The sequence below is a fragment of the Streptomyces erythrochromogenes genome (assembly GCF_040684695.1).
Classification (GTDB): Bacteria; Actinomycetota; Actinomycetes; order Streptomycetales; family Streptomycetaceae; genus Streptomyces; species Streptomyces erythrochromogenes_C.
In genome coordinates this window covers 115,344-170,958 of sequence record NZ_JBFBGM010000012.1, presented here as the reverse complement: position 1 = coordinate 170,958, position 55,615 = coordinate 115,344, and the positions used below count along the sequence as shown (strand labels likewise).

The 55,615-nt window shown below is 71.7% G+C and carries 55 protein-coding genes (1 of these 55 running past the window's edge); 31 read left to right on the top strand and 24 right to left on the bottom strand.

Annotated elements, in window-relative coordinates; all coding sequences use genetic code 11:
* Window positions 1-138 precede the first annotated feature (138 nt).
* From atpB to AB0O53_RS19745, 9 genes are all read left to right on the top strand, one after another.
* Window positions 139-975, top strand: coding sequence for a F0F1 ATP synthase subunit A (gene atpB, locus AB0O53_RS19785; protein ID WP_350988406.1), 837 nt, complete (start codon window positions 139-141; stop codon window positions 973-975).
* A gap of 79 nt (window positions 976-1,054) precedes the next feature.
* Entirely contained in the window at window positions 1,055-1,282 is a 228-nt protein-coding gene (atpE, locus tag AB0O53_RS19780) for an ATP synthase F0 subunit C (RefSeq protein ID WP_030386954.1), read from the top strand.
* Window positions 1,283-1,332: 50 nt separating this feature from the next.
* Complete coding sequence (locus tag AB0O53_RS19775) at window positions 1,333-1,866, top strand: F0F1 ATP synthase subunit B (RefSeq protein WP_350987890.1); 534 nt, start codon at window positions 1,333-1,335, stop codon at window positions 1,864-1,866.
* On the top strand, window positions 1,863-2,678 hold the full coding sequence (locus AB0O53_RS19770) for a F0F1 ATP synthase subunit delta (RefSeq protein WP_350987889.1): 816 nt from the start codon (window positions 1,863-1,865) through the stop codon (window positions 2,676-2,678). The genes AB0O53_RS19775 and AB0O53_RS19770 overlap by 4 nt, the downstream gene beginning before the upstream one ends.
* A gap of 129 nt (window positions 2,679-2,807) precedes the next feature.
* A complete protein-coding gene (atpA, locus tag AB0O53_RS19765; RefSeq protein WP_350987888.1) occupies window positions 2,808-4,403 on the top strand; it encodes a F0F1 ATP synthase subunit alpha in 1,596 nt (531 codons plus the stop codon).
* A gap of 20 nt (window positions 4,404-4,423) precedes the next feature.
* The gene (locus AB0O53_RS19760; protein ID WP_350987887.1) at window positions 4,424-5,341 is read left to right on the top strand and encodes a F0F1 ATP synthase subunit gamma; all 918 of its coding nucleotides are present in this window, start codon (window positions 4,424-4,426) and stop codon (window positions 5,339-5,341) included.
* The gene (gene atpD, locus AB0O53_RS19755; protein WP_183067350.1) at window positions 5,341-6,783 is read left to right on the top strand and encodes a F0F1 ATP synthase subunit beta; all 1,443 of its coding nucleotides are present in this window, start codon (window positions 5,341-5,343) and stop codon (window positions 6,781-6,783) included. The genes AB0O53_RS19760 and atpD overlap by 1 nt, the downstream gene beginning before the upstream one ends.
* 141 nt (window positions 6,784-6,924) lie before the next feature.
* The gene (locus AB0O53_RS19750; protein WP_030660309.1) at window positions 6,925-7,296 is read left to right on the top strand and encodes a F0F1 ATP synthase subunit epsilon; all 372 of its coding nucleotides are present in this window, start codon (window positions 6,925-6,927) and stop codon (window positions 7,294-7,296) included.
* Between the two features lie 163 nt (window positions 7,297-7,459).
* Window positions 7,460-7,906, top strand: a complete 447-nt coding sequence (locus tag AB0O53_RS19745; protein WP_030027382.1) for a DUF2550 domain-containing protein — start codon at window positions 7,460-7,462, stop codon at window positions 7,904-7,906.
* An 83-nt stretch (window positions 7,907-7,989) separates the two neighbouring features.
* Here the strand turns inward: AB0O53_RS19745 and AB0O53_RS19740 are convergent, their stop codons facing one another.
* The 3 genes from AB0O53_RS19740 to AB0O53_RS19730 form a co-directional block, all read right to left on the bottom strand.
* Window positions 7,990-9,891 carry a glycosyl hydrolase family 18 protein gene (locus AB0O53_RS19740; protein ID WP_350987886.1) on the bottom strand — a complete coding sequence of 634 codons (1,902 nt, stop codon included), beginning with the start codon at window positions 9,889-9,891 and terminating at the stop codon, window positions 7,990-7,992.
* Window positions 9,892-10,016: 125 nt separating this feature from the next.
* Entirely contained in the window at window positions 10,017-10,670 is a 654-nt protein-coding gene (locus AB0O53_RS19735) for a response regulator (protein WP_350987885.1), read from the bottom strand.
* Window positions 10,667-11,851, bottom strand: coding sequence for a sensor histidine kinase (locus AB0O53_RS19730; RefSeq protein ID WP_403139995.1), 1,185 nt, complete (start codon window positions 11,849-11,851; stop codon window positions 10,667-10,669). Before AB0O53_RS19730 ends, AB0O53_RS19735 begins: the two co-directional genes overlap by 4 nt.
* A 163-nt stretch (window positions 11,852-12,014) precedes the next feature.
* Here AB0O53_RS19730 and AB0O53_RS19725 point away from each other — a divergent pair, with 163 nt between their 5' ends.
* Entirely contained in the window at window positions 12,015-12,590 is a 576-nt protein-coding gene (locus AB0O53_RS19725; RefSeq protein WP_350987884.1) for a hypothetical protein, read from the top strand.
* 13 nt (window positions 12,591-12,603) lie between these two features.
* On the opposite strand, the gene AB0O53_RS19720 is transcribed toward AB0O53_RS19725, so the two are convergent.
* Window positions 12,604-13,176, bottom strand: a complete 573-nt coding sequence (locus tag AB0O53_RS19720) for a cob(I)yrinic acid a,c-diamide adenosyltransferase (protein ID WP_350987883.1) — start codon at window positions 13,174-13,176, stop codon at window positions 12,604-12,606.
* 105 nt (window positions 13,177-13,281) lie between these two features.
* Between AB0O53_RS19720 and AB0O53_RS19715 the strand changes: the two genes are divergently transcribed.
* From AB0O53_RS19715 to AB0O53_RS19700, 4 genes are all read left to right on the top strand, one after another.
* On the top strand, window positions 13,282-13,821 hold the full coding sequence (locus tag AB0O53_RS19715; protein WP_350987882.1) for a hypothetical protein: 540 nt from the start codon (window positions 13,282-13,284) through the stop codon (window positions 13,819-13,821).
* 161 nt (window positions 13,822-13,982) lie between these two features.
* Entirely contained in the window at window positions 13,983-14,831 is an 849-nt protein-coding gene (locus AB0O53_RS19710) for a 3-hydroxyacyl-CoA dehydrogenase family protein (RefSeq protein WP_037927951.1), read from the top strand.
* Between the two features lie 172 nt (window positions 14,832-15,003).
* A complete protein-coding gene (locus AB0O53_RS19705; RefSeq protein ID WP_030764081.1) occupies window positions 15,004-15,327 on the top strand; it encodes an STAS domain-containing protein in 324 nt (107 codons plus the stop codon).
* Between the two features lie 191 nt (window positions 15,328-15,518).
* Complete coding sequence (locus tag AB0O53_RS19700; protein WP_365197005.1) at window positions 15,519-18,080, top strand: ATP-binding protein; 2,562 nt, start codon at window positions 15,519-15,521, stop codon at window positions 18,078-18,080.
* A gap of 50 nt (window positions 18,081-18,130) precedes the next feature.
* Here the strand turns inward: AB0O53_RS19700 and nucS are convergent, their stop codons facing one another.
* Entirely contained in the window at window positions 18,131-18,802 is a 672-nt protein-coding gene (gene nucS / locus AB0O53_RS19695; protein WP_030660334.1) for an endonuclease NucS, read from the bottom strand.
* A gap of 219 nt (window positions 18,803-19,021) precedes the next feature.
* Here nucS and AB0O53_RS19690 point away from each other — a divergent pair, with 219 nt between their 5' ends.
* Window positions 19,022-19,414, top strand: a complete 393-nt coding sequence (locus AB0O53_RS19690) for an SCO5389 family protein (protein ID WP_030660337.1) — start codon at window positions 19,022-19,024, stop codon at window positions 19,412-19,414.
* A 23-nt stretch (window positions 19,415-19,437) separates the two neighbouring features.
* Here the strand turns inward: AB0O53_RS19690 and AB0O53_RS19685 are convergent, their stop codons facing one another.
* Window positions 19,438-20,469, bottom strand: coding sequence for an LLM class flavin-dependent oxidoreductase (locus AB0O53_RS19685; RefSeq protein ID WP_350987880.1), 1,032 nt, complete (start codon window positions 20,467-20,469; stop codon window positions 19,438-19,440).
* Between the two features lie 230 nt (window positions 20,470-20,699).
* Here AB0O53_RS19685 and AB0O53_RS19680 point away from each other — a divergent pair, with 230 nt between their 5' ends.
* The gene (locus AB0O53_RS19680) at window positions 20,700-21,026 is read left to right on the top strand and encodes an Rv1322 family protein (RefSeq protein ID WP_031148297.1); all 327 of its coding nucleotides are present in this window, start codon (window positions 20,700-20,702) and stop codon (window positions 21,024-21,026) included.
* Window positions 21,027-21,043: 17 nt separating this feature from the next.
* Here AB0O53_RS19680 and AB0O53_RS19675 read toward each other — a convergent pair whose 3' ends face one another.
* The 7 genes from AB0O53_RS19675 to mce form a co-directional block, all read right to left on the bottom strand.
* On the bottom strand, window positions 21,044-21,883 hold the full coding sequence (locus AB0O53_RS19675) for an ABC transporter permease (protein ID WP_350987879.1): 840 nt from the start codon (window positions 21,881-21,883) through the stop codon (window positions 21,044-21,046).
* Window positions 21,880-22,995, bottom strand: coding sequence for an ABC transporter ATP-binding protein (locus AB0O53_RS19670; protein WP_350987878.1), 1,116 nt, complete (start codon window positions 22,993-22,995; stop codon window positions 21,880-21,882). The genes AB0O53_RS19675 and AB0O53_RS19670 overlap by 4 nt, the downstream gene beginning before the upstream one ends.
* 151 nt (window positions 22,996-23,146) lie before the next feature.
* Entirely contained in the window at window positions 23,147-23,923 is a 777-nt protein-coding gene (locus AB0O53_RS19665; RefSeq protein WP_350988402.1) for a DUF2705 family protein, read from the bottom strand.
* 2 nt (window positions 23,924-23,925) lie between these two features.
* Window positions 23,926-24,939 (bottom strand): ABC transporter ATP-binding protein, encoded by a 1,014-nt coding sequence (locus AB0O53_RS19660; RefSeq protein WP_350987877.1) that lies wholly within the window; start codon window positions 24,937-24,939, stop codon window positions 23,926-23,928.
* A gap of 100 nt (window positions 24,940-25,039) precedes the next feature.
* Window positions 25,040-25,978: a coiled-coil domain-containing protein gene (locus AB0O53_RS19655; protein WP_030660359.1), complete on the bottom strand. Its 939-nt coding sequence runs from the start codon at window positions 25,976-25,978 to the stop codon at window positions 25,040-25,042.
* Between the two features lie 196 nt (window positions 25,979-26,174).
* Window positions 26,175-30,731, bottom strand: coding sequence for a polarized growth protein Scy (gene scy, locus AB0O53_RS19650; protein ID WP_350987876.1), 4,557 nt, complete (start codon window positions 30,729-30,731; stop codon window positions 26,175-26,177).
* A 190-nt stretch (window positions 30,732-30,921) separates the two neighbouring features.
* A complete protein-coding gene (gene mce, locus AB0O53_RS19645; protein ID WP_030964226.1) occupies window positions 30,922-31,350 on the bottom strand; it encodes a methylmalonyl-CoA epimerase in 429 nt (142 codons plus the stop codon).
* Window positions 31,351-31,485: 135 nt separating this feature from the next.
* Here mce and AB0O53_RS19640 point away from each other — a divergent pair, with 135 nt between their 5' ends.
* Both AB0O53_RS19640 and meaB read left to right on the top strand, forming a co-directional pair.
* Window positions 31,486-32,685: an acetyl-CoA C-acetyltransferase gene (locus tag AB0O53_RS19640; protein ID WP_350987875.1), complete on the top strand. Its 1,200-nt coding sequence runs from the start codon at window positions 31,486-31,488 to the stop codon at window positions 32,683-32,685.
* Between the two features lie 77 nt (window positions 32,686-32,762).
* Window positions 32,763-33,725, top strand: coding sequence for a methylmalonyl Co-A mutase-associated GTPase MeaB (gene meaB, locus AB0O53_RS19635; RefSeq protein WP_136232524.1), 963 nt, complete (start codon window positions 32,763-32,765; stop codon window positions 33,723-33,725).
* 42 nt (window positions 33,726-33,767) lie between these two features.
* On the opposite strand, the gene AB0O53_RS19630 is transcribed toward meaB, so the two are convergent.
* The 5 genes from AB0O53_RS19630 to AB0O53_RS19610 all read right to left on the bottom strand — a co-directional run bounded on the left by AB0O53_RS19630 (window position 33,768) and on the right by AB0O53_RS19610 (window position 37,102).
* On the bottom strand, window positions 33,768-34,334 hold the full coding sequence (locus AB0O53_RS19630; RefSeq protein WP_350987874.1) for a PepSY domain-containing protein: 567 nt from the start codon (window positions 34,332-34,334) through the stop codon (window positions 33,768-33,770).
* 116 nt (window positions 34,335-34,450) lie between these two features.
* Window positions 34,451-34,927, bottom strand: a complete 477-nt coding sequence (locus AB0O53_RS19625; protein ID WP_359120489.1) for a MarR family winged helix-turn-helix transcriptional regulator — start codon at window positions 34,925-34,927, stop codon at window positions 34,451-34,453.
* Window positions 34,928-34,998: 71 nt separating this feature from the next.
* Window positions 34,999-35,799 carry an AIM24 family protein gene (locus AB0O53_RS19620; RefSeq protein ID WP_365197117.1) on the bottom strand — a complete coding sequence of 267 codons (801 nt, stop codon included), beginning with the start codon at window positions 35,797-35,799 and terminating at the stop codon, window positions 34,999-35,001.
* Between the two features lie 14 nt (window positions 35,800-35,813).
* Window positions 35,814-36,464: an AIM24 family protein gene (locus AB0O53_RS19615; RefSeq protein WP_031148323.1), complete on the bottom strand. Its 651-nt coding sequence runs from the start codon at window positions 36,462-36,464 to the stop codon at window positions 35,814-35,816.
* Window positions 36,464-37,102 (bottom strand): AIM24 family protein, encoded by a 639-nt coding sequence (locus AB0O53_RS19610; protein WP_031148325.1) that lies wholly within the window; start codon window positions 37,100-37,102, stop codon window positions 36,464-36,466. The genes AB0O53_RS19615 and AB0O53_RS19610 overlap by 1 nt, the downstream gene beginning before the upstream one ends.
* Before the next feature lie 199 nt (window positions 37,103-37,301).
* Between AB0O53_RS19610 and AB0O53_RS19605 the strand changes: the two genes are divergently transcribed.
* From AB0O53_RS19605 to AB0O53_RS19585, 5 genes are all read left to right on the top strand, one after another.
* Entirely contained in the window at window positions 37,302-37,646 is a 345-nt protein-coding gene (locus AB0O53_RS19605) for a DUF3817 domain-containing protein (RefSeq protein ID WP_350987873.1), read from the top strand.
* Entirely contained in the window at window positions 37,643-37,942 is a 300-nt protein-coding gene (locus AB0O53_RS19600) for an MTH1187 family thiamine-binding protein (RefSeq protein ID WP_350987872.1), read from the top strand. Before AB0O53_RS19605 ends, AB0O53_RS19600 begins: the two co-directional genes overlap by 4 nt.
* 567 nt (window positions 37,943-38,509) lie before the next feature.
* The gene (locus AB0O53_RS19595; protein WP_350987871.1) at window positions 38,510-39,208 is read left to right on the top strand and encodes a hypothetical protein; all 699 of its coding nucleotides are present in this window, start codon (window positions 38,510-38,512) and stop codon (window positions 39,206-39,208) included.
* Window positions 39,205-39,894: a DUF4166 domain-containing protein gene (locus AB0O53_RS19590; protein ID WP_350987870.1), complete on the top strand. Its 690-nt coding sequence runs from the start codon at window positions 39,205-39,207 to the stop codon at window positions 39,892-39,894. Before AB0O53_RS19595 ends, AB0O53_RS19590 begins: the two co-directional genes overlap by 4 nt.
* Entirely contained in the window at window positions 39,891-40,523 is a 633-nt protein-coding gene (locus AB0O53_RS19585; RefSeq protein WP_350987869.1) for a TetR/AcrR family transcriptional regulator, read from the top strand. Before AB0O53_RS19590 ends, AB0O53_RS19585 begins: the two co-directional genes overlap by 4 nt.
* An 11-nt stretch (window positions 40,524-40,534) precedes the next feature.
* Here the strand turns inward: AB0O53_RS19585 and AB0O53_RS19580 are convergent, their stop codons facing one another.
* Both AB0O53_RS19580 and AB0O53_RS19575 read right to left on the bottom strand, forming a co-directional pair.
* Window positions 40,535-41,593 (bottom strand): glycoside hydrolase family 6 protein, encoded by a 1,059-nt coding sequence (locus tag AB0O53_RS19580; RefSeq protein WP_350987868.1) that lies wholly within the window; start codon window positions 41,591-41,593, stop codon window positions 40,535-40,537.
* A 210-nt stretch (window positions 41,594-41,803) separates the two neighbouring features.
* Window positions 41,804-42,799 carry an ArsR/SmtB family transcription factor gene (locus AB0O53_RS19575; RefSeq protein WP_350987867.1) on the bottom strand — a complete coding sequence of 332 codons (996 nt, stop codon included), beginning with the start codon at window positions 42,797-42,799 and terminating at the stop codon, window positions 41,804-41,806.
* Between the two features lie 101 nt (window positions 42,800-42,900).
* Between AB0O53_RS19575 and AB0O53_RS19570 the strand changes: the two genes are divergently transcribed.
* The 4 genes from AB0O53_RS19570 (at window position 42,901) to icmA (ending at window position 46,865) form a co-directional block, all read left to right on the top strand.
* Complete coding sequence (locus AB0O53_RS19570) at window positions 42,901-44,154, top strand: MFS transporter (RefSeq protein WP_403140007.1); 1,254 nt, start codon at window positions 42,901-42,903, stop codon at window positions 44,152-44,154.
* Window positions 44,155-44,174: 20 nt separating this feature from the next.
* On the top strand, window positions 44,175-44,684 hold the full coding sequence (locus AB0O53_RS19565) for a MarR family winged helix-turn-helix transcriptional regulator (RefSeq protein ID WP_030853700.1): 510 nt from the start codon (window positions 44,175-44,177) through the stop codon (window positions 44,682-44,684).
* A 63-nt stretch (window positions 44,685-44,747) separates the two neighbouring features.
* Window positions 44,748-45,077 (top strand): DUF3817 domain-containing protein, encoded by a 330-nt coding sequence (locus AB0O53_RS19560; protein WP_350987866.1) that lies wholly within the window; start codon window positions 44,748-44,750, stop codon window positions 45,075-45,077.
* An 87-nt stretch (window positions 45,078-45,164) separates the two neighbouring features.
* Entirely contained in the window at window positions 45,165-46,865 is a 1,701-nt protein-coding gene (icmA, locus tag AB0O53_RS19555) for a coenzyme B12-dependent isobutyryl-CoA mutase large subunit (protein WP_350987865.1), read from the top strand.
* 153 nt (window positions 46,866-47,018) lie between these two features.
* Here the strand turns inward: icmA and AB0O53_RS19550 are convergent, their stop codons facing one another.
* Window positions 47,019-47,639, bottom strand: coding sequence for a TetR/AcrR family transcriptional regulator (locus AB0O53_RS19550; RefSeq protein WP_350987864.1), 621 nt, complete (start codon window positions 47,637-47,639; stop codon window positions 47,019-47,021).
* Between the two features lie 251 nt (window positions 47,640-47,890).
* Between AB0O53_RS19550 and AB0O53_RS19545 the strand changes: the two genes are divergently transcribed.
* From AB0O53_RS19545 to AB0O53_RS19530, 4 genes are all read left to right on the top strand, one after another.
* The gene (locus AB0O53_RS19545) at window positions 47,891-48,892 is read left to right on the top strand and encodes a tetratricopeptide repeat protein (protein ID WP_350987863.1); all 1,002 of its coding nucleotides are present in this window, start codon (window positions 47,891-47,893) and stop codon (window positions 48,890-48,892) included.
* Window positions 48,893-49,531: 639 nt separating this feature from the next.
* Window positions 49,532-50,173, top strand: a complete 642-nt coding sequence (locus AB0O53_RS19540) for a DUF6230 family protein (protein ID WP_350987862.1) — start codon at window positions 49,532-49,534, stop codon at window positions 50,171-50,173.
* A 109-nt stretch (window positions 50,174-50,282) separates the two neighbouring features.
* Complete coding sequence (locus AB0O53_RS19535; protein ID WP_350987861.1) at window positions 50,283-50,870, top strand: DUF6114 domain-containing protein; 588 nt, start codon at window positions 50,283-50,285, stop codon at window positions 50,868-50,870.
* Window positions 50,860-52,137, top strand: coding sequence for a hypothetical protein (locus tag AB0O53_RS19530; protein WP_365196992.1), 1,278 nt, complete (start codon window positions 50,860-50,862; stop codon window positions 52,135-52,137). The genes AB0O53_RS19535 and AB0O53_RS19530 overlap by 11 nt, the downstream gene beginning before the upstream one ends.
* 98 nt (window positions 52,138-52,235) lie before the next feature.
* On the opposite strand, the gene pyk is transcribed toward AB0O53_RS19530, so the two are convergent.
* The 3 genes from pyk to pta all read right to left on the bottom strand — a co-directional run.
* Window positions 52,236-53,666: a pyruvate kinase gene (gene pyk, locus AB0O53_RS19525; RefSeq protein ID WP_350987859.1), complete on the bottom strand. Its 1,431-nt coding sequence runs from the start codon at window positions 53,664-53,666 to the stop codon at window positions 52,236-52,238.
* 61 nt (window positions 53,667-53,727) lie between these two features.
* The gene (locus AB0O53_RS19520; RefSeq protein WP_350987858.1) at window positions 53,728-54,942 is read right to left on the bottom strand and encodes an acetate kinase; all 1,215 of its coding nucleotides are present in this window, start codon (window positions 54,940-54,942) and stop codon (window positions 53,728-53,730) included.
* Between the two features lie 71 nt (window positions 54,943-55,013).
* Window positions 55,014-55,615, bottom strand: partial view of a phosphate acetyltransferase gene (gene pta / locus AB0O53_RS19515; protein WP_365196988.1) — the end only. The gene runs 1,489 nt beyond the window's last position; the window shows 602 of its 2,091 coding nt (coding positions 1,490-2,091); the start codon falls outside the window, past its right edge — the gene reads right to left on this strand; its stop codon occupies window positions 55,014-55,016.

Below are 55,615 nucleotides of genomic sequence, written 5' to 3'. Positions count from 1 at the left end.
GGGCATCTGAGCTGACGCCTGTCCCATCGCGAGGCTCGATGCCTGATCGCCGCCCCATCATCCGTAACACCAGTCCAGTGCCGAACAGCGGCTGCTCGCCGCGCCGACACAACGAGGTTGCCGTACCTATGCGCCACGCTGAAGGAGCCCGCGGTGAGTGCTGACCCGACGACGGTGCTCGCCTTCGAGACCGACTGCCACATCTTCGACGGTTGTGGCTTCCCGGCTCCCGGCCTGCACTCGTTCCTGTTCCAGCCGATCTTCGGCGACGCGGACAGCAACTTCTACTTCAACAAGACGATGCTCCTGGCCCTGCTGGGCTCGGTCATCATCGTCGGCTTCTTCTGGATGGCTTTCCGGAAGCCGAAGGTCGTCCCGGGCAAGCTGCAGATGGTCGCCGAGGCCGGCTACGACTTCGTGCGCCGCGGCATCGTCTACGAGACGCTGGGCAAGAAGGAGGGCGAGAAGTACGTCCCCTTCATGGTCGCGCTGTTCTTCTTCGTCTGGGTCATGAACCTCTGGTCGATCGTCCCGCTCGCCCAGTTCCCGGTGACCGCGATCATCGCGTACCCGGCGGCGCTCGCGCTGATCGTCTACGTGATCTGGATGAGCGTGACGTTCAAGCGTCACGGCTTCGTCGGTGGCTTCAAGAACCTGACCGGCTACGACAAGTCGCTCGGCCCGGTCCTGCCGCTCGTCATGGTCATCGAGTTCTTCTCGAACGTCCTCGTCCGGCCCTTCACCCACGCGGTCCGACTGTTCGCGAACATGTTCGCCGGTCACACCCTGCTGCTGCTGTTCACCATCGCCAGCTGGTACCTGCTGAACGGGATCGGCATCGCCTACGCGGGCGTCTCGTTCGTCATGGTCATCGTGATGACCGCCTTCGAACTCTTCATCCAGGCTGTCCAGGCGTACGTCTTCGTCCTCCTGGCGTGCAGCTTCCTCCAGGGCGCGCTCGCCGAGCACCACTGAGCACCGCCCGCCCCGCTCAGCCCCCCATTCGTCCGGTGGCCAACCCCCACCGGTCCGTGAAAGAGAAGGAAGAACTGGCATGTCCCAGACCCTTGCCGCCGTCACCGGCTCCCTCAGCTCCGTTGGTTACGGTCTCGCGGCCATCGGCCCCGGTGTCGGCGTCGGCATCATCTTCGGTAACGGCACGCAGGCTCTCGCCCGTCAGCCCGAGGCTGCCGGTCTGATCCGCGCCAACCAGATCCTCGGCTTCGCCTTCTGTGAGGCGCTCGCCCTCATCGGTCTGGTCATGCCGTTCGTCTACAGCTGACGAACCGCGATCACTAGTCCGAACAGACGAAAGGCATTGATGTGAACCTCATGGTTCTCGCGGCTGAGGGTGGAGAGAACCCCCTCGTTCCGCCGATCCCCGAGCTCGTCATCGGTCTGATCGCCTTCGTCATCGTCTTCGGTTTCCTCGCGAAGAAGCTCCTCCCGAACATCAACAAGGTTCTGGACGAGCGCCGTGAGGCCATCGAGGGCGGTATCGAGAAGGCGGAAGCCGCTCAGACCGAGGCCCAGAGCGTGCTGGAGCAGTACAAGGCCCAGCTCGCCGAGGCCCGGCACGAGGCCGCGCGCCTGCGCCAGGAAGCGCTGGAGCAGGGCACTGCGCTGAAGGAAGAACTGCGCGCAGAGGGCCAGCGGCAGCGTGAGGAGATCATCGCTGCCGGCCACGCCCAGATCGCGGCAGACCGCAAGGCCGCCTCTCAGGCGCTGCGCCAGGACGTCGGCAAGCTCGCCACCGACCTGGCCGGCAAGCTCGTCGGCGAGTCCCTCGAGGACCACGCCCGGCAGAGCCGCACCATCGACCGCTTCCTCAGCGAGCTTGAGGAGAAGGCCGAGGCGGCCCGATGAACGGAGCGAGCCGCGAGGCGCTGGCCTCCGCGCGCGAGCGTCTCGACGCGCTGACGGACAGCACGTCCGTCGACGCGGCGAAGCTCGCCGGTGAGCTGGCCGCTGTCACCGCGCTGCTCGACCGTGAGGTCTCGCTGCGTCGGGTCATCACGGACCCGGCGCAGTCCGGCGAGGCCAAGGCCGAGCTCGTCGCTCGGCTGCTCGGCGGTCAGGTCGGCGGGGAGACCCTCGACCTGGTGTCCGGCATGGCCCGGTCCCGCTGGTCGCAGTCCCGTGACCTGGTGGACTCGCTGGAGGAGCTGGCGGCCACCGCCGACCTCACGGCGGCCCAGCAGGCGAACGCGCTCGACAACGTCGAGGACGAGATCTTCCGCTTCGGCCGGATCGTGTCCTCGAACACCGAGCTGCGTGCCGCGCTGACCGACCGCGCGGCGACCGCCTCCGCCAAGAGCCAGCTGCTGCGCAGCCTGCTCGGCGGCAAGGTGAACGCCGTCACCGAGCGCCTGGTGATCCGTCTTGTCACGCACCCGCGTGGACGTAGCCTGGAAGCGGGACTCGAGTCCCTTTCCAAGCTCGCCGCCGAGCGCCGTGACCGCATGGTCGCCACCGTGACCAGCGCGGTTCCGCTCAGCGACGTGCAGAAGCAGCGTCTCGGCGCGGTGCTGGCCAAGCTGTACGGCCGCCAGATGCACCTGAACCTCGACGTGGACCCCGAGGTCCTCGGCGGGATCTCGGTGCGAGTCGGCGACGAGGTCATCGACGGCACCATCGCGGACCGCCTCGCAGAGGCGTCCCGCCGCATGGCCGGCTGACCAGCCACCAAAAGTACAAAGCATTCCTAGCGGCCCGGTTGGGCCGTGCAGAACTTGCAGAAGATTCCTGGGGGTCACCCCCAGACCCCTAAGAAGCTTCAGGCCCAACAAGGAGAGCAGGGAACCCAGATGGCGGAGCTCACGATCCGGCCGGAGGAGATCCGGGACGCACTGGAGACCTTTGTCCAGTCGTACCAGCCGGACGCGGCCTCGCGCGAGGAGGTCGGAACGGTCAGCGTTGCCGGCGACGGCATCGCGAAGGTGGAGGGCCTGCCCTCCGCCATGGCGAACGAGCTGCTGAAGTTCGAGGACGGCACCCTCGGTCTCGCCCTCAACCTCGAGGAGCGCGAGATCGGTGCGATCGTCCTCGGCGAGTTCAGCGGTATCGAGGAGGGCCAGCCGGTGCAGCGCACCGGTGAGGTTCTCTCCGTAGGCGTCGGTGAGGGCTACCTCGGCCGCGTTGTCGACCCGCTCGGCAACCCGATCGACGGCCTCGGCGAGATCGCGACCGAAGGCCGCCGCGCCCTCGAGCTGCAGGCCCCGGGCGTCATGGTCCGTAAGTCGGTGCACGAGCCCATGCAGACCGGCTACAAGGCCGTCGACGCGATGGTGCCGATCGGCCGTGGCCAGCGTCAGCTGATCATTGGCGACCGTCAGACCGGCAAGACCGCTCTGGCCGTCGACACGATCATCAACCAGCGCGACAACTGGCGCTCCGGCGACGTGAACAAGCAGGTCCGCTGCATCTACGTCGCCATCGGCCAGAAGGGCTCGACCATCGCGTCCGTTCGCGGCGCCCTGGAAGAGGCCGGCGCGCTCGAGTACACGACGATCGTCGCCGCCCCGGCGTCCGACCCGGCCGGCTTCAAGTACCTGGCGCCGTACACCGGTTCCGCCATCGGCCAGCACTGGATGTACGCCGGCAAGCACGTCCTGATCATCTTCGACGACCTGTCGAAGCAGGCCGACGCCTACCGCGCCGTCTCGCTGCTGCTGCGCCGCCCGCCGGGCCGTGAGGCCTACCCGGGTGACGTCTTCTACCTGCACTCCCGTCTGCTGGAGCGCTGCGCGAAGCTGTCCGACGAGATGGGTGCCGGTTCGATGACCGGTCTGCCGATCGTCGAGACCAAGGCGAACGACGTGTCGGCGTTCATCCCGACCAACGTCATCTCCATCACCGACGGCCAGTGCTTCCTGGAGTCCGACCTGTTCAACGCGGGCCAGCGCCCGGCGCTGAACGTCGGTATCTCGGTCTCCCGCGTCGGTGGCTCCGCCCAGCACAAGGCCATGAAGCAGGTTTCGGGTCGTCTCCGCGTCGACCTGGCCCAGTACCGCGAGCTGGAGGCGTTCGCCGCCTTCGGTTCCGACCTGGACGCCGCGTCGAAGGCCTCGCTGGAGCGCGGCAAGCGCATGGTCGAGCTGCTCAAGCAGGGCCAGTACCAGCCGATGCCCGTCGAGGAGCAGGTCGTCTCCGTCTGGGCCGGCACCACCGGCAAGATGGACGACGTCCCGGTCGCCGACATCCGTCGCTTCGAGTCGGAGCTGCTGGAGCACCTGCGCCGCGAGCGCAAGGACCTCCTCACCTCCATCGCCGACGGCGGCAAGATGTCGGACGACACCCTGGGCTCGATCGCTGACGCCATCGCCGCCTTCAAGCGCCAGTTCGAGACCTCGGACGGCAAGCTCCTGGGCGAGGACGTGCCGGCCGTCAACGTCTCCAAGTGACGACGGAAGGGACCTGACTCATGGGAGCGCAGCTCCGGGTCTACAAGCGTCGCATCCGTGCCATCACGGCGACCAAGAAGATCACCAAGGCGATGGAGATGATCGCCGCCTCGCGCATCGTCAAGGCGCAGCGCAAGGTGGCGGCGTCGATGCCGTACGCGACCGAGCTCACCCGTGCGGTGACCGCGGTGGCGACCGGTTCGAACAACAAGCACGCCCTGACCACCGAGGTCGAGACGCCGACCCGCGCCGCGGTCCTGCTCATCACGAGCGACCGCGGTCTGGCCGGCGGCTACTCCTCGAACGCCATCAAGCAGGCGGAGCGGCTCAGCGAGCGGCTGCGGGCTGAGGGCAAGGAGGTCGACAGCTACATCGTCGGCCGCAAGGGCGTCGCCTACTACGGGTTCCGTGAGCGCAAGGTCACGGACTCGTGGACCGGCTTCACCGACAGCCCGGCCTACGCCGACGCCAAGCGCGTCGCGGGGCCGCTGATCGAGGCCATCCAGCTGGAAACGGCCGAGGGCGGCGTCGACGAGCTGCACATCGTCTACACGGAATTCGTGTCGATGATGACGCAGAACGCGGTCGACGGCCGGATGCTGCCGCTCAGCCTCGACAAGGCTGCGGAGGAGGACGGTGCGAAGGGCGAGATCCTTCCGCTGTTCGAGTTCGAGCCGTCGGCGGAGGACGTCCTCGACGCCCTTCTGCCGCGCTACGTCGAGAGCCGGATCTACAACGCACTGCTGCAGTCGGCCGCTTCCGAGCACGCCGCCCGCCGCCGCGCGATGAAGTCGGCGACCGACAACGCCGGAGACCTCATCAAGAGCCTCTCCCGGCTTGCCAACGCGGCCCGCCAGGCCGAAATCACCCAGGAAATCAGCGAGATCGTCGGTGGCGCCAGCGCCATGGCCGACGCGACCGCGGGGAGTGACAAGTAATGACGACCTCTGTTGAGACGGCCGCTGCCACGGGCCGCATCGCCCGGGTCATCGGCCCGGTCGTCGACGTGGAGTTCCCCGTCGACGCGATGCCCGACATCTACAACGCGCTGAAGGTCCAGGTCGCCGACCCGGCCGAGGACGGCGCGCTCAAGACGCTGACCCTTGAGGTCGCCCAGCACCTGGGTGACGGCCTGGTCCGCACCATCTCCATGCAGCCCACCGACGGTCTGGTCCGCCAGGCCCCGGTGACCGACACGGGCGAGGGCATCACCGTCCCCGTCGGCGACTTCACCAAGGGCAAGGTCTTCAACACCCTGGGTGAGGTGCTGAACTACCCGGAGGCCAACGCCGAGGTCACCGAGCGCTGGCCCATCCACCGCAAGGCCCCGAGCTTCGACGAGCTCGAGTCCAAGACGGAGATGTTCGAGACCGGCGTCAAGGTCATCGACCTTCTCACCCCGTACGTCAAGGGTGGAAAGATCGGTCTGTTCGGTGGTGCCGGTGTCGGCAAGACCGTTCTGATCCAGGAAATGATCTACCGCGTCGCCAACAACCACGACGGTGTGTCGGTCTTCGCGGGCGTCGGTGAGCGTACCCGTGAGGGCAACGACCTCATCGAGGAAATGGGCGACTCGGGCGTCATCGACAAGACGGCGCTCGTCTTCGGCCAGATGGACGAGCCCCCGGGCACCCGTCTGCGCGTCGCCCTGGCCGGTCTGACCATGGCGGAGTACTTCCGCGATGTTCAGAAGCAGGACGTGCTCTTCTTCATCGACAACATCTTCCGGTACACCCAGGCGGGTTCCGAGGTGTCGACCCTGCTCGGCCGCATGCCCTCCGCGGTGGGTTACCAGCCGAACCTGGCCGACGAGATGGGTCTCCTCCAGGAGCGCATCACCTCGACCCGTGGTCACTCGATCACCTCGATGCAGGCGATCTACGTCCCCGCGGACGACCTGACCGACCCGGCGCCGGCGACCACCTTCGCCCACCTCGACGCGACGACGGTTCTCTCCCGTCCGATCTCCGAGAAGGGCATCTACCCGGCCGTGGACCCGCTGGACTCCACGTCCCGCATCCTCGACCCGCGGTACATCGCGGCGGACCACTACGCGGCCGCCATGCGTGTCAAGGGGATCCTGCAGAAGTACAAGGACCTCCAGGACATCATCGCGATCCTCGGTATCGACGAGCTGGGCGAGGAGGACAAGCTCGTTGTCCACCGTGCCCGCCGCGTCGAGCGCTTCCTGTCGCAGAACACCCACGTCGCCAAGCAGTTCACCGGCGTGGACGGTTCGGACGTTCCGCTCGACGAGTCGATCACCGCGTTCAACGCGATCTGCGACGGTGAGTACGACCACTTCCCCGAGCAGGCGTTCTTCATGTGCGGTGGCATCGAGGACCTGAAGGCCAACGCCAAGGAGCTGGGCGTCTCCTGATCCGGCGCGCTCCGCGAGGAGCGCATCCGGTTCGCAGGTTTCGAAGGAGAGGGGCGGGTGTGTCCCGTCCCTCTCCCCACGCCCATTAGAATTTGACCCAACACCCGGCTGACCCGCCGGGTGGTGACCCGAGGAGCCACCTTGGCTGCTGAGCTGCACGTCGAGCTGGTCGCGGCGGACCGCAATGTCTGGTCCGGCGAGGCCACCCTTGTTGTCGCCCGCACCACGTCCGGCGACATCGGCGTCATGCCCGGTCACCAGCCGCTTCTCGGTGTGCTGGAATCGGGCCCGGTGACCATCCGCACCAGCGAGGGCAACACTGTCATCGCCGCGGTGCACGGCGGATTCATCTCGTTCGCGGACAACAAGCTGTCCCTGCTGGCCGAGATCGCCGAGCTCGCGGACGAGATCGATGTCCAGCGTGCGGAGCGGGCACTGGAGCGCGCGAAGTCGGAGGCCGACGCGGCCGCCGAGCGTCGCGCGGATGTCCGGCTGCGCGCCGTAACGGGCTGACCGCCCGTCGGAGTTTCAACCGCCGAGTCCCGTGGGGCGACCTTCGGGGCTCGGCAGACCTCAGCCGCGGTCCGTTCTGGAATTTTCCAGACCGGGTCGCGGCTGAGGCGATGCAGGTCTGTTTTTTCTCATGCGTATTCGATGAGCGAGGAGGTCGGTGAAGATGCTCCTCGCTCTGCTTGTGAGCGGCCTGGTCGTAGCCCTGGTGGTGATCGGGCTGTTCGTCTTCGGACTGCGCCGCAGACTGATCCAGCGGTCCGGCGGCACCTTCGACTGCAGCATGCGCTGGGGCGTCTCGGAGGAGCCGGACGTCTCCGGCAAGGGCTGGGTCTACGGGGTCGCGCGCTACAGCGGTGACCGCATCGAGTGGTTCCGTGTGTTCTCGTACTCCCCGCGCCCGCGCCGGCTGCTGGAGCGGTCCTCCATCGAGGTCCTGGCCCGCCGTGCCCCGGAGGGCGAGGAGGAGCTGGCGCTGCTGTCCGACGCCGTCGTGCTCGGCTGTCTCCACCGGGGGACGCGCCTGGAGCTGGCGATGAGCGAGGACGCGCTGACGGGCTTCCTGGCGTGGCTGGAGGCGGCTCCGCCCGGCCAGCGGGTGAACGTGGCGTAGGTACCCCTGCGGGGTCCCGCGCCGGGACGGCATGGAGAAGCCGGGGAGACGGGGGCGGACCCGTCTCCCCGGCTTCCGTCGTACTACTGGAGCCCGGTGTGGACCGCGTTCGCGAGCTCACCGTTGGTGGTGTCGCCGCTGAACTCCCAGTAGAAGGCTCCCCGGAGGCCCTGCTGCTTGGCCCAGGTCATCTTGCCGGCGATGGTGGCGGGGGTGTCGTAGCTCCACCAGTTGCTGCCGCACTTGGCGTAGGCCGTGCCGGCGACGGTGCCGGTGGCCGGGCAGCTGTTCTTGAGCACCTTGTAGTCCTCGATGCCCTGCTCGTACGTGCCCGGGGCCGGTCCGGTGGCGGTGCCGCCGGGGGCTGCCTGGGTCACGCCGGTCCAGCCGCGGCCGTAGAAGCCGATGCCGAGGTTGAGCTTGGAACCGGGCACGCCCTTGGCCTTGAGCTTGGCGATGGCGTCGGCCGAGTTGAAGCCGGCCTGCGGGATGCCCGCGTACGAGGTCAGCGGGGAGTGCGGGGCGGTCGGACCCTGGGCCGCCCAGGCGCCGAAGAAGTCGTACGTCATGACGTTGTAGAAGTCGGTGTACTGCGCGGCGCCCGCGTAGTCGGCCTTGTCGATCTTGCCGCCGTCCGAGGCGTCGGCGGTGATGGCCGCGGTGACCAGGTTGTTCGCGCCGAACCGGGTCTTCACGGCCTGCATCAGGTTCTTGAAGGCGGCCGGGCCGCTGGTGTCGCAGGACAGGCCGCAGGCGTTCGGGTACTCCCAGTCCAGGTCGATGCCGTCGAAGACGTCGGCCCAGCGGGGGTCCTCGACCAGGTTGTAGCAGGACTGGGCGAAGGCGGCCGGGTTGGCGGCGGCCTGCGGGAAGCCGCCGGACCAGGTCCAGCCGCCGAAGGACCACAGGATCTTGATGTTCGGGTAGGCCTTCTTCAGCTTGCGCAGCTGGTTGAAGTTGCCGCGCAGCGGCTGGTCCCAGGTGTCGGCGACGCCGTCGACGCTCTGGTCGGCGGTGTAGGCCTTGTCGTAGTCGGCGTAGGAGTCACCGATGGTGCACTGGCCGTTCTGGACGTTGCCGAAGGCGTAGTTGATGTGCGTGATCTTCGCCGCGGTGCCCGAGGTGACCAGGTTCTTCACGTGGTAGTTGCGTCCGTAGACGCCCCAGTTGGTGAAGTAGCCGAGCTTGACCTTGTCGCCCGGGTCCGGGGGGATGACCCCGCCGGTCGTGGTGACCGTGGTGGACCCCGAGGAGGGGCCGGTCTGGTCGATGGTGTCGCGGGCGGTGACGCTGTAGGTGTACGTCGTGCCCTTGGTCAGGCCCGAGTCCGCGTAGCTGGTCCCGGTGACGGTGGCGATCTTGGCGGAGCCCCGGTAGACGTCGTAGTTCTTGACGCCCTTGTCGTCGGTGGCCGGGGTCCAGGTCAGGGTCAGCGAGGTGTCGGCGACGTTGCTCGCGGCAGGGGCGCCGGGAGCGGTGGGGGGATTGTCGCCGGGCTGGGTGCCGCCGTCGCAGGAGGCGCCGTTGATCTTGCAGCCGGTCGGGGCTCCGGAGCCGGCGCCGTTGAAGCCGAAGCTGGCGGTGGCCCCGGGGGCGAGGGTGCCGTTCCAGCCGAGGTTCTTGGCGGTCCAGTGGGTGCCGGAACTCGTCACGGTGGCGTCCCAGGCCGAGGTGACCGAGGTGCCCGCCGGGTAGTCCCACTCCACGGTCCAGCTGCTGAGCGTGGTGGTGCCGGTGTTCTTCACCACCCACTTGCCCTCGAAGCCGGAACCCCAGTCGGAGACCTTGGTGTACGTGGCGGTCGCGGAGGCGGCGGCCTGGGCCGGGCCGGCCAGGGCGACGAGTCCGGTGACGGGCAGGGCGAGCACGGCGACGACCGCCGCGACTCTCGTGAAGAACCGGGTGCGCCTGGTGGGGGGTGGGGATGCTGTGCTCAAGGGTGCTCCTCCGTAGGTCCGTCGCGGTCGTGGGGCCGACGTCGACATGGGGGTGGGACCTGCGCCGCCCGTGAGCACGCTTTGTCATGGCACGCTCACCACAGTGTTGCCGTGAGAGTAGAAAGGTCTGGACCAACCGTCAAGAGGTCCAGACCGGTGCCGACCGTCGTCCGCTAGATGCCCAACTCCTGTGCCAGGACCGCGGCTTGGAGCCGACTGCGCAGCTCCAGCTTGCCCAGCAGGCGGCTGACGTGCGTCTTCGCCGTAGCCTCCGCCATGCCCAGGCGCTCGGCGATCTCGGCGTTCGACAGCCCCTCCCCGAGGGCCGCCAGCACCTCCCGTTCGCGCGGGGTGAGCGAGGCGACGGCCGCCGCCCGCTCCGGAGCCGGGCCGCTCCGCACCGGACGCGGCGCCGCGAACTCCGCGATCAGCCGCCTGGTGACCGCCGGGGCGATCAGCCCCTCGCCGCGCGCGACGGTCCGTACCGCCGCTATCAGCTCCGCCGCGTCCGCGTTCTTCAGCAGGAAGCCGCAGGCGCCGGCCCGCAGCGCCCCGAAGACATACTCGTCGAGGTCGAAGGTGGTCAGCACCAGCACGTCCGCCAGACCCTCCTCCACCACCTGGCGGGTCGCCGACACCCCGTCGAGCCGGGGCATCTGCACGTCCATGAGGACGAGGTCCGGCCGCAGCTCCCGGGCCAGGCGCACCGCCTCCTCCCCGTCGGCCGCCTCGCCCGCCACCTCGATGTCGCCCGCGCTGCGCAGGATGAGCACCAGCCCGGCCCGCACCGCGGCCTGGTCCTCGGCCACCACCACCCGGATGGTCACATCTCCACCGCCTTCTCCTCGGCGGGCAGGATCGCCCGCACGTGCCACACGCTGCCGTCCCGGCCCGCGGCGAACTCCCCGCCCAGCAGTTCCGTCCGCTCCCGCATGCCGATCAGCCCGGCGCCCGAGCCCGGCGCGCGCGGTCCGGGGCGGTCTCCGTAGGGGGAGTCCACCGCCACGCTCAACAGCCCGTCCTCGTGCGCCACGCGGACCGTCACCGTGCCGGGGGAGGCGTGCTTGAGGGCGTTGGTCAGGGACTCCTGGACGATCCGGTACGCGGCCAGCTCCACGGGGGCCGCCGCGGGCTCCCCGGACGCCCGGTCGTCGTGCAGGACGAAGGCCAGCCCGCTCGCCGAGCCGTTGGTCCGGGCCTGCCCGATCAGGGCGTCGAGGCCGTCCAGCGAAGGCACCGCCACCGCCTCCTGGTCGCCCCCCGCGTCCCGCAGCAGCCCGATCAGGCGGCGCATCTCGGCCAGCCCCTGCACGCTGTTCTCGCGGATCACGCCGAGCGCGTCACGGCTGGTCGCGGCCGTGTCGATGGAGAGCGCCGCGGTCGAGTGGATGGCGATCGCCGAGAGGTGGTTGGCCACCATGTCGTGCAGCTCGCGGGCCATCCGGGCGCGCTCGGCGGCCACGGCCTGGCTGCGGTCCATTTCGGCCAGCAGCGCCGTCTGCTCGGCGCGCAGCCGGGCAGCCTCGGCCGCCTCCCGGTGGTTGCGCAGGGTGGCTCCGGTCAGCGCCGGGGCGAAGCTCACGATGCCGGTGATCGCGCCGATCAGCAGGGCCTGCGGGTTGCGCAGCCAGGCCAGCGAGGCGATCGTGACGACGACGGTGATCAGGCCCGTGGTCACCGGGAGCCGCCGGGCCATGGCCGGTTTTCCGTACACGACGGCGGCGTACATCAAGTCGGTGAAGATGATGACGGTGGCGAGGCTGCCGACGGTGAACTGGTCGGCGATCACCCCGACGGTCCCGACGGTCAGGGTCACCCGCGGTGCGGTGCGGCGCAGCAGTTCCATCGCGCCGAGCACCACGAGGGGCACCAGGGCGGCCCAGGCCGGCAGGGAGCCGCGTGCGGGGCTGCTGTAGACGCCGAGCGACCAGAACACGAGGCCCGCGGCGACGCTGACCACCGCGAGGAGGACGTCGTCACGGTGGGGGCGCAGGCTCTTCTCGGTCACGGTCCCATCCAACAGGGTGTATGCGCCCAGCACCTCGGCGGAGCGGCTGAAGTGCGGGTACATCGAAGGGTGCAGGCGCACATGGTCATTCGCGACGACGAATCGGGCGGCGGCGGACGGGAGTCTTGAGGGGAACGACCAACCCGAGCGGACGGAGAGTCCTGTGATCGTCGCGCTGATCATCGCCTGTGAGATCGGTTTCTGGGTCCTGCTGGCGGCGGGACTCGCCCTGCGCTACCTCGCGAAGATGCCCCGGCTGGGGGCCGCGGTCCTGCTGTGCGAGCCGCTGATGGAGCTGGTCCTGCTCGTCGTCACCACGATCGACCTGAAGAACGGCGCGGAGCCGGACTGGAAGCACGGCGTGGCCGCCCTCTACATCGGCTACACCGTCGCCTACGGCCACTACACGATCAAGTGGCTCGACGGGCACGCCGCCCACCGGCTGGCCGGCGGCCCCAAGCCCGCCGGCGCCGGCTACGGGAAGGCCCGCGTCGCGCACGAGTGGAAGCTGTGGACCCGGACGGTCCTCGCCGCCGCCGTCGGCATCGGCCTGCTCCAGGCGGCGATCTGGTACGTGGGCGACGCGGGCGACATCAGCTCGCTGCGCGCGTGGCAGTCCGGCGCCCTGCGGGCGGTCGTCATCCACGCGCTCGTCGCCCTCGGCTACACCGTGTGGCCCCCGAAGGCGCCCGCGGACGCCGACGGGGAGGACCGGCCCTCGCTCGCGAAGACCGGGTGAGGCGCCGTGTGCGCTACCGCTCGCCGCCCGGCACCCACAGCACGTCCCCGACCTCCTTGTTGGCCACCCGGGCCAGGATGAACAGGAGGTCGGAGAGGCGGTTGAGGTAGGTGGCGGTGAGCGGGTTCATCGACTCGCCGTGGACCTCCAGCGCCGCCCACGTCGACCGCTCGGCGCGCCGGACCACCGTGCAGGCCTGGTGCAGCAGGGCCGCGCCGGGGGTGCCGCCGGGCAGGATGAAGCTGCGCAGCTTCTCCACCTGCTCCAGGAAGAGGTCGCAGTCGGCCTCCAGCTTGTCGACGTAGAACTGCTCCACGCGCAGCGGCGGGTACTCCGGGTTCTCCACCACCGGGGTGCACAGGTCCGCGCCGACGTCGAACAGGTCGTTCTGCACCCGCACCAGGACCTTCACGACCTCGGCGGACAGGGCGCCCAGCGCGATGGCCGTCCCGATGGCCGCGTTGGCCTCGTTGGCGTCGGCGTACGCGGAGATCCGCAGGTCGGTCTTGGCCGTGCGGCTCATGTCGCCCAGGGCGGTCGTGCCCTTGTCGCCGGTACGGGTGTAGATGCGCGTGAGGTTCACCATGCGGCCAGGGTAGACGGGCCCGCCGGGGAAATTCCGGGCACGGTCGGCGCCGCTCGCGTACGGTCCCGTGGGGCCGCCGGAGCCCCGGGATCGGGAAGGGGCCGCGTGGCCGAGACGTACTACCTGTGGCGGCTGGCCGAGGCCGCCCAGCAGATCGACCTCCTGGCGGGATTCCTCGCCACCCGGCCCGGGCCGGGCCCGGACCACCTCGCCGAACCTGCCGAGTGCGCCGCGGCCGGACGGGCGGCCGTGGCCGCCGGGCGTCTGGGGGAGGCCCTCGGCCATGTCGACGACCTGCGCGAGCACGCCGCCCGGTGGGCCGGACACCCCCACCACCCGGGCGAACCGGGCGCCGCCGAGCACGACGCCCGGGTCTGGGACTACGCGAAGGACGCCCTGCGCGCGGAGCACGGTCCCGGGGCGGCGCACGTGCGCACCGCCCGCGACCTCCTGCTGCAGCTCCGCCTCCTGCAACGGGAGATCTGTGCGCTGCCGGAGGCGGACGCGCAGGCCAGGGCGGACGCGCACTACCTCGCGGGCCGCGGCGCCATCGCCGTCGAACTCGGCCGCCCGGGCGTCGCGCGCGGGGAGCTGCGACGGCTGCGCGCACTGGCCGAGAGGTGCGCAGGGACCCACGTCACATGAACTGGACGGCTGGGCAGGGCTGCTGGGCTGTCCCGGTGTGATGTCCGTCATCTGAGACGTGACGCGTGTTACTTCGCGGTCACACCGCACCCCCCGGGCGCTAGTCTCCGCCGGAGTGGCTGTGAAGCCGTGCCGTATTTGAGAACAACGAGGGGTGTGCAGTGGCTGGGAAGCTCGCCGTCATCGGTGCGGGACTCATGGGTTCCGGGATCGCTCAGGTCTCCGCTCAGGCGGGATGGGACGTCGTGCTGCGCGACGTCACCGACGCCGCGCTGACCCGGGGCACGGACGGCATCAAGGCCTCGTACGACAAGTTCGTCTCCAAGGGCAAGCTGACCGCCGAGGACGCCGAGGCGGCGCTCGCCCGCATCACGACGACCACCGACCTGGACGCGGTCGCCGACGTCGACATCGTGGTGGAAGCGGCCTTCGAGAAGATCGAGATCAAGCACGAGATCTTCCGCGCCCTCGACAAGATCGTGCGCGAGGACGCCGTTCTCGCCTCCAACACCTCCGCGATCCCGATCACCAAGATCGCGGCCGTGACGGAGCGTCCGGAGCGGGTCGTCGGCGCGCACTTCTTCTCGCCCGTCCCGATGATGCAGCTGTGCGAGCTGGTCCGCGGTTACAAGACGAGCGACGAAACCCTCGCCACCACCCGGGCGTTCGCCGAGTCCGTCGGCAAGACCTGCATCGTCGTCAACCGCGACGTCGCCGGCTTCGTGACGACCCGTCTGATCTCCGCGCTGGTCGTCGAGGCCGCCAAGCTGTACGAATCGGGCGTCGCCTCCGCCGAGGACATCGACATCGCCTGCAAGCTGGGCTTCGGTCACGCGATGGGCCCGCTGGCCACCGCCGACCTCACGGGCGTCGACATCCTGCTGCACGCCACCAGCAACATCTACACCGAGTCCCAGGACGAGAAGTTCGCCCCGCCGGAGCTCATGCGCCGCATGGTGGACGCCGGGGACATCGGCCGCAAGAGCGGCCAGGGTTTCTACAAGCACTGAGAACGGTCCAGCCACTGAGCGCCATCGTTCGAATGCCTTCACCCGTCAGGGTGAATTAGGTATCGGTTCGCTCACGGTCGGCAACTTCCCTGCCCGCGCGGCAGTCAGTTGCAGTGAGAGTTGCCGACCACGGACCAGTTGCCATACGTACGCAGTACTGCCGGGAGTACACATGCACATCAGGGGCGACCACGCCGAACTCGCTGTCGGGGGCCGCCTCGACGTGCGCAGCGCGGCGGACGCCCGTACGGCCCTCCACAGCGCCCTCGACGACGGCCAGGGCGACCTCGTGCTCGACCTCACCGGGCTCGACTCCTGGGACGCGACCGGCCTCGGCGTGATCATGGGCGCGCACCGCAGGGCCGGCCGGACCGGACGCCGCCTCGTCCTGCGCGGGGTGCCGCCGCAGATGCAGCGGCTCCTGGTGGCGACCCGCCTGCACCGGATCCTCGCGATCGAGGGCGGCCTGGAAGCCGAGTCCCTTCCCCGGGTCTGACCCGCAAGCCGCTGACCTTTGCATTTCCTGCGGAAAGTAACGGTCCGGTGGTGATCGGGCCCCTGCGGTTTCCCGCACGACCGGCCACGGTCTAGGGTTCGGGCGGAAACCGGACCAGTGGCGACAGCGGGTGCGCGACGGCCGGGCGGTACGACGGCGAGGCGCGCGGCCCGCGATCGGGGGACTGGGTCATGGACCGTACACAGGGGCAGAACGAGCGCGGCGAGCAGGCCGCGGGCGGCTCCGCGTCGCCCGCCGCCGCCTCCGCGCCCGCGTCCCCCGGGGCGCCGTCGCCCGGGTCCGCCGGGCCCGCGCGGGTCGTCACCCTGACCGCCGGCGACTTCACCCTCACCGTCAACCCCGTCGACGGCAGCGAGATCGAACCCCTGCGTCCGGGCACCGGGCGCACCCGCCCCGCCAAGCGCGACGCCGCCGCCCGCGCCGCCCGGGACGCCGCCGCCAGACCGCCCGTGCTCCCGGGACCCCCGATATCCGCCCGGCCCCTGCTCGCACGGGAAGAAGAGCTGGAGCGGCTCGTCCGGCTCCTGGGCCGCGGCCGCTCCGTCCGCCTGACCGGGCCGTCCGGGTCCGGCCGCAGCGCGCTGCTCGACGCGGTCGCCGACCGGTGCGCGGGCGTCGCGCCCGACGGCGTCGTACGGCTCAGCGGCCACGGGCACCAGCAGCCCGGTGAACTCCTCCACACGCTCTACGCGACCGTGTACGAGGCCCCGCGGGAACGCCCCGAACGCGACGAGCTCCTCGCCCGCGTCCGCGACATCGGGGCCGTCGTCCTCCTCGACGACCTGGAGATGGGCGGGAGCGCCCTCGACGAGCTGCTGCGCGCCACCCCCGAATGCGCCTACCTGCTGGCGGCCACCCCCGACGCCAAGGCGCCCTCCGACGACTCCCACATCGAAGAGGTCTTCCTCACCGGCCTCGGCAAGGCCGACTGCGCGGCCCTGCTGGAGGCGGGCGTGGGACGCCCGCTGACGGACGAGGAGGCCGCCTGGGCGGGCGACCTGAGGTTCGCCTCCGAGGGGCTGCCGCTGCGCTTCGTACAGGCCGCCGCGATGCTCCGGCAGCGCGACGAGCTCAACCGCAGCGACGAGGACGACGACGAGGAGGAGCCCGGCGTCTTCGAGGAGCGCCCCCGCGACAGCGCGGTGGTGCCGCTGCCGACGCTCGCCGAGGGCGCGGCCCCGGCGGAGCTGCTGGCGTCACGGGTCAGCGAGTCGGCCCGGGCGGCCCTGCGGATCGCCTGCGCACTGGGCGGCGAACTGCCGCACCACGCCCACCTGCCGGCGCTCGTGGGGGACACCCACGCCGACACGGCGGTGGCCGAACTCCTGGCCTGCGGGTTGCTGACGCCCGTCGGGACCCGCTACCGGCTCGCCGCCGGCGTCGCCCGCCAGCTGGAGGACGTCGGCTACGGGGACACCGCGTCGGAGGAGGCCCGTACCGCCGCCCGGCACTACGCCTGGTGGACCGGGCACGCCTCGGTGGTCCCCGAGCGGGTCGCGGCCGAGGCGGACGCGGTGCTCGCGGCGCTGGCCGGCGCGGACGTGGTGGCCGCGGCGGTACTGGCGCGCACGGCCGCCCCCGCCTTCGCGGCCTCGCTGCACTGGGAGGCCTGGGAGCGGGTGCTGCGCTCGGGCGCGGAGGCCGCGCGCAAGGCCGGAGAGGTCGCCGAGCAGGCGTACTTCCACCACGAGCTCGGGGTGCTCGCCCTGTGCGAGGGACGGCTCGACCGGGCCCGCGCCGAGCTGGAGACCTCGATCGGGCTGCGGGGCGCCCTCGCCGACAAGCGGGGCACCGTGGCGGGCCGACGGGCGCTGGCGCTGGTCGTGGACCGTGAGACCGCCGGGGCGAAGGCATCCCCGCCGCTGCGCCTGGAAGCGCCCGCGGCGGCCTCCGAGGCCGTGACGGTGGCCACCCCGGCCACCGAGGCGGCGACCGTGGCGACCCCGGCCGCCCGCAAGGCCCCCGCCACCCGGACGACCCCGGCCGTCCGGCCCGCCGCGGCCGACCGGACCTCCCCGGCCACCCGCCCGGCTCCGGCCCTGCCCGCCCCGCCGCCGCCCGCGGGGGCGTCCGCGGCGCCCGCCGTCACCCCGGTCCCGGTCTCCTCCGAGGCGGTCACGCGGATGACCCCCGTGGTGCCCGTGACGCAGACCTCCGAGCCGCCCACCACGCTGTCGGCGGTGTTCGAGGACGCCTTCCCGCTGTCGCCGAAGCAGGACGCGCCAGCCCCCGCGGCCCCCGCCCCGGCCGCGCCCTCCGGCCGGGACGCGGGCCGCCGCAAGCTCGTGCTGCTGGCCGCCGCGGGAGCGCTGGCCGCGGTGGCGCTGGGCACCGTCGTCAGCTTCGCGATGAGTTCCTCGGACAGCGAGCCGCCCGCGCAGGGGCCCGCCGTGTCCTCGACCCCGGAGACCTCCAGGACGCCCTCGACGGCCCAGGAGACCGGAGGGAACGATCCTGCATCGGAGCAGCCCGCAACGGCCCCCTCGGCGGACGCCACGGTTCCGGCCGCGGGCACGAGTGCCGCCCCGGTCCCCGGCCGCACGCCCGGCCGTACCCCGTCCAAGCGCCCCTCCACGAAGCCCACGAACTCCCAGGCGCCGACGTCCTCTTCGGCACCGACGAACACCCAGGCGCCGACCCAGGAGCCGACGGAGACCGCCGCGCCGACTCCCACGGAGACCGGCACGGTGACGGGCACGGCCACCGCCACCTCACCGGTCGCCACCCCCTGAGACGCCGACGGCTCCGTCCTCGCGGACGGAGCCGTTTCGTTTCAACCGGGTCAGAACAGGCGGAGCTTGTCGTCCTCGATGCCGCGCAGGGCGTCGTAGTCCAGGACCACGCAGTCCATCCCGCGGTCCGTCGCCAGCACCTTCGCCTGCGGCTTGATCTCCTGGGCGGCGAAGACACCGCGGACCGGGGCGAGGTGCGGATCGCGGTTGAGCAGCTCCAGGTAGCGGGTCAGCTGCTCCACGCCGTCGATCTCGCCGCGGCGCTTGATCTCCACGGCCACCGTCGCGCCCGAGGCGTCCCGGCACAGGATGTCCACCGGGCCGATCGCCGTCATGTACTCGCGGCGGATGAGGGTGTATCCCTCGCCCAGGGTCTCGATGCGGTCGGCGAGCAGCTCCTGGAGGTGCGCCTCGACGCCGTCCTTGATGAGACCCGGGTCGGTGCCGAGCTCGTGGGAGGAGTCGTGGAGCACTTCTTCCATGGTGATGATGAGCTTCTCGCCCGCCTTGTTGACGACCGTCCACACACCGGCGTCGTCCCCGCTCCCCTCTTTGAGGGTGCACGGCGGCGACATCCAGTTGAGCGGTTTGTACGCCCGGTCGTCAGCGTGGATCGAGACACTGCCGTCGGCCTTCACGAGGATCAGACGGGGTGCCGAGGGCAGGTGGGCGGTGAGCCGGCCCGCATAGTCGACGGAGCAGCGGGCAATCACGAGACGCATGGTCGGCAACGCTACTCGACCTACGGCCCTCCACGCGATTCGCCCCTGAAAGCCCCGTTCGCCGATGGCGCGTTGTATGCGCATTCTCCTGGTGCGTCACCCAGTGGGCGCCTACCGTGGTGAGCGGGAGGTTGTCGAGCGTGCACTCTGCGTCGCGATCTCCTTCCCTGCCCGTAAGACTCCGGCAACCAGTCAGCCGGGGTCGCGAGAGGAGAACCCATGTCGCTCGACGTCTCACCGGCCCTACTCGAACAGGCCGAGCGAGGCGAGGTCGACGAAGCCGCTTTCGTCGACTGCGTCCGGACCTCCCTGCCCTATGCATGGGAGATGATCAGCTCGCTGGTGGCCCAGCTGAAGGTGGACGGCGGACAGTTCGCCGACAACCAGACGCCGCCGCCCGACGAGCAGGCGCGTGGGCAACTGCTGCGCGCACTCGCGAGTGACGCGATACGCGGTGCGCTGCAGCGGCACTTCGGAGTGCGCCTGGCATTCCAGAACTGTCACCGGGTGGCGGTCTTCCCGCTGGATCCCTCGGTGGACGACCGGCTGGCCAAGTTCACTTCGATCCGCGGTCAGCTGCTCAACCAGTCGCCGGAACTGCGGGACTGCTGAACCAGGGCCCGAGCCGGTGGATCTCAGCCGAGACGGGGCAGGACTTCGGCGCCGAGTCGTCGTAGGTTCTCCTCCGTCGCGGCGAGGTCTCCGGAGCCCTCCGTCAGGAGGGCGAAGCGCGTGATGCCCGTGCGCTCGGAGGTGGCCGCCAGGCGGTCCGCCGCCAGCTCCGGGGTGCCCACCGGGTGCAGGTCGCACAGCAGTTCCGTGTAGGCGACGGGGTCCCGCATCGCGCGCACGCGGCCGTCCACGGTCACGTGCGCGTCCAGGCCCAGCCTGAGCCAGCCCGGCATGGACTTCAGCAGGGTCTCGCGCGCGCCGGCGGTGCTGTCCGCGATCTGGCACACCCCGGCGGAGACGTGCCCGGCCCCGGCGACGTGCTCGGGGGAGTGGCCCGCCTCCAGCGCCGTGCTGCGCCACAGCGCGACCATCTCGGCCTTGTTCTCGTCCCCGCAGTGCATGCCCAGCAGCATCGGCAGCCCCCGCTGCGCGGCCATCCGCACCGACGACGGCGAGGTGCAGGCCACGATCACCTCCGGGCCCGAGCCGTCCCCGTCCAGCGCCTCCGACGGCTGCGGTACGACCGCCACCTCGCGGAAGGCGTACCGCTCGCCGGCGGCGCCCACCCGCGCCTCGGTGAGCCAGCGGCGCAGCAGGTCCAGGGACTCCGGGAAGCCGTTCTCGTAGGCGTCCAGTCCGCCTCCGAAGACCTCCAGGTCCACCCACGGCCCCCCGCGCCCCACCCCCAGGGTGAAACGGCCGCCCGACGCCAGGTGCAGCAGCGCCGCCTGCTCCCCGAGGGCCACCGGGTGCGTGCTCGGCAGCACGCTCACCGCCGTGCCCACCCGCAGCCGGCGGGTCCGGCCCAGCATCAGGCCCGCCAGCGTCACCGCCGACGGGCAGACCCCGTACGGGACGAAGTGGTGCTCGGCCAGCCACACCGAGTCGAGCCCGGCCTCCTCGGCCACCTCCGCGGTCCGCACCGCCCGGTGCAGTGCCTCGCCCTGTCCCTGGCCCGGGAACTGGGCCGCCAGTACAAACGCTCCTACGCGCATCGCCTTCATCCTCCTCGCGGCTGACGCGGCCTCCCCCAGGTGGACCGGTTCTTCCTATGGCAACAACGTCTGACACGTGCCAAAGGCACGGGCTGACACGAAAGTTATTGGGATTGTCGGGCCAGTACCGGCCATCGGCCCGTCCCCCCGTAGACACCCTGCGGGTACCCGGCCTCGCTGCGCGTAGTCTGGAAGAAAGTCACTGCCGTCGGCCCATCCGTGAGGTATACGTGTCACCGCGCAACAACCGCCCCAGGGGCGGCGAGAACCCGGACGACCGCCCCGGCATCGGTCTGGACCGCTTCGGGCTGGAGCGCACCGAGGAGTACCAGGGCGAGGACTGGAAGGTCAGACACGTCGCGGGCGCGAGCGCGGCGGGCAAGCGCTACCGCTGCCCCGGTTGCGACCAGGAGATCCCCTCGGGCACCCCGCACCTGGTGGCCTGGCCCGAGTACGGCGGCGTGGACGACCGGCGGCACTGGCACAAGGCCTGCTGGAACGCGAAGGACCGCCGCACCACGAAGGTGCAGCGGTCCCGCAACGCGCCGAAGTACTGACCCCTGCGGTCACCGTGCTAGACGTCCCGGCGGCCGACCATCACGTAGGAGGCGGCCACGGTCGCGCCCGTGATCAGCACGATGATCACCATGTTGGAGAGGTTGCTGGGGGCCACGCCGAGGTCGCCGCCCTCCTGCATGCCGAACAGCTGGCTCAGCACCACCGGCACGTTGCGCTGGAGGATCTCCCGCCCGATGGGGGCCACGGCCTCCCAGACGATGAGCATGGCGCCGAGCACCGGCGGCAGGGTGACCACGCCGAGCATGACGGCGATCGCCCCCGCCGAGTGCCGCACCAGCGCGCCGATCGCGAGGGCGAGCACGCCGAGCAGGGTGACGTAGAAGCAGCCGGCCACGGCGCCCAGCCACTCGTCGCCCGTGTGCGCACCGGCCGCGGCCCCGCCGTGGGCGAGCGAGGCGGCGATCCCGACCACGAAGACGGACAGGGTCGTGGCGACGAAGGCCGTGATGCTGAAGACCAGGTACTTCGCGGTGAGCACCCGGAAGCGGTCCGGGGCGGCGGTGAACGTGGTCCGCACCAGTCCGGTGGCGTGCTCCGAGGAGATGGTCAGCACACCGAGGACCATCACCGCGACCTGGCCGACCATCAGGCCGAACAGGGCGGGCGTGGTGAAGGAGATCGACTCGTAGTCCCGGTCCGAGGTCTGCGAGACGAAGAGCATCCCGACGCCGACGACGGTCAGCACGAGCGCGCCCAGCGTCCACAGGGTGGAGCGGATCGAGATCAGCTTGGTCCACTCCGAGGCGAGGGCGTGCCCCAGGTGCGGCCGCGGCGAGGGCAGCGGAGAGCTGTAGCTCCGCGGCCCGTCCGGCGTCGTGGTCGTCGTCGCGGTCATCGGGTGTCCTCTGGGGCGTCCTTGGCGGCGCTCGCGAGCTCGCCGGGATTGCTGGGCATCAGGAAGGGCTTCCCGCCCGCTCCGGGCGGCGGCGGGGCGAAGAAGCCCGCCTGCGGGACCTCGGGGGCCGCCTGCTCGTCCTCCCAGGCCGGAAGGGCGAGCGGGTCCTGCTCCCACAGCTCGGCCCGCGGGTCGTCGGTGGAGGTGTACTCGACGGCGGACTGCGTCATCCGCATGTACGCCTCCTCCAGCGAGGCGTGGTGCGGGGACAGCTCCCACAGCCGGACGCCCGCCGCGTGCGCGAGGTCGGAGATGCGGGGCAGCTCCAGCCCGGTCACGCGCAGTGCTCCGTCGGGCTCCTGCAGGACCCGCCCGCCCGCCCTGGTGAGGGCCGTACCCAACGCGTCCCGGCCATCGGGATCGGTGTCGGCCGCACGCACCCGAGCGAATCCGGCCGAGTTGTGCGCGATGAACTCCTGGGTCCCCATGTCGGCCAGCAGCCGTCCGCGGCCGATGACGATCAGATGGTCGGCGGTCAGCGCCATCTCGCTCATCAGGTGCGAGGAGACGAACACGGTGCGGCCCTCGGCGGCGAGCCGGCGCATGAGGTTGCGGACCCAGAGGATCCCCTCGGGGTCGAGTCCGTTGACCGGCTCGTCGAACAGGAGCACCTGCGGGTCCCCGAGCAGCGCCGTGGCGATGCCCAGGCGCTGGCCCATGCCGAGCGAGAAGCCCTTCGTGCGCTGCCGCGCGGCGTCCTGAAGGCCGACGACGGCCAGCACCTCGTCCACCCGCCTCTCCGGGATCCCGGAGAGCTGGGCGATGGACAGCAGGTGGGTGCGGGCCCGGCGGCCGCCGTGCACGGCCTTGGCGTCGAGGAGGGCCCCGACGTGCCGCTGGGCGTTCGGCAGCTCCCGGAAGGGGAAGCCGTTGATCGTGACATGCCCGGACGTGGGCCGGTCCAGGCCGAGGATCATGCGCATGGTGGTCGACTTCCCGGAGCCGTTGGGCCCCAGGAATCCCGTCACGTGACCCGGCTTGACCTGGAAGGACAACTGGTCGACGGCGGTCTTGGCGCCGTAGCGCTTGGTCAGGCCGACTGCCTCGATCATCTTGCTGCCCCTTACCAGGCCGGGACGACTCTCGCCCGTGTAAGGGTTAAGAGGATAGCGAGGATCCTACGGTTCCGCCCCGGCCGGATCCCTGACCCTTCCCCGAGGCGACCCTGGCACGACCCGTAGTCCTTCCGGAGGGGGCCGGACCTCAGGCGTCCCTCCTGCTGAGGACGAGGTAGCCCCCGAGTACCGCGGCGGCCGCCCACAGGGCCATGATCCCGAGGCCGCCCCACGGGCCGTAGGGGGCGTCGGAGGAGCCGGCCGGGGAGGACACGGTCTGCATGATCGCGGATCCCGCCTGGTCGGGCAGGTAGTCGGCGATCTTGCGAGTGGCGTCGACCAGGTTGAGGACGATGGACAGGATCAGGACGAAGCTGATCAGGATCGCGATCGCGGCGGCGGTGTTGCGCAGCATCATCGACACACCCATGGCGAACACCGCGAGCAGTGCCATGTACAGGCCGACGCCGATCACCGCGCGCAGGACGTTCTCCCCGCCGAGCGTGGTGCGGTGCCCGCCGAGGAGGGCCTGGCCGAGGAAGAAGGACAGGAATCCGGTCGCGAGGCCGACCACCAGTGCGAGGGCGGTCGCCACGGTGAGCTTCCCCAGCAGCAGGGAGCCGCGGACCGGCACGGCGGCGAGGGAGCTGCGGATCATGCCGGTGCTGTACTCGCTGCCGACCACCATGGCCCCGAAGACGAGCACCGCCAGCTGCCCGAAGAGCATCCCCGAGAAGCTCACCTGGGTGGGGTCGAAGGCGACCCGCTGCGGCTCCGGCATGGAGTCGAAGGTCGCGTTGACCGCGGCGCACAGACCGGCGCCGATGCCGACGGTCACCAGGAAGGCGGTGGCGAGCGTCCAGCTGGTGGAGGCCACGGTGCGGATCTTGGTCCACTCGGACGTGAGGACGGCGGAGAAGGCCATGGTCACTGCCCGCCCTTGCGCGTGGAGTCGGCGGCTCGGAAGCCGGCGCCCCAGGCGGGGACGTCGGCCGGCCGGGCCGGGTTGTCGGTGGCCGCGCCGGGCGCGCCCGGCGCGTGGGCGTGGTACTCGACGGAGTCCGCCGTCATGCGCATGAACGCTTCCTCCAGTGAGGCCCGTTGCGGGCTGAGTTCGTGCAGCACGATCCGGTGCCGGGCGGCCAGCTCGCCGAGCTGCTCCGCGCCCACCCCGTCGATCTCCAGCGTGCCGGTGGCGAGGACGGCGACGGCGTCGATCCCGGCCTCGTGCAGGACGTCTTTCAGCCGCTCCTGCTGCGGCGACCGCATCCGGACGTAAGTGCGGGAGTTCTGCTGAATGAAATCAGCCATAGTGGTATCGGCCAGAAGTCGACCCTGTCCGATGACGATCAAATGGTCCGCGGTGAGCGCCATTTCGCTCATCAGATGGGAGGACACGAAGATCGTGCGCCCCTCCCCGGCCAGGCCCTTCATCAGATTGCGGATCCAGAGAATTCCCTCGGGATCCAGACCGTTGACCGGCTCGTCGAACATGAGGATCTGCGGATCACCCAGCAATGCGGAGGCGATTCCCAGCCGTTGGCCCATGCCCAGCGAAAATCCTTTGGACTTCTTCCTGGCCACGGGCGTCAGCCCGACCAGGTCCAGCACCTCGGCGACCCGGCTCCGCGGGATGCCGTTCGACTGGGCCAGGCAGAGCAGGTTGTTGTAGGCGCTGCGGCCGCCGTGCATGGCCTTCGCGTCCAGCAGCGCCCCGACGTGCTTCAGTGGTTCCCGTAACTCCCGGTAGCGCTTGCCGTAGATGCGGACCGCACCACTGGTGGGGTTGTCGAGGTCGAGCATCATGCGCATCGTCGTGGACTTGCCCGCCCCGTTGGGGCCGAGGAAGCCCGTCACCACCCCCGGTTTGACCTGGAAGCTGAGGTTGTCGACCGCTGTCTTCGAACCGAATCGTTTGGTGATTCCATCGAGCTCGATCATGCGGCCACGCTAGAACGCCCGAGGGCCCTACGCCACCTCAAGTGGGTGACATAGGGCCCTCGATCAGGCTCAATGGCTACCTGCGGGTCATGCTCCGTGGTCAGCGGCTCTGCTGCGCCGGCACGCCGCGGGTGACCGGCTCGTCGTCGACGATCGGGTTGGCAGCCGCCACGGCCGCGCCGGTGAGCGTCGCCAGCATCTCGCGGACGTTGGTCAGCTGCGCGTTGATCGAGTCGCGGCGGTTGGTGAGCGCCGCCAGCTCGCGCTCGGACTCGCTGCGGATGCGGTCGGCCTTGGCGTTCGCATCGGCCACGATGTCCTCGGCCTGGCGCTGCGCGGTCTCCACGGTCTGGCGGGCCCGGCGCTCGGCGTCCGTACGCAGCTTCTCGGCCTCCAGGCGCAGCTGCTCGGCGCGGTGCTCGATCTCCGCGAGGCGCTTCTCGGCCTTGGCCTGGCGGGAGGCCAGGTCGCGCTCCGACTGCTCGCGGCGCTTGGCCAGGTTGGTCTCGAAGTCCGCGGCGGCCTGGGCGGCCTTGGCACGGGTCTCCTCGAAGAGGGCGTCGGCCTCCTCGCGCTTGGAGGCCGCGTCCTTCTGGGCCTCGGCGCGCAGGGTGGCGGCGTCGCCCTTGGCCTTCTCGACGATGCGGACGCCCTCGTCCTCCGCCTTCGACTTGCGGTCGGCCGCGAACGACTCGGCGTCGTTGCGCACCTGCTGGGCGGCCGACTCGGCGAGCTCACGGTGCTGCTCGGCCGCGCGACGGGCCTCCTCGCGCAGGTCCTTCGCCTCCTCCTCGGCCAGCCGCAGGATCTTCTCGACCCGGGCGCCGAGACCCGCGTACGACGGCTCCGCGTCGTTCACCTGGGCCTGGGCGTTCTGCGTCTCGAGGTGCAGCTCCTCGATCCGCTTTTCCAGAGAGTTGATACGTCCAAGGGCGCTGTCGCGGTCGGAGACCAGCTTGGTAATGCGGTCGTCCACCTGACCGCGGTCATAACCACGCCGCACGAGCTCGAAGCCGAAGGGGGAGGAAGTGTCGCTCATGGGGTTCCTGTCGAATGAGACCGATGAGGTGCTACGTGAGGTGTTAAGGGGAATCCTAGGCGCCCAGACGGCGTGTCATCGAGTCAATCCACGTTTGATCTGGACAATGACACCCCTTTTGAGTGGCAAGGCGGCGGAATGCTTGTCACCCGTTCGCCTGAACCTTCATCAGGTGCGCACATCCCGGACCGCTTGGCTACCCCTCCGACGACTTGCCACCCGAACGAGTGGAACCTGCGGACACTCCGGCCTTGGCGCCCCCTGAGCCCTGGCCGCCGACCGTGGGCTTTCCGCCACCCGAAGGGGCCTCGAATGATTCCAACGCCTCAAGAACGTCCTGGACACGGGAGATCTCCCCCTGAATGTCCTGCCGCCTACGGACCAGGACCTCCAGCTCGCGGCGGCCCTCCTCGACGAGGCGCTCGGCCTCCGCCTGGGCCTCCGACAGGACCTTCTCGGCCTCCCGGGACAGCTCGGCCTTCTTCTGCTCGGCCTCCTTGAGCAGCGCCTCCGCCTTGCGGACCGCCGCGATGCGCACCTTGCTCGCCTCGCTGCTCGCGTCCGACAGCAGCTCCTTGGCCTTGGCCTCGGCCTCGACGCTCTGCTCGGTCGCCGCGCGCACCAGCTTGTCCACGCGCTCGCCGGCCGACTTCATCTGCTCGGCCGACTCCCGGCGGGCCCGCTCGTGGAGCTCCTCGACCTCGCCCTCGACGCGGCCCCGCAGCTCCTCCGCCCGCTCCCTTATGGCGGCGGCGTCCGTGCGCGCGCCGACCAGCAGCTCGTTGGCGTCCGTACGGGCCTTCTCCACCAGGGAGTTGCCCTCGACGGTCGCCTCCGAGGTGATCCGTGCCGCCTCCTTGCGGGCCGCGTCGACCATCGCGTCGGCCTGCTCCTCCGCCGCCGTGGTGGCGGCGAGGGCCTGCTGCTGCGCGTCGGCGGTGAGGCTGTCGGCCTCGGTGGCCGCCTCGGTGATGAGCCGGTCGACCTGCTCCGCGGCCTCGCTGCGGCGCTTGTTCGCCTCCTCGCGGGCCTCGTCCAGCAGCCGCTCGGACTCCGTACGGGCCTCCGCGCGGGTGCGCTCGGCCGCGGCGGCGGCCTCCGCCTTGACCCGCTCGGCCTCCGACCGGGTGCGGGTCGCGTGCTCCTGCGCCGAGGACAGCGCCTCCGAGGCGTCGGCGCGCAGCCGCTCCGCCTCGGACGCCGCCTCGCCGACCGTGCGCTCGTTGTCCTTGCGGGTCTGCTCGGTGAGCTTGTCCGCCTCGGACGCCGCCTCGGTGATGAGCCGGTCCGCCTGCTCGGCCGCCTCGCTGCGCAGCCGGTTGGCCTCGGCGCGCGCCTCGTCCAGCGTCTGCTCGGCCTCCCGCTCGGCGCCGGCCAGGGTCTCGCCCGCCGCCGCCGTGACGCGGTCCGCCTCCGCGGTGGCCTCGCCGACGATCCGGCCGCCCTCCGCACGGGCGTCGTCCAGGACCCGGGCCGCGTCGGCGCGCAGCCGCTCGGCCTCGGCCGCGGCCTCGCCGACCGTGGCCTCGTTGGCCACACGGGTCTCGTCGATGAGCCGGTCGCCCTCGGCGCGCGAGTCGACCATGATCTTCGCGGCGTCCCGCTCGGCGCTCGCCAGCGTCTCGGCCGCCTGCGACTTCAGCCGTGCCGCCTGGGTGGTGAGGCGCTCGGCCTCCGTCGCGGCCTCGCCCACGGTGGCCGCGTTCGCGGCGCGGGTCTCCTCGATGAGGCGGTCCGCCTCCGCCGAGGCCTCGGTGATGAGCCGGTCGACCTGCTCGGCGGCCTCGGTACGCAGCCGGTTGCCCTCGGCCCGGGCCTCGTCCAGCGTCGACGCGGCCTCGGTACGGGTCGCCTCTGCGGCCTCCGCCGCCTCGGTGGTGATCCGGTCGGCCTCCGCCCGGGCGTCGGCGACCGTCGCCTCGTTCGCCGCGCGGGTCTCCTCGGTGATGCGCGCGGCCTCGGCCGCGGCCTCGGCCGTGATCAGCGCGCCCTCGGAGCGCGAGGTCTCCAGGGACTCCGCGGCCTCGCCGCGGATGCGGTTCGCGTCGTCGCGGGCGTCGGCCCGGGTACGGGCGGCATCCCGCTCGGACGCGGCCAGCGCGTCCGTGGCCTCGGTGCGCAGCCGCTGCGCGTACTCGGCGGTGTCGGCGCGCAGCTGCTCCGCCTCGGCGATCGCCTCGCCGACGGTCCGCTCCGCCAGGGCCTTCGCCGCGTCCGTCTCCGCGCGCGCCTCGGTCCGGATGCGGCCCGCGTCCTCGGCGGCCCGCTCCCGCTCCGCGTGGGCGTCGGCCCGGACCCGGGCGGCCTCTTCCTCGGCCTCCGACTTCGTACGCTCCGCCACGTGCTCGGCGGCGCTGCGCAGCCCGGCGATCTCCTCCTCGGCCTGCTCGTGCAGCCCGGCCACGGAGTCGCGCACCTGCTGGGCGGTGGCCTCGGCCGCCGACACCAGCTCGGACGCGCGGTTCTCGGCCTCCTCGGTCAGGCGGGCCGCCTCGGCCTGCGCCTCCTCCGAGCGGCGGCGGGCCGCGGCCAGCAGCTCCTCGCTCTGCTCGCGGGCCTGTGCCCGCTCCTGGTCGGCGTCCGTCCGGGCCGACGAGAGGGTCTCCTCGGACTCCCGGCGGCGCCGGGCGGCCTCCTCCTGGGCGGCGGCCAGCGCCTCGGCGGCCTCCTCGGCGACCCGTTCCGCAGCCGCCTTCGCCTCAGCGCGCAGCCGGTCCGCGGTCTCCTGGGCCTCGGAGCGCACCCGCTCCGCCTCGGCCTCGGCCTCGCCGCGCAGCCGTACGGCGACCTGCTCGGCCTCCGCGCGCACCCGGCCGGCGTCCTGCGCCGCCTCCGTGCGCAGCTGGTCGGCCTCGGCCTCCGACTGCGTCTGGAGCGTGCGGATGCGCTCCGCCGACTCGGCGCGCAGCCGGTCGTTCTCCTCGGACGTCTCGCGGCGGATGTTCTCCGCCGCGACGCGCGCGTCGCGCAGGGTCTGCTCGGCCGTGGTCAGCCGGCTCTCGGCCTCCGTGTGCAGGCGTACGAGCTCCTCGTCGGCCTCCGTCCGCTTCGCGGCCAGGGCCTGCTCGGTCTCCTCGCGCCGCGCCCGGGCCGCCGCGTCCGCCTCGGCGCGGACCGACTCGGCCTGCTCCTCGGCCTCGCCGCGCAGCCGCTCGGCCTCGGCGCGGGTGCGCTCCAGCGTCTCCTCGGCCTGCTTGCGCAGGGTGCCGGCCCGCTCGACGGCCTCGGCGCGGACCCGCTCGCTCTCGGTGGTGGCCCCGCCGCGCAGTTCGTCCGCGTCCGACTTGGCCTTGCCGAGCAGCTCCTCGGCGGTCTTGGCCGCCTCCTCGATCTGCTGGACCGCCTCGCGGCGGGCCTCGCCGCGGATCCGCTCGCCCTCGGCGACGGCCTCCGCGCGCAGCTGCTCGGCCTCGCCGCGCAGCCGGCGGGCCTCCTCCTGGAGCTCGACCGTGCGGGCCCGGTACTCCTCGGTGTCGTCCTTGGCGGCGCCCTTGAGCTCGTCCGCCGTCGCCGCGGCCTGCAGGCGCAGCCGGTCGGCCTCGGCCTCGGCCTCGCGGCGGATCCGCTCGGCCTCCTCGGACGCGGCGCGGGTGGTGGCCCGGGCGTCCTCCGAGGCCTTGTTCAGTACGTCCTCCGCCGTGCGGGCGGCCTTCGCCAGCTGCGCGGCCATGTCCTCGGCCGCGGCCGTACGGGCCTGCTCGCCGGCCTCGGTGCGCTGCCGCTCGGCGTCCGCGCGGGCGTCGGCGAGGGCCTGCTCCGCCTCGGCCTTGAGGTGTTCGGCCTCCTTGGTGGCCTCCCCGACCAGCCGGGCGACCTGCTCCTTGGCGGTGCGGGTGCGCTGCTCGTTGACGGACTCCGCCGACGCGAGCTGGCGCGCCGCGCTCTCCTTGGCCTCCGCGAGGACCTTCTCGGCCTCGGCGCGGGCGTCGCGCAGCGCGGAGTCGGCCTCCTGCACGCGGGATTCGGCGATCCGGCCGAGGTCCAGGGTCTGCTGCCGGGTCTGCTCGGCCTCGGCGGAGCTGGTGGAACGCAGCCGCTCGGCGTGCTGGGTGGCCTCCTGAGCCTGCGTGGAGGCGGCCGTCAGCAGACGTTCGGCCTCCTTGCGGGCGCGCAGCAGCGTGGACTCGGCCTCCGTGCGGGCGGCCTCGGCGTCGGAGGCCATCCGGCGCCGGGTCTCCTCGGCGACCCGGGCGGCCTCGGCGCGGGCCGCGTTCAGGGACTGCTCGGCCTCGGCGCGGGACTCCTCCATGAGGCGGCGCGCCTGGGCCTCGGTCCGGGCGCGCAGCTGCTCCGCCCAGGCCACGTTCTCGTTGACGTGCGCCTCGACGGTCTGGCGGCGCTCGTTGAGCTCCTGGTCCAGCCGCTGGCGACGGTTGACGGCCTCGCTGTGCAGCTCGGCCTGCAGACGCGCCTGGTGCTCGGCGTGCTCCTGGAGGATGCGCTGGGTCTGGGCCCGGGCGTCGCGCAGCTCGCGCTCGGCGTCGGAGCGCATCTGGTCGGCCTGGATCTGGGCATTGCGGAGCAGTTGCTCCGCCTGGTACCCCATGTCCGCACCGTCGTAGGCAGGACGGGACGCGAGGGCCCGGCGTACCTCGTGGAGCTTGGCGCGCAGCACCTCGACCTGGTATCCCAGGTCCTCAGCGTGCTGGACGGCCTTCCCGCGCTCCTTCTTCAGCCGCTCCATCTCGGCCTCGAAGCGCGAGAGATGGTCGGCCTCGGCCTGATGGCTCTCCTGGCTTTCGTAGCCCCGCACAGCGCGGTCCCATCCGTCCCCTGGTCGCAAGCTCACTCCCAATGAGCATCGCTCGCCCGCTGAACGACGCCCCCGGGGGAATGGTGTCAGATACCGGGGCAGGGGTCACAGGCCCCGACCCTCTCCGCACCGAACCCCGGCCGAGCCATGGCCACTCTACCGGCCGGGGAATCGGGCCATCAGTGGTCCATCAATGGTCGGGGTTCGAGGTGACCAGTTCGGTGAGGACTCCGTGGCAGTCCTTGGGGTGCAGGAACGTGATCGAGGAGCCCATCGAACCGGTGCGGGGCTGGTCGTAGAGGACGCGGACGCCCTTGCCGCGGATGGCCTCCGAGTCGCCCAGGACGTCCTCGGTGCCGAAGGCGATGTGGTGCACGCCCTCGCCGTTCTTGGCCAGCCACTTGCCCACCGCGGAGTCCTCGCGGGTGGGCTCCAGGAGCTGGATGTAGGAGGCGCCGCCGTCGGAGGTTTCGTTGATCTTCAACATGGCCTCGCGGACACCCTGCTCCTCGTTGACCTCGGTGTGGAACACCTCGAAGCCGTACGTGGCACGGTAGAACTCGACAGTCTTGTCCAGGTCGAAGCAGGCGATCCCGATGTGGTCGATTCTTGTCAGCATGGGGACAGTGCACCGCCGAAGGGGGTCGTCACGCAACGTGCGCGCGATCACACCGGCAGCCCGGTGACCGCTGCGGTACCGCCCAGTACATTCACGTAAACCCTCGTTCACTCCTCATCCAAGGGGCTGTGCCTCATGTCCGGATCGAACAACACCACTTCCGTGATCGTCGCCGGGGCCCGCACGCCCATGGGGCGGCTGCTCGGCTCGCTGAAGTCCTTCTCGGGTGCCGACCTCGGCGGCTTCGCCATCAAGTCCGCGCTGGAGCGGGCCGGGATCTCCGGCGACCAGGTCCAGTACGTGATCATGGGCCAGGTGCTCCAGGCCGGCGCGGGCCAGATCCCCGCCCGCCAGGCGGCGGTCAAGGCCGGCATCCCGATGAACGTGCCGGCCCTGACCATCAACAAGGTCTGCCTCTCGGGCCTGGACGCGATCGCGCTGGCCGACCAGCTGATCCGCGCGGGTGAGTTCGACATCGTGGTCGCGGGCGGCCAGGAGTCGATGACCAACGCCCCGCACCTGCTGCCGAAGTCCCGCGAGGGCTACAAGTACGGTGCGGTCGAGATGTTGGACGCGATGGCCTACGACGGCCTCACCGACGCCTTCGAGAACATCGCGATGGGCGAGTCCACCGAGAAGCACAACACCCGCCTGGGCATCGAGCGCGCCCCGCAGGACGCGTTTGCCGCGGCCTCCCACCAGCGCGCGGCCGCGGCCCAGAAGAACGGTGTCTTCGAGGCCGAGATCACCCCGGTCGAGATCCCGCAGCGCAAGGGCGACCCGGTGATCTTCTCGGCGGACGAGGGCATCCGCCCCGAGACCACGGTGGAGTCGCTCGGCAAGCTGCGTCCCGCCTTCGCCAAGGACGGCACGATCACGGCCGGCACCTCCTCGCAGATCAGCGACGGCGCGGCCGCCGTGGTCGTGATGAGCAAGGCCAAGGCGGAGGAGCTCGGCCTGGAGTGGATCGCGGAGATCGGCGCCCACGGCAATGTGGCCGGCCCGGACAACTCGCTCCAGTCGCAGCCGTCGAACGCGATCCTGCACGCCCTGAAGAAGGAGGGCCTGGAGGTCTCCGACCTGGACCTCATCGAGATCAACGAGGCCTTCGCCGCGGTCGCCGTGCAGTCAATGAAGGACCTGGGCGTGACCCCGGAAAAGGTGAACGTCAACGGCGGTGCCATCGCCCTGGGCCACCCGATCGGCATGTCCGGCGCCCGCGTCGTGCTGCACCTTGCGCTGGAGCTCAAGCGCCGCGGCGGCGGGGTCGGCGCGGCCGCGCTGTGCGGTGGCGGCGGCCAGGGCGACGCCCTGATCGTCCGCGTCGCGAAGTAGGCGGTACGGCCGCTGGGCCCGCACCCGGCCCGGCGGCCCGCACGTATCCCGTACGAGAACCGAGGAGCGCAGCACGTATGACGGCGGTGGACGTCCCCCAGCTGGTGGCCCAGGCGCGGGAGGGCCGGCCGAGAGCGGTGGCCCGGCTGATCTCGCTGGTCGAGGGGGCGTCCCCGCAGCTGCGCGAGGTGATGGCCGCGCTGGCCCCGCTGACGGGCGGGGCGTACGTGGTGGGTCTGACGGGCTCGCCCGGCGTGGGCAAGTCGACCTCGACCTCGGCGCTGGTGTCCGCGTACCGCCGGGCCGGCAAGCGGGTGGGCGTCCTGGCCGTCGACCCGTCCTCGCCCTTCTCGGGCGGCGCGCTGCTCGGTGACCGGGTCCGGATGTCCGACCACGCCTCGGACCCGGGGGTCTACATCCGCTCCATGGCCACCCGCGGCCACCTGGGCGGGCTCGCCTGGGCCGCCCCGCAGGCGATCCGGGTGCTGGACGCGGCCGGCTGCGACGTGATCCTGGTCGAGACGGTCGGGGTCGGGCAATCGGAGGTGGAGATCGCCTCGCAGGCGGACACCTCGGTGGTGCTGCTGGCTCCCGGGATGGGCGACGGGATCCAGGCCGCGAAGGCCGGGATCCTGGAGATCGGCGACGTGTACGTGGTCAACAAGGCCGACCGGGACGGCGCGGACGCGACCGCCCGGGAGCTGAACCACATGCTGGGGCTGGGGGAGGCGCGCGGCCGGGACGACTGGCGGCCGCCGATCGTGAAGACGGTCGCGGCCCGCGGCCAGGGCATCGACGAGGTCGTCGAGGCGCTGGAGAAGCACCGCGCGTGGATGGACGAGCGCGGGGTGCTCGCCGAGCGGCGGGCGGCGCGGGCCGCCCGGGAGGTCGAGACGATCGCCGTCACCGCGCTGCGGGCCCGGATGGCGGACGTCCACGGCGACGCGCACCTCGGCGCACTGGCCGCCAGGGTCGCCGAGGGCGAGCTGGACCCGTACGCGGCGGCCGACGCCCTCCTGGCGACCCTGACGGAGGCCTGACCCGCCGCCTGCCGGCGAGGCCGGCAGGCGGCGGGTGCCGCCTCAGTTGTCGTCGTCCCCGTCGTTGCCCGAGTCGGAGTCGGAGCCGGACTGGGTGACCTTGCCCGTGGCGGGGTCGACCTGGGCGTCCCAGGTCTTGCCGTCCTTGCCCTTGACCTCGACGTGCCAGGAGGCGGTGCCGTCGTCGTCGTCCCATTCGACGGTCGTGACCTGCCCGGGGTGGGCGGCCAGTGCCGCCTTCATCGCCTGCTCGGCGGTGACCTTGGCGCTGGTGAGGGCCTTGTTCTCGGCGGCGTTCTCGTCGTCGTCCCGGTTCTGCTGGGTGACCGCGCCGCTCGCGGAGACTTCGAGCTCGGCGTGGCCCTTGCCGTCCTTGCTGATCACGTCGACGTGCCAGACGGTGCCGTCCAGGTCGAGGGACTCCACGACGCCCGGGTAGTGCTTCAGGGCTGCCGCGGCCGCCTCCTGGGCGGTCACCTGGGCCGGTACGGCGGCGGTCGCCGCGGCCGTTCTCGCCGTGTCGGCGGTGGCCGCTGCCGCGACCGCCACCGGACCTCCGGTCATCAGGACGACGGCCGCGGCCGCGGAGACGTACAGGGTGCGCTTCATGGCGGGACCTCCTCAGGCCGGCCGTTGCGCGCACGGTTGCCCGGCGGCGGCCGGCAGCGGGCGGACACCGCCCATTGTCCGGCCCGCCGCCCGCAGGGGCGCGCCGAGCGCCCCGCTCAGACCTTGCCGCGGGTGTCGCGCAGGTGCTCCGCGACCGGGGTCAGCGAGGCGCGCAGCGCCGCCAGGGCCTCCGGCGGGAGCAGGTCGATGAAGTGCTGGCGGACGGACGCCACGTGGTGCGGGGCGACCTTGCGCATCGTCTCCATGCCCTCGTCCGTGAGCACCGCGTACAGGCCGCGGCGGTCGGACTCGCAGTTGACCCGGCGGACCAGGCCCGCCGCCTCCATGCGCGTGATCTGGTGCGACAGCCGGCTCTTGGACTGCAGGGTGGCCGTCGCGAGATCGCTCATGCGCATCCGGTGGTCCTGCGACTCCGAGAGGTTCACGAGGATCTCGTAGTCGTTGTTGGTGAGTCCGAAGGGCTGGAGATCCTTTTCCAGCTGGTGCATGAGCAGCCTGCTGACGTCCAGGTGGGTGCGCCAGGCGCACTGCTCCGCGTCGGTGAGCCAGCGCGTGGCCGTCTCGGTCTCCATGGTCTCCATGAATGAACTCTACCTAAAAAGTTGAATTGCGTACAAAGGTCGAAGGTCCCGACGTCCGGTCGTCACAGCCCCAGGCGGCGCTGGAGGTCGCCCAGCTGGCCCGGCATCCGCGGCACGCCCACCTGTCCCAGGGGTCCCTGGCCGGCGCCCGGCACGCCCTGCGCGTTGCCCGTGGCCGCCCCGGCGCCGACCGCGCCGATCGCCTGCTCGGCCATCAGCATCTCCGAGGACTGCAGCAGCACCGTCCCCGCTCCGACGAACTCGAACTGGTGTTCCTCGCCCGAGGTGCCGCCGATGCCGGTCAGCGAGCGCAGTCCGCCCATGACGCCGGACATGTAGCCGTGATCGTAATGGTGACAGGGGGACGGGCAGTCCGCCCAGCCGACGAGCGCCTGGGGGTCCACGCGCAGCGGCGGCTCCATGAACACCACCGGCCCGTTGGAGGCCGCCACGAACTTGCCGGTCCCGATCAGCGTCAGGAAGCCCGGGACGATCGACTGCTTCAGGGCGAGGGAGGGCTGGTAGGCCAGCAGGTTGCCCGAGCGGATCGTCAGGTTGCCGTCGTCCAGGTCGTAGGAGTTCACGTCGAAGGCCCGGTCGGCCAGCAGCATCTTGCCCTGGCCCTCGGCGACCACCCAGTCGCTGGCGTGCAGCGGGGAGTGGAAGCTGGTGCGCAGCAGGCGGTCGAAGCGGCCGTTGCCGATGCCGTTGAACTCGATGCGCCCGTAGTACGAGATCATCTTGCCCTTCTGCAGGAACCACTGGCTCCCCTTGAGCTCCACGCAGAAGGTGTAGGCGTTCACGTTGTCGTCGGAGGGCAGCGTGTGCGGGTCGAAGACCGTCGGGCCGCCGGGCCCGGCCATCACGGGGCCAAAGTTCACAGCTTCTCCTCGGAGGCCTGTACGTACACCGCGCCCTGGCCGGACAGTTCCAGCTGGAACGCCTCGCCCGAGCCGCGCCCCACCATGTCCCGCCAGCCGAGGGCGGTGGAGAGCTTGTTCCTGACGTCCCCGTGGTGGGCCACGTAGGCCTGCGGGTCCACGTGGACCGGCCGGTTCGGGGTGATGGGGAGTTCGATGACCCCGCCATGGGCCATCACGGCGACCGAGCCGTGGCCCTTGAGGGTGGTGGTGAACAGGCCCTGGCCGCTCACCTGGCCGCGGACCATGCCCATGACCCCGCCCTGCGAGCCCATGAACATCGTGCCCTGCTGGAGGGTTCCGTCGAAGGCGAGCAGCCGGTCCGCCTCCACGTAGAGGGTCTCGCCGGTGAGGTTGATCACCTGGATGTGGTGGCCGCCGTGGCCGAACATCACGGTGCCGCTGCCCTCGACCGTCATCAGCGGGGTCTGCTCGTTCGCCACGCGGCGCCCGATCATGCCCATGACCCCGCCCTGACCGCCGGTCAGGCTCGGGGTGAAGGAGACGTCGCCGCGGTACGCGAGCATCGCGCCGCGCTGGCTGAACATCCTCTGGCCCGGGACGACCTGGGCCTCGACCATCTTGGAGTTGATCTCGCGGAACGGCATCAGATGTCGCCCCCGACGGTGTTGCGCTCGCTCGGCTGCACGTAGACCAGGCCCTCGCCCTCGAAGCGGATCTGGAACGCCTCGCCGGAGCCCTCGCCGATCAGCGTGCGGAAGGTCACACCGGACTGGAAGGACTGCTGGAGGTTGCCGGTGTGCGCGATGTACGCCCCCGGGTCGACGGACAGCGGGTACTGGGCGCTCACGCGCAGCACGACGGCCGGACCGTCGGAGACGATCGCCGCCTGGCCCGAGCCCTCGACCGTCGTGGTGAACAGACCGTTGCCCGTCGAGGCGCCGCGCAGGCCGGTGAAGGTGGTGCCGGTGCGCAGGCCGGCGTCGGTGCACAGCAGGTTGCTGGACTCGACGTAGAGCTTCTCGCCGCGCAGATTGACCAGATTGATCTCACTTGCGCGGTCGGCGAAGAAGCAGGTGCCGTGCCCCTGCACCTCCATCACCGTCATCTGTTCGCCGGTCAGCCGGCGGGTCACCATCCCGCGGAGGCCTTCGCCACCGCCGGACATCTTCTTGAAGGCCATCTGCCCGTCGTACGCGACCATGGAGCCGTTCTTCGCTTTCACGGCGTCCCCGGTCAGGTCGACGGCCAGCACCTTGCTGCCTTGGAGTCGGAACTGAGCCACGGGATGACGTTATCGGCAGCGGGCGGACCCGAACAGAGTCCCGTGGCCGGATATATGACACACCCGGGCGTTTGGGAGCGATCCCGGTGCGGTCCGGCCCGTGCCGGGAGGGGGGTGCCGGGGGAGGGGCCGGGTCAAGATCCCGTAAAGCGGCTGAGACACTGGGGGCGACCCTGGCCTCCACCCCCGAAGGTTCCACGTGGACATCAAGACCGCCTCCGCCCTGCACCGCCTGCGCCTCGTCTCCGTCCCGGAGGCGCTGTCGTTCCCGGCCCTGCTGATCTTCGGCTCGCTGCTGAGCCGGATCTCGGACATCGACTACCTGTTGCTGCCGCTGGGTCTGCTGCACGCGTTCCTGTTCATGGTCTACGCGGTCCTGCTGCTGGACGTCTGGTACAAGGCGAAGTGGCCCTTCAAGAAGGTCGTGTTCTTCTTCGTCCTCGCGGTGGTGCCCCTGGGCGGCCTGTACGGGGACAAGGTGCTCAAGCGGGAAGAGGCGGACAGCGTGGTGGCGGCCCGCGCCCGTGAGGCGGCCCAGGCATGATCGTCGCGTTCTCGGTGACCCCGCTCGGGGTCGGTGAAGAGGTCGGGGAGTACGTCGCCGACGCCGTCCGCGTGGTCCGCGAGTCCGGGCTGCCCAACCGCACCGACGCGATGTTCACCACCATCGAGGGCGACTCCTGGGACGAGGTCATGGATGTCGTCCGGCGCGCGGTCGCGGCGGTCGAGGAGCGGGCGCCGCGGGTGTCCGTCATCATCAAGGCCGACATCCGCCCGGGCGTCACCGACGGCATCACCTCGAAGGTCGAGACGGTGGAGCGCCACCTCGCGCAGGGCTGAACCGCCCGCCCCCGCAACTCCGAAGCGCCCCTGGCCCAGCCGGCCGGGGGCGCTTTCGCATGCCGTACCCCTGCCGGGGGCTCAGCAGTGTCCCTGCAGGGGGGCTTCGTGGGGTACGGGTCTTGCCGGTGTCGGGGGGTGGGGTGTTGCCCCGCACGAGGGTCTCCTCGGCTCGGCGGGTGCGGGCATGTCGCGGCCGGGCGGCCCGGGTTGCGCGCTCGTCCTGCGGGGACCCTCCTGCGTGTCCCCGCCCCACGCCGACGCCCCGGAAGTGCACCGGGGCCGAGGGGAGCGGGGTCGTGGCGGGGTGTCCCCGCAGGACGAGCGCGCGACCACCGCCCGACAGCCGAGACGTGCCCGCACGCGCCGAGCCGAGGAGACACCCCGGCGGCGGCCCCGCTCCCCGACCAGACCGGCGGGGCCCCGCCATTTCAGCCTCGCCGGCGACGGGCAGCGCCCGGACCGGCCCCGCCCCGCCGGAGCGAGCCCGCGGGTTGAGCGATCGCTCAAATTGCCCTACTGTCCCGGTTGAGCGATCGCTCAAAACGCGGGAGCGGGGGTGGGGGCATGAGCCTGTACGTCGAGACGTTCGTGCGGGCCGGGATGGACGCGCTGTGGGAACGCAGCCAGGACCCGGCCCTGCACCGGCGGTGGGACCTGAGGTTCACCTCCATCGACCACCTCCCGCGGTCCGAGGACGAGCCGCAGCGGTTCCGGTACGCGACCCGCGTACTGCCCTTCGTCTGTGTCGACGGGACCGGCGTCTCCGCGGGGGAGCGCCGCCGGCCCGACGGGACCAGGGTGTCGGCCCTGCGGTTCGCCTCGGACCATCCGCTGTCCCTGCTCGCGGAGGGCAGCGGGTACTGGCGCTACGTCCCCGACGGCGACGGGATCCGCTTCCTCACCGGCTACGACTACCGGCCCCGCTGGGGCCGCTTCGGAGCGGCGGCCGACCGGTTCCTCTTCCGGCCCCTCATGGGCTGGGCCACCGCCTGGTCCTTCGACAGGCTGCGGCTGTGGTGCGAACGCGGGACCCCGCCGGGCCTCGCCCTCGCCCGGGCCCTCGGCGAGAGCGCCCTGCGCGCCCTGCTGTCCGCGGCCGCGCTGCTGTACGCCCCCGCGGCCCCGGCCCTGCTCGTCGTGGCCGCGGCGGTCCTGCTGCCGCCGCTGCCCGGAACCCCGGCCGCGCGCCGCTGCCTGCGCACCCCGCCCGGCCGCACCCCGGCCGCCGCACCCCGCCTGCTCAGCACCCTGGAGCCGTCATGACCTCCATCTTCCGCACCCACATGGGCGCCGATTTCGACCGCCTCCACCCCCAGATCCAGCGCCGGTTCTCGGTCGGGCTGGAGAGCCGGGAGGGCTGCGTCGGCCGCGGCACCATGGAACGCATATGGCACGGCGGCAGCTTCGTGAAGCCCTTCCTCCGGCTCGGCGGGATGCGCAACATCCTGGTGCCGCGCGAGGGCCGCGACGTCCCCTTCGTCATCGAGAACCTCCCGTACCTCGACTCCTTCGGCCGGGAGACCGTCACCTTCGTGCGGACCTTCCACCTGCCCGACGGGCCGCACCGGTTCGACGCCACGATGGTCCACAGCCCCGAACGCCACTGTGTCCTCGACTACCTGGGCACCCACCAGCACCTCGCCAGCGACCTGCACCTGAGCGCCGAGCCCGACGGCTCGCTGCTCATCCGCTCCGGCGAGCACCGCTTCCGCGAGGGGCCGGTCGACGTCCGCGTCCCCGACCTCATCGGCGGCGACGCCGAGGTACGGGAGTCCTTCGACGACGCCACCGGCCGGTTCCGGATCCGGGTGCGCGTGGTCAACCGCCGCTTCGGGCCGCTCTTCGGGTACGAGGGCTCCTTCACCGCGAGCTACTTCGACGCCCGCGAACGGTGGGCGACCGGGCTCTGCGGCGACCTGCGGCCGGTCCGCGAGGAGGCCCGGGCATGAGCGCGGCCACCAAGGAGAAGCTCCTCGAAGGGGCCCTGCGCACGCTCGTCGAGCAGGGCATCGCGAAAGTCTCGGCCCGCAGCATCGCGGCCACCGCAGGGGTCGGCCAGGGGCTGATCTTCTACCACTTCGGCTCCGTCGACGAACTGCTCGCCGCCGCCTGCCGGTACGGGGCCGAGCAGCGGGTGGCCCGCTACCGCGACCGGCTCGCGGGGCTGGGCAGCCTCACGGAACTGCTGGAGTTCGCCCGCGCGATGCACGCCGAGGAGCGGGAGGCCGGGCACGTCGCCGTGCTCGGGCAGCTGCTTGCCGCCGGGCAGAACTCGCCCGCCCTCGCCGCCGCCACCGCCGACGGGCTCGGCCTGTGGATCGAGGAACTGGAGGCGGTGCTCACCCGGCTGCTCGCGGCGACCCCGCTGGACGGGTTCGCCGACCCCGCGGGGCTCGCCCGGGCCACCGCCGCCTCCTTCGTCGGCATCGAGCTGTACGAGGCGGTGGACCCGCAGGGCGCCGGCCGGGCGTTCGACGCCCTGGAGCAACTCGCCGGACTGGCCGCGGTGCTGGAGGGCCTGGGCCCCCTGAGCCAGCGCGCGGTACGCCACGGCCTGCGCCGCGGCACCCGCGCCTGACGCTCCCGGGCCTACGGGGTGTCCCGCGCGCGGCGGGCCAGGCCGAGGGCCTGCTCGGGCCACCAGGTGCCGGCCGCCGGGCCGCCGCGGCAGGTCCCGTCGGACTCGCCCGGCCGCTTCACCCAGAGGTACGCGTCGACGAGCGGGTCCCCGGTCCGGTCGGTCGGCGGCGTGCCGAGGGCGCGGCCCGGCGGATTGCAGGAGGCCCGCTCACGGTCGCCCGGCAGGGCCCCCGCACCGTTGCGGCCGGTGTCGACGACGAAGTGCCGGCCGCCCACCGCCCGGGAGAGTTCCGCACCGTAGGCCCGGACGGCCGCGTCCGGCCGGAAGCCGGAGACGTTGAGGGCGAAGCCGTCCGCGCGGTCGACGCCCGCCTCGCGGAGGGGGCCGGCGAGGTCCGCCGGATCACGGATCCACCCCGGATCGCCGGCGTCCAGATAGACCTTCGTGTTCCGGTTCTTCTTGAGCCGGTCGACCGCTTCGGAGAGCAGCCTCAAGCGCTCGGCGCGCTGTTCGGCGCGCACGCAGCCGTCTGCGACGTGTGCCACGGCGTGCGGCTCCAGCACGACGAGGGCCCTGGCATCGCCGACGGCATCGGCGAAGGCACCGATCCAGGCCCGGTAGGCGCGGGCGTCGGCGGCGCCCCCGGCGGGCAGCTGCCCGCAGTCGCGGTGCGGGATGTTGTGCGCCGCGAGCACCAGGGTCCGCCCGGCGGCCTTCGCGGCCGCGCGGGCCCGGCGGACGGCCGGGCCGGGATCACCGGGCCGCCCCCACAGGGCGACCGGCCGGTCCGCGATCCGGCGCAGGACCTGGGCGTCGGCGTAGCGGCCCGTCGCCTCCCAGGCCGCGACCTGCCGGGCGGCCTCGCTGTTCGGGTCCACCCAGAAAGCGGACTCGCCCTCGGCGGCGGCCGGTCCGGCGGCCGGGGAGGCCGCCCCCGGGCCGGCGGCGGGACCGCGCGGCCCGGGCTCCGGTGCGGTGGAGCAGGCGGGGGCTGCCGCGAGCAGCAGGAGGAGGCCGAGGACGGCGGCGGGCCTGGGGCGGCGCGGCCTGGGAGCGGCGGGTGGCATCCGGATTCCTCGCGACGAAGGGTCGGGCGGCGGACCGTGAGGCGGTGACGCGGTGAGGCGGTGACGCGGTGAGGCGGTGACGTGGTGAGGCGGTGACGTGGTGAGGCGGTGACGTGGTGACGTGGTCAGGATGTACGACCGGAATATGGTGACATGACGGACAGTCGGCTCGGCCGCGCGACACCACCACCGCGGCACGGCCCGCACCGGTCAGCCGGTGGCGTCCCCCGTGGTGAGGGCGATGGCCAGAGGGGTGCGTTCGTAGAGCACCTGGTGGCCCCGGCGGGCGGAGATGAGCAGGCCCGCCGCGTGCAGGACCCCCAGGTGCGCCGAGACGGTGGAGGGGGCCAGACCGAGGCGGTGGGCCAGGGCCGTGGTGGACGCCGGCTCGTCCAGCGCGCACAGCACGTCCGCCCGGGCCCGGCCCAGCAGCCGGGCCAGCGCGGTCGGGGTGTCCTCGCCCGCCGGGGTCCACAGGGCGCCGATGCCGCGGGCCGGATAGACGACGGTCGGCTGCCAGGGCGGATCGAAGCCGCCCGCGATCTGCGGCCAGACGAAGGCGCTCGGCATGAGCAGCAGCCCCTGGCCGCCCAGGACCCGGTCGTGGTGACTGGGCCGCTCGATGGTGAGGGTCAGCGACGCCGCGTCCCAGGAGAGGCCGGGGTGCAGGCCGTCGAAGAGCGACTCCAGCCCCCCGGCGGCCAGCCGCCGGGTGTGGAAGAGGATGTCCGCCTCCAACAGCGCCCGCAGCCGCGGCCAGTGCGGCTCGATCAGCACGCCCCAGGCCCGCTCCAGCAGATCGGCCAGCTCCCGCACCGACCGCGCCGGATCCGCGAGCAGGGCCCGGCCCAGGTCGCTGTCGAGCGCGCCCGGCGTGCAGGCCAGCGACCTGCGCATGTCCTCGCGCGCCGCCGCCGGGTCGGCCGCGCGGATCACCGCGAGCTCCTCCTCGAAGGAGACGCCCGGCCCGCTCGGCGGCGGGCTGATGAAGTCGGTGCTGTGCCCCCGGCGCGGCATCAGCAGCCACAGCGGCCGCAGGTCCAGCCCGTCCGCGGCGGCCCGGATCCGCCGGAGCCACGGCAGGTGGTAGCCCTGCCGGTCCGGGCGGCTCAGGGTGCGGATCGCCTCCTGCGTCTCCCAGGCCGGCGACAGCGCGAACCGGCACCGCAGCAGATCCGCGTGCCCGAAGCGATGGTGCAGCCCCATACCGCCACCCCACCCTTCCCGCGCGCGCCGACCGCCCCGCCGGACATTCGTCCGGAGCCGAATCTCTACGCCGGCCAGCCTAGGCCCCCGACGCTGCCGTCATGGCAACCGTCACCCCGGCCCCGGCCGAAGCGGGCTCCGCCGGCTACCTCACCGTCTTCCGGACCCCCGAGTTCCCCGCCGTCTTCGCCGCGCACCTGATGTCCGTACTCGGCCTCGTCGTCGCCGAGATCTCCCTCTCCGTCCTCGTCTACCGCCTCACCGGCTCGCCCCTGATGAGCGCGCTCACCTTCGCCCTCGGCTTCCTCCCGTACGCCCTCGGCGGCACCCTCCTCGCCGGCGTCGCCGACCGCCGCCCCGCCCGCCGGGTGCTCGTCACCTGCGACCTCCTCTGCGCGGCCTGCGCCGCGGCCATGGTGCTGCCCGCCACCCCCGTCGCCGCGCTCCTCGTCCTGCGCTGCGCGATGGCCTTCGTCGCCCCCCTCTTCCAGGGCACGCGCAACGCCTCCCTCCCCGACATCCTCGGCTCCGGCGACGCCTACGTCCTGGGCCGCTCGCTGCTGCGCATGGTCGCCCAGAGCGCCCAGCTCATCGGCTTCGGCCTCGGCGGGCTGCTGCTCACCGTCCTCGCCCCGCGCGCCGCCATCGCGCTGACCGCCGCAGGCTTCCTCGGCTCGGCCCTCCTGCTGCGACTGGGCACCCGGGCCCGGCCCGCACGGACGGCCGTCCGCACCTCCCCGCTCGCCGGGATGCGGGCAGTCCTGGGCCGGCGCCGGCTGCGGGCGCTCACCCTCCTGTTCTGGCTGCCGCCCGTCTTCCTCGTCGTACCCGAGGCGCTGCTCGCCGCGTACGCCGACGGCATCGGCGCCGGAACCGCCGTCCTCGGCCTGATGATGTGCGCCATGCCCGTCGGCACCCTCGCCGGCGAGCTCTGGGCCGGCTCCGCGCTCAGCGCGCGGACGCGCTCGCGGATCGTCGCCCCGCTCGCCGCCGCCGGGCTCCTGCCGTTCCTCCTCTACGCCGGCCGGCCGGGCGTGCCCCTCGCCCTGCTCGCGCTGCTGCTCGCCGGGCTGGCCCACGCCTACACCCTGGGGCTGGACCAGTGGTACGTCGACGCCGTCCCCGACGAGCTGCGCGGCCGGGCCATGACCCTGCTCAGCACCGGCCTGATGACCCTCCAGGGAGCCGGCATGGCCCTGGCCGGAATCGCGGCCGAGTTCTTCCCGGTGCACGTGGTCGTCACCGGGTCCGGGGTGCTCGGCACCGCCGTCGTCCTGGTGCTCCTGGCCGAACTCCGGTCCGCCGTCCGGCAGGAGGAGCGACTGAGGGATGAGACGGCCCGCGCCGCGAAGTGACCTCCCGGTAGGGTCGGGGCGTGCCCAAGCCGCTCAGCCTTCCCTTCGACCCCATCGCCCGCGCCGACGAGCTCTGGCAGCAGCGCTGGGGGCCCGTGCCCTCGATGGCCGCGATCACCTCGATCATGCGCGCCCACCAGATCCTGCTCGGCGAGGTCGACGCGGTCGTCAAGCCGTACGGGCTGACCTTCGCGCGGTACGAGGCGCTGGTGCTGCTCACCTTCTCCAAGGCGGGCGAACTGCCGATGTCGAAGATCGGCGAGAGGCTGATGGTCCACCCGACCTCGGTGACCAACACCGTCGACCGGCTGGTGCGGTCCGGGCTGGTCGCCAAGCGCCCCAACCCGAACGACGGCCGCGGCACCCTCGCCTCCATCACGGAGAAGGGCCGCGAGGTCGTCGAGGCCGCCACCAAGGACCTGATGGCGATCGACTTCGGCCTCGGCGCGTACGACGCCGAGGAGTGCGGGGAGATCTTCGCCCTGCTCCGCCCGCTGCGGGTGGCCGCCGCCGACTTCGACGAGTCCTGAGCCCGTCCCGCGAGACCGGGCCCGCGTCAAGATCGAGCAAAACGGACGGTTAGGCTCGTCCGCATGAAACGAAGCGTGCTGACCCGCTACCGCGTCATGGCCTACGTGACCGCGGTCATGCTCCTGATCCTCTGCGCCTGCATGGTGGCGAAGTACGGCTTCGACACCGGTGCCGACCTCACCTTCGTGGTGTCGCAGACCCACGGTGTGCTCTTCATGATCTACCTGGTCTTCGCCTTCGACCTGGGCTCCAAGGCGAAGTGGCCCTTCGGCAAGCTGCTGTGGGTGCTCGTGTCGGGCACCATCCCGCTGGCCGCCTTCTTCGTCGAGCGGGGCATCCGCGCCGAGGTGGAGCCGCTGATCAGCGACTCGCCGGCGACCGCGAACGCCTGACGACGAGGCGAGCGTCACCCACCCCCGGGACGACTCCCGGGGGTTTCCCATCGACATTTACTAGGACGTCCTAGTAAATTCGTGGGTATGGACGCTGACGCCATCGAGGAGGGCCGCCGCCGCTGGCAGGCCCGTTATGACAAGGCCCGCAAGCGCGAGGCAGACTTCACCACGCTCTCGGGCGACGAGGTCGAGCCGGTCTACGGCCCCCGGCCCGGCGACGCCTACGAGGGCTTCGAGCGGATCGGCTGGCCGGGGGAGTACCCGTACACGCGCGGCCTGCACGCCACCGGCTACCGCGGCCGGACCTGGACCATCCGCCAGTTCGCCGGCTTCGGCAACGCCGAGCAGACGAACGAGCGCTACAAGATGATCCTGGCCGCCGGCGGCGGCGGGCTCTCCGTCGCCTTCGACATGCCGACCCTCATGGGCCGCGACTCCGACGACCCCCGCTCCCTCGGCGAGGTCGGCCACTGCGGCGTCGCCATCGACTCCGCCGCCGACATGGAGGTCCTCTTCAAGGACATCCCCCTCGGCGACGTCACCACGTCCATGACCATCTCGGGCCCCGCCGTGCCCGCCTTCTGCATGTACCTCGTCGCCGCCGAGCGCCAGGGCGTGGACCCCGCCGTCCTGAACGGCACGCTCCAGACCGACATCTTCAAGGAGTACATCGCCCAGAAGGAGTGGCTCTTCGAACCCGAGCCGCACCTGCGCCTCATCGGCGACCTCATGGAGTACTGCGCGAAGGGCATCCCGGCCTACAAGCCGCTGTCCGTCTCCGGCTACCACATCCGCGAGGCCGGGGCCACGGCCGCGCAGGAGCTCGCCTACACCCTCGCCGACGGCTTCGGCTACGTCGAGCTGGGCCTCTCCCGCGGCCTGGACGTCGACCACTTCGCCTCCGGGCTCTCCTTCTTCTTCGACGCGCACCTCGACTTCTTCGAGGAGATCGCCAAGTTCCGCGCGGCCCGCCGGATCTGGGCGCGCTGGATGAAGGAGGTCTACGGGGCCAAGAGCGAGAAGTCGATGTGGCTGCGCTTCCACACGCAGACCGCCGGCGTCTCCCTCACCGCGCAGCAGCCGTACAACAACGTCGTGCGCACCGCGGTGGAGGCCCTCGCGGCCGTCCTGGGCGGCACCAACTCGCTGCACACCAACGCCCTCGACGAGACCCTCGCGCTGCCGAGCGAGCAGGCGGCCGAGATCGCCCTGCGCACCCAGCAGGTGCTGATGGAGGAGACCGGCGTCGCCAACGTGGCGGACCCCCTCGGCGGCTCCTGGTTCGTCGAGCAGCTCACCGACCGCATCGAGGCCGACGCCGAGCGGATCTTCGAGCAGATCAAGGAGCGCGGCCTGCGCGCCCACCCCGACGGGCAGCACCCCATCGGGCCGATCACCTCGGGCATCCTGCGCGGCATCGAGGACGGCTGGTTCACCGGCGAGATCGCCGAGTCGGCCTTCCAGTACCAGCGCTCCCTGGAGAAGGGCGACAAGCGGGTCGTCGGCGTCAACGTCCACCACGGTTCGGTCACCGGTGACCTGGAGATCCTGCGGGTCAGCCACGAGGTGGAGCGCGAGCAGGTCCGCGTCCTCGCCGACCGCAAGGGCCGCCGCGACGACGCCAAGGTCGCCGCGTCCCTGAAGGACATGCTGGACGCGGCCCGCGACGGGTCGAACATGATCCCCGCCATGCTGGACGCGGTGCGCGCCGAGGCCACGCTGGGCGAGATCTGCAACACCCTGCGCGACGAGTGGGGCACCTACACGGAGCCCCCGGGCTTCTAGGGGGTGTCCCCTCCCCGGGCCCGGCCCGGGGAACGCGTGGAAGGCCGGTCACGGCGCCCGTACGGTGGCGCCGTGACCGGCCTTGCCGTTACGCCGAAATGGCCGCGCTCGCGGCCGCCGGCCCGGCGGATCCGCCGGAGGTCCGGGGGCGGCTCAGGCCGCGGCCGGGCCGCGCAGGCCGTGCATCAGGAGGGCGGTGAAGGTGGTCACCCAGAGTTCGTCCACCGGCTCGGAGCTCACCAGGGCGCGGTGCACCACGGTGCCCGCGATCACGTCGAAGATCAGGTCCGTGGTCCGGCCCGCGAGGAACTCGTCCTCCTCGTAGGGGAGTTCGCCGCGGGCCTGGGCGCGTTCGCGACCCAGTACGACGAGACGTTTCTGCCGGTCCACGATCGCGGAGCGGATCCGGTCGCGCAGCGCCTCGTCCCGGGTGGACTCGGACACGACCGCCATCAGGGCCGTACGGGCTTCGGGGCGCCGCAGCAGCTCCGCGAAGCGCAGCACCACGTACTCGATGTCGGCTTCCAGGGAACCCCGGTCGGGCAGTTCGAGCGAGTCGAAGAGCTCCGCGACCGCGTCCACGACCAGCTCGCTCTTGCCCGCCCAGCGCCGGTAGAGGGTGGTCTTGGCGACGCCCGCGCGGGCCGAGACGTCGCCCATCGTCAGCTTCGACCAGCCCAGCTCGACCAGTGCGTCCCGGGTGGCGGCGAGGATGGCGGCGTCCGCGGCCGCGCTGCGGGGGCGACCGGTGCGGCCGGGGCTGGGGTTGCGCATGGCCGAGACCATACCCGTCGGTAGCCGAACGGGCCGCTGTGGTTCAGATCACGGCCGCCGCGGGGGCGCGCAGGGCCCTCGGGAGAGTTACGCTACGGCTCGTAGCGTAAGAGCGACAACCACGCGAAGAGCTACGGGCGCCAGGTGGGGACCCGGCGCCGCCCAAGCAACACGATCGCGGCGGATGCGACGGCACGGTCAATTCGCGCGATCTTTTTCGTCGGCACGCGCACACGGGGGAGGATGTACGCATGCAGCCCAGAAACATGTCCATGAGCGGCGTCGTCGACCTCGCCGCGGTGAAGGCGGCCGGCGAGGCCAAGGCCAAGGCCGAGCAGGCCCGCGCCGAAGCGGCGCGACAGGCGGCTCAGGGTGGCGGGACCGGTCCGGCCGCCGGTGCCGTCCCGCCCTCGGCCCTCGTCTTCGACGTCGACGAGGCCGGTTTTGAACGCGACGTGCTCCAGCTTTCCGCCGAGGTCCCGGTCGTCCTGGACTTCTGGGCCGAGTGGTGCCAGCCGTGCAAGCAGCTCAGCCCGCTCCTGGAGCGACTGACCGCCGAGGCGAACGGCCGCATCGTGCTGGCCAAGGTGGACGTCGACGCCAACCAGATGCTGATGCAGCAGTTCCAGATCCAGGGCATCCCGGCCGTCTTCGCCGTGGTCGCCGGTCAGGTGCTGCCGCTCTTCCAGGGCGTCGCCCCCGAGCAGCAGATCCGCGACACCCTCGCCCAGCTGGTCCAGGTGGCCGAGGAGCGCTTCGGGATCATCGGTCTCGAGGTCGACCCGAACGCCGAGGGCGCCGCCGCCGACTCCGCCCCGGCCGAAGTCCCGGCCGGTCCGCACGACGCGCTGCTGGAGGCGGCCGTCGTCGCACTCGACGCCGGTGACCTCGGCGGCGCGGTGCAGGCGTACAAGAACGTGCTCGCGGACGACCCCGGCAACACCGAGGCCAAGCTGGGCCTGGCCCAGGCCGAGCTGCTCGCCCGCGTGCAGCACATGAACCCGCAAGCGGTGCGGGCGGCCGCCGCCGAGAACCCGCGCGACCCGGCGGCGCAGATCGCCGCGGCCGACCTCGACCTGGTCGGAGGTCACGTGGAGGACGCCTTCGGCCGCCTCGTCGACACCGTGAAGGTCACGTTCGGTGACGACCGGGATGCGGTGCGGCTGCGGCTGCTGGAACTGTTCGAGGTCATCGGCGCCGACGACCCGAGGGTGTCGGCGGCGCGGACGGCGCTGGCCCGGGTGCTCTTCTAGAGCGGCTCCCGAGCCGCTCCGGTGCGGCTCCGCAGCCGCTCCGCGCCGGTCCCGGGAGGTGTCCCGGACGCCGTCGGGCGGCCGCCGATTTGTTGACACGTAGATAAACAGCGGTCGCGCTTTGCCAAAACTTGGTAATCGCGGCCGCTGTTACTCGCAGTAAATCGAACCCCGTGAACTGTCCGGTGTGTTCACCATTTCGCCGTTCTGTCATGGCCCCGGGTGGCACCCTGTGTTGCCGACGGACGGTTACAGGCAGCATTCAGGTTATCTGGCCGTTACCCGCCAGTAACGAACCCCCTTGTGCCCCGGCCGGGAATGGACCACGATCGGCGACGCTCGGTCCTTCCCGCAGAGCCGCTCACTCGGAGCCGCGGTGGAGGGTCCCCACCGGGCCGGCCGGTGGCAGTGGCACCGGCCGTGGGACAGGGGGGTCTCTGCCACACGGGCGGGGCCTGTCCTCCAGGTTGCGCGAACGCGTGGCCCAGTGGTTGTCGCTCGGGGGTGAACGCCGGTGTATCGGACGTGGCACGGCCGCGGCCCGGCCGCCTGCGCTCCTTCCCGAGGACGTAGCACTTCTCCCATCCCAGGACGGGCACGGCCCGGACCGGAGATGTACGTCCGAGAAGGAGGAACGAAATGAGTTCTCAGGTTCGTGGCGGGACCAGATGGAAGCGCTTCGCGCTCGTCATGGTGCCGAGCATCGCGGCCACCGCCGCGGTCGGTGTGGGTCTGGCGCAGGGTGCCCTCGCGGCGTCCTTCAGCGTCTCCGGCCAGGACTTCAAGGTCTCGGCCGACAAGCTCGACGGTGACAACCTCATCCAGTACGGCGGCATCGCCGAGGGGCACGACCTCAAGGGCAATGCGCAGCACCACCCGGTGACCATCTCCGGGTTCAGCCACGCCGAGATCACCAACATGTGCCAGTCGCTGGTGACCCCGACGCCGCTCGGCAACATCACGCTGCAGCTGCGCACCGGCCACAAGGGCAAGCCGGCCGTCGCCGACAACATCTACCTGGATGTTGCGGAGCTCGACACCGACGCCGAGTTCAAGAACCTGGACATCGGTGTCGCGGTCGGCGACCCGAACCACAAGACGAAGCCGCAGGCCGGTACGGTCACCAGCCCGTACGCGTTCTCGCAGCGCGCCGACAAGGCGATCCTGACGAACGTGCGCCAGAAGGCGTGGGCCACCACGGCGGGCACGTTCAAGCTGCCCGACCTGAAGCTGCGTCTGCTCGGCGGCGACCAGCCGTGCTACCAGGACAGCAAGGACTGACGTCCGTCCCGGTGAATGACCGGACGGGCGGGCGGCGACGGCCGTCCCCGCCCGCCCGTCCGGGCTCCACAGAGTTCTCCGTACCACCGTTTCCAGGGAGCTGTTGTCCATGAACCCCCAGGCCCCGGTTTACGTTCGCGCAGAAGACGACGCCTGGCTCACCGTGGTGTACTACCACTTCCGCGCCTGGCGCGGTCGCCGTCCCTTCTGGGCCGGGCTGTTCACGCTCCTCGGTGGCTTCCCGATCGCGTACTTCCCCTATGCGGACCTGCGGTTGGGCAACGTCAGCCTCGCGATGGCCACCACGGGTGGCGCCGGCGCGCTGATCATCGGTGTACTGCTGATCACGCTGGGCCTGGCCCTGTGGTTCCAGCAGACCATCCGGGTCTTCGCCGGAGTCGCCTCGATCCTGCTGGCCCTGGTGTCCCTGCCGGTGTCCAACCTCGGCGGTTTCGGGATGGGCTTCATCCTCTCCCTCGTCGGCGGCGCCCTCGCGCTGTCGTGGGCGCCGGGTCAGCCGGTGGACGAGGAGCCCGTGGCCGAGCAGCCGGCGGTCCAGCAGCCGGCCGTGGTCGCCCTGGGCAAGACGGACGCGACGCCGGGCGGCCCGGACGTACCCGGCCCCCGCGAGACGGAGACGGCACACGCGAGCGAGACGATTGCCCACGCCGATGGCGGGAGGAACAGTGCGGGGTGACGAGACGCAGCGGGGCGTGGCCCCAGGCGCAGAGTCCCGTGAGAGGAAGGGCCCGCGGCACGCGGCGCCCAGGAAGTCCCTGCTGAACAAGATCCATATACCCGTCGGCAAGACGATGGCGCTGGCGGCGATGCCGACGGCGGTGTTCGTCGGGATGGGCATGGCGCCCAAACTGGCCGTGGCCGACGACAAGGAGATCCCCTTCGCGCCCGGGCCGTGTGTGACGCGGTCCGACGAGCCGGCGGAGACCGAGTCGAAGTCCCCGTCCCCCACGCCCTCGAAGACGGCCTCGCCGAGCGCCTCGCCCAGCGCGTCGCCCGCACCGTCCACGGCGGCGAAGCCGAAGCCGAAGCCGGACGCCGAACCGTCGACGGCCAAGTCCCCGTCGGCGAACGCGCCGGCCCCGGCCACCACCACCCCGGCGCCCGCGCCGACCAAGTCCGTGAACCCGCTGGACCCCCTCGGCGTGGGGGACAAGCTCAAGGAACTCGTCGACGGGCTGGGCAAGCCGCTGGACCCGAAGGCGACCCCGACGCCCACGGCCACGCCCTCCACGACCGCCAAGCCGACCCCGGACCCGGCCGCGGACGCGATCCGGGACGCCGCCAAGCAGGCGGGTGCCAAGGTCGAGGAACTGCCCGACGAGGTCAAGGACACCGTCAAGAAGCCCAAGGGCGAGACGCCCGGGGAAGAGGGCGACGAGGCCAAGGGCGACGACGAGGACAAGGCCAAGGACGAGGACAAGGACGAGGCGAAGAAGGACCCGGACGGGAAGGAACCCTTCCCCTGTCCGACCTACGACGCCGAGGCCCTGGCCAACGCCGAGCTGGAGCAGGGCATCCCGCTCATCCCCGACGAGCCCTGGTACCTCGACAGCTCCCTGCTGACCCTCTACGGCCTCGACTACCACGGCATCGTCGAGGTGAAGACGGCCGGCGGCAAGGTCAAGAAGGTCCTGAAGTTCACCGCGGACTCGCTGGACATCAAGGACCTGTACCAGACGGTCGGCAAGGGCGGGAACGTCGCCCACCTGAAGTCCCGTCCGGGCTCCACGTCCAAGATCCGCGGCGGCACGGTGACGATGTACACCGAGAGCCTCAAGGGCAACCTGTTCGGTCTGATCCCGATCGAGTTCACCCCGAACAGCCCGCCGCCCCTGAACGTCCCGTTCGCGTTCTTCACGGACGTCAAGGTCGTCCAGGCGGCGCAGTTCGGCGGCACCCTGACCGTCCCGGGCCTGAAGAACTACATCGGTCCGCCCGAGTAGGCCGCGGGCGGTACGGACACACCGAGGGCGGCACCCCGCATCACTGCGGGATGCCGCCCTCGGTCTCTGTGCGGCAGAGTCTGCTGCGGTGCGACGCGTCAGGCGCGGTCGACGCCGCCCAGGTGGTGCACCCGGACCATGTTGGTGGTGCCCGGGACGCCGGGGGGCGAGCCGGCGGTGATGATCATCGTGTCGCCCTCGTTGTAGCGGCCCAGCTTGAGCAGCTCGCCGTCGACCAGGTCGACCATGGCGTCGGTGGTGTCCACGTGCGGGACGATGTAGGACTCGACGCCCCAGCTCAGCGTGAGCTGGTTGCGGGTGTTGACGTCCGTGGTGAAGGCCAGGATCTGCTGCGTGGCGCGATAGCGCGACAGGCGGCGGGCGGTGTCCCCGGACTGGGTGAAGGCGATGAGCGCCTGGCCGTCCAGGAAGTCCGCGATCTCGCAGGCCGCACGGGCCACGGAGCCGCCCTGGGTGCGCGGCTTCTTGCCCGGGACCAGCGGCTGCAGGCCCTTGGACAGGAGCTCCTCCTCGGCCGCCGTGACGATCTTCGACATCGTCTTGACGGTCTCGATCGGGTAGGCGCCCACGGAGGACTCGGCCGACAGCATGACCGCGTCCGCGCCGTCGAGGATCGCGTTGGCGACGTCGGAGGCCTCCGCGCGCGTCGGGCGGGAGTTGGTGATCATCGACTCCATCATCTGGGTCGCGACGATCACCGGCTTGGCGTTGCGGCGGCACATCTCGATGAGCCGCTTCTGGACCATCGGGACCTTCTCGAGCGGGTACTCGACGGCGAGGTCGCCGCGGGCCACCATGACCGCGTCGAAGGCGGCGACCACGGCCTCCATGTTCTCGACGGCCTGCGGCTTCTCCACCTTGGCGATGACGGGGACCCGGCGGCCCTCCTCGTCCATGACCCGGTGGACGTCCTTGACGTCGTTGGCGTCGCGGACGAAGGACAGGGCGACCATGTCGCAGCCCATCCGCAGGGCGAAGCGGAGGTCGTCGACGTCCTTCTCCGACAGGGCGGGGACGTTCACGGCGGCACCCGGCAGGTTGATGCCCTTGTGGTCCGAGATGACACCGCCCTCGATGACGATGGTCCGCACCCGCGGGCCGTCGACCTCCGTCACCCGGAGCTCGACGTTGCCGTCGTTGATCAGGACCTGGTCGCCCTTGGCGACGTCGCCCGGGAGACCCTTGTAGGTGGTGCCGCAGATGGACTTGTCGCCCGGGACGTCCTCGGTGGTGATGGTGAACTCGTCACCGCGCACCAGCTCGACGGGACCCTCGGCGAAGGTCTCCAGACGGATCTTCGGGCCCTGGAGGTCGGCGAGGACGCCGACGGCGCGCCCGGTGTCCTCGGAGACCTGCCGGACGCGGTCGTACCGCTCCTGGTGTTCTGCCTGGGACCCGTGGCTGAAGTTGAATCGGGCCACGTTCATACCTGCCTCGATGAGCGCTTTCAGCTGCTCATACGAGTCGACGGCGGGGCCCAGCGTGCAGACGATTTTGGAACGGCGCATGACTGGATCCTATCGGTTTGTTTCGTAGCGGAATATTCCGTCTGGTGGAAAGTCCAAGTGACTACTCGGTAACCAGCGCGTACGCCTGGGTGGCGATCTCCAGTTCCTCATCCGTGGGGACCACCGCCACGGCCACCCGGGCATAATCCGCCGAAACCAGCCGCGGCTGCGGGGAACGCGCCGCATTGGCTTCCAGGTCCAGCGCCAGGCCCAGCTCGGCCAGGCCGTCCAGCGCGGCCTCCCGGACCTGGTGGGCGTTCTCGCCGACCCCGGCCGTGAACGCCACCGCGTCCACCCGCCCGAGGACCGCCGAGTAGGCCCCGATGTACTTCTTCAGCCGGTGCACGTACGCGGCGAAGGCCAGGCGCGCCGCCTCGTCGCCCTCGCCCGCGCGCCGCAGCACCTCGCGCATGTCGTTGTCGCCGCACATGCCCAGCAGACCGCTCTTCTTGTTGAGGAGCGAATCGATCTCGTCCACCGAGAGGCCGCCCACCCGCGCCAGGTGGAAGACGACCGCGGGGTCGAGATCGCCCGAGCGGGTGCCCATGACCAGGCCCTCCAGCGGGGTCAGGCCCATGGACGTCTCCACGCAGACCCCGCCCCGCACGGCCGAGGCGGAGGCGCCGTTGCCCAGGTGCAGCACGATCACGTTCACGTCCTCCACCGGCCTGCCGAGCAGGGCGGCCGTCGCCCGCGAGACGTAGGCGTGCGAGGTGCCGTGGAAGCCGTACCGCCGGATGGAGTACGCGTCGGCGACCCGGGCGTCGATCGCGTACCGGGCCGCGTACTCCGGCATCGTCGAGTGGAAGGCGGTGTCGAAGACGGCGACCTGGGGGATGTCCGCGCGCAGCGACCGCGCCACCTCGATGCCCGTGACGTTCGCCGGGTTGTGCAGCGGCGCCAGCGGGATCAGGTTCCGGATCTCCGCCAGCACCTCGTCGTCGATCACCGTCGGCCGGGTGAACCGCGTCCCGCCGTGCACCACCCGGTGCCCCACCGCCGCCAGCTCGGGGGAGTCCAGGCCCGTGCCGTCGGCGGCGAGCTCGGCCGCCACGGCCTTCAGCGCGGCCTCGTGGTCCGCGATCGGGCCGACCTGCTCGCGCTTGCCGCCGGACGCGGCGGGACCGGCCAGCGGCTCGTGCACCAGCCGGGAGGTCTCCTCGCCGATCCGCTCCACCAGGCCGACGGCCAGTCGCGACCGGTCCGCCATGTCGAGGAGCTGGTACTTGACCGACGAGGAGCCGGAGTTGAGGACGAGTACGCGCGATGCGGTCACGGTGGGGGCTTTCCTTATGTCGCGGGCGGTGGGGACGGGAGGGGCAGGGGGGCGGGAGGGCAGGCCGGGCGTCAGGCGCCGGCGGCCGGCCCCGGCGCGCCCTGGGCCTGGATCGCCGTGATGGCCACGGTGGTGACGATGTCCTGGACGAGGGCGCCGCGCGAGAGGTCGTTGACGGGCTTGCGCAGACCCTGGAGCACGGGGCCGACCGCGACCGCGCCCGCCGAACGCTGCACGGCCTTGTAGGTGTTGTTGCCCGTGTTCAGGTCGGGGAAGATCAGCACCGTCGCACGGCCGGCCACCTCGGACCCGGGCAGCTTCGTCGCGGCGACCGAGGGCTCCACGGCCGCGTCGTACTGGATCGGACCCTCGACGGCCAGGTCGGGGCGCTGCTCGCGGACGGTCTCGGTGGCCTTGCGGACCTTGTCGACGTCCGCGCCCGAACCGGAGGTGCCGGTCGAGTACGAGAGCATCGCGATCCGCGGCTCGACGCCGAAGGCGGCGGCGGTGGCGGCCGACTGGACCGCGATGTCGGCGAGCTGCTCGGCGTCGGGGTCCGGGTTGACCGCGCAGTCGCCGTATACGAGGACCCGGTCGGCCAGGCACATGAAGAAGACGGAGGAGACGATGGACGCCTCCGGCTTCGTCTTGATGATCTCGAAGGCCGGGCGGA

Coding starts and splice junctions, on each gene's coding strand:
- atpE (WP_030386954.1), top strand. CDS start 1,055: ATGTCCCAGACCCTTGCCGCCGTCACCGGCTCCCTCAGCTCCGTTGGT.
- AB0O53_RS19775 (WP_350987890.1), top strand. CDS start 1,333: ATGGTTCTCGCGGCTGAGGGTGGAGAGAACCCCCTCGTTCCGCCGATC.
- AB0O53_RS19770 (WP_350987889.1), top strand. CDS start 1,863: ATGAACGGAGCGAGCCGCGAGGCGCTGGCCTCCGCGCGCGAGCGTCTC.
- atpA (WP_350987888.1), top strand. CDS start 2,808: ATGGCGGAGCTCACGATCCGGCCGGAGGAGATCCGGGACGCACTGGAG.
- AB0O53_RS19760 (WP_350987887.1), top strand. CDS start 4,424: ATGGGAGCGCAGCTCCGGGTCTACAAGCGTCGCATCCGTGCCATCACG.
- atpD (WP_183067350.1), top strand. CDS start 5,341: ATGACGACCTCTGTTGAGACGGCCGCTGCCACGGGCCGCATCGCCCGG.
- AB0O53_RS19745 (WP_030027382.1), top strand. CDS start 7,460: ATGCTCCTCGCTCTGCTTGTGAGCGGCCTGGTCGTAGCCCTGGTGGTG.
- AB0O53_RS19740 (WP_350987886.1), bottom strand. CDS start 9,891: ATGTCGACGTCGGCCCCACGACCGCGACGGACCTACGGAGGAGCACCC.
- AB0O53_RS19720 (WP_350987883.1), bottom strand. CDS start 13,176: ATGGTGAACCTCACGCGCATCTACACCCGTACCGGCGACAAGGGCACG.
- AB0O53_RS19705 (WP_030764081.1), top strand. CDS start 15,004: ATGCACATCAGGGGCGACCACGCCGAACTCGCTGTCGGGGGCCGCCTC.
- AB0O53_RS19700 (WP_365197005.1), top strand. CDS start 15,519: ATGGACCGTACACAGGGGCAGAACGAGCGCGGCGAGCAGGCCGCGGGC.
- nucS (WP_030660334.1), bottom strand. CDS start 18,802: ATGCGTCTCGTGATTGCCCGCTGCTCCGTCGACTATGCGGGCCGGCTC.
- AB0O53_RS19690 (WP_030660337.1), top strand. CDS start 19,022: ATGTCGCTCGACGTCTCACCGGCCCTACTCGAACAGGCCGAGCGAGGC.
- AB0O53_RS19685 (WP_350987880.1), bottom strand. CDS start 20,469: ATGCGCGTAGGAGCGTTTGTACTGGCGGCCCAGTTCCCGGGCCAGGGA.
- AB0O53_RS19675 (WP_350987879.1), bottom strand. CDS start 21,883: ATGACCGCGACGACGACCACGACGCCGGACGGGCCGCGGAGCTACAGC.
- AB0O53_RS19670 (WP_350987878.1), bottom strand. CDS start 22,995: ATGATCGAGGCAGTCGGCCTGACCAAGCGCTACGGCGCCAAGACCGCC.
- AB0O53_RS19665 (WP_350988402.1), bottom strand. CDS start 23,923: ATGGCCTTCTCCGCCGTCCTCACGTCCGAGTGGACCAAGATCCGCACC.
- AB0O53_RS19660 (WP_350987877.1), bottom strand. CDS start 24,939: ATGATCGAGCTCGATGGAATCACCAAACGATTCGGTTCGAAGACAGCG.
- AB0O53_RS19655 (WP_030660359.1), bottom strand. CDS start 25,978: ATGAGCGACACTTCCTCCCCCTTCGGCTTCGAGCTCGTGCGGCGTGGT.
- mce (WP_030964226.1), bottom strand. CDS start 31,350: ATGCTGACAAGAATCGACCACATCGGGATCGCCTGCTTCGACCTGGAC.
- AB0O53_RS19640 (WP_350987875.1), top strand. CDS start 31,486: ATGTCCGGATCGAACAACACCACTTCCGTGATCGTCGCCGGGGCCCGC.
- meaB (WP_136232524.1), top strand. CDS start 32,763: ATGACGGCGGTGGACGTCCCCCAGCTGGTGGCCCAGGCGCGGGAGGGC.
- AB0O53_RS19630 (WP_350987874.1), bottom strand. CDS start 34,334: ATGAAGCGCACCCTGTACGTCTCCGCGGCCGCGGCCGTCGTCCTGATG.
- AB0O53_RS19625 (WP_359120489.1), bottom strand. CDS start 34,927: ATGGAGACCGAGACGGCCACGCGCTGGCTCACCGACGCGGAGCAGTGC.
- AB0O53_RS19620 (WP_365197117.1), bottom strand. CDS start 35,799: ATGGCCGGGCCCGGCGGCCCGACGGTCTTCGACCCGCACACGCTGCCC.
- AB0O53_RS19615 (WP_031148323.1), bottom strand. CDS start 36,464: ATGCCGTTCCGCGAGATCAACTCCAAGATGGTCGAGGCCCAGGTCGTC.
- AB0O53_RS19600 (WP_350987872.1), top strand. CDS start 37,643: ATGATCGTCGCGTTCTCGGTGACCCCGCTCGGGGTCGGTGAAGAGGTC.
- AB0O53_RS19595 (WP_350987871.1), top strand. CDS start 38,510: ATGAGCCTGTACGTCGAGACGTTCGTGCGGGCCGGGATGGACGCGCTG.
- AB0O53_RS19590 (WP_350987870.1), top strand. CDS start 39,205: ATGACCTCCATCTTCCGCACCCACATGGGCGCCGATTTCGACCGCCTC.
- AB0O53_RS19585 (WP_350987869.1), top strand. CDS start 39,891: ATGAGCGCGGCCACCAAGGAGAAGCTCCTCGAAGGGGCCCTGCGCACG.
- AB0O53_RS19580 (WP_350987868.1), bottom strand. CDS start 41,593: ATGCCACCCGCCGCTCCCAGGCCGCGCCGCCCCAGGCCCGCCGCCGTC.
- AB0O53_RS19575 (WP_350987867.1), bottom strand. CDS start 42,799: ATGGGGCTGCACCATCGCTTCGGGCACGCGGATCTGCTGCGGTGCCGG.
- AB0O53_RS19570 (WP_403140007.1), top strand. CDS start 42,901: ATGGCAACCGTCACCCCGGCCCCGGCCGAAGCGGGCTCCGCCGGCTAC.
- AB0O53_RS19560 (WP_350987866.1), top strand. CDS start 44,748: ATGAAACGAAGCGTGCTGACCCGCTACCGCGTCATGGCCTACGTGACC.
- icmA (WP_350987865.1), top strand. CDS start 45,165: ATGGACGCTGACGCCATCGAGGAGGGCCGCCGCCGCTGGCAGGCCCGT.
- AB0O53_RS19550 (WP_350987864.1), bottom strand. CDS start 47,639: ATGCGCAACCCCAGCCCCGGCCGCACCGGTCGCCCCCGCAGCGCGGCC.
- AB0O53_RS19545 (WP_350987863.1), top strand. CDS start 47,891: ATGCAGCCCAGAAACATGTCCATGAGCGGCGTCGTCGACCTCGCCGCG.
- AB0O53_RS19540 (WP_350987862.1), top strand. CDS start 49,532: ATGAGTTCTCAGGTTCGTGGCGGGACCAGATGGAAGCGCTTCGCGCTC.
- AB0O53_RS19535 (WP_350987861.1), top strand. CDS start 50,283: ATGAACCCCCAGGCCCCGGTTTACGTTCGCGCAGAAGACGACGCCTGG.
- pyk (WP_350987859.1), bottom strand. CDS start 53,666: ATGCGCCGTTCCAAAATCGTCTGCACGCTGGGCCCCGCCGTCGACTCG.